We start from the raw sequence: 57,010 nt of genomic DNA on the forward strand, positions 1-57,010 counted from the left end.
ATTAGCTCGTTATTTTGCTAATCAATTTTGCCAAGAGAATAATAAACAGTTGTTAGATTTTTCGATTGATGCGGTAGAAGCACTAAATCAATATGCTTGGCCGGGTAACATTCGTGAATTATCCAATGCTATTGAGTATGCGGTTATCATGTCTAAAGGTTTGTTCATTTATTCTCAAGATCTACCTGCCCATGTGATCGCCAACAAAAAAATGCCTAACTTGAGTCCTAATTTTAATGACTATGATTCTCTCGGTACGACGTTAAAAGAAAAAGTCAAAAATTATGAAAAAGAATTAATTATTAATGAGTTAAAATTTCATAATGGTCATCGGGAAAATACGGCTAAATCACTCGGTGTCAGCAAACGCACTTTACTTTATAAAATGCAAGAGTACGAGATATTTGAAACAATTAACTAAGTTATGTTAACAATGAATGATTATACAATACCTTTTTTACAACTTTCTTCACAATGATGACTGGACTAAACTGTTTTACTTAATACCCAACAAGTACACCCTTATTTACACGGTAAATAGTCTATAATTTAATGTTTAGTGTAGACTAAAAATGGGGGAATAACTTTATTTCCTCGCTTACCCGTCTATGTTACTGGTACGATATCACGGCATTTCATAATTTATAGAAATTAAAGAAACTATTTGCAGAAGTGTCGTTAAATGCTATTTTAATTGTAATTAGGGTGAGCATAAAACAGCTTTAATAACCTTAATTGTGTTAATTGATATATACAACTTGAAATGATTAGCTTTTTAATTCTAAAAAACTTTTCAAATTTATGAACTAATTTAATATACTTCATACCAATATGTATAAAAGTTGAGGTGAGCTTTGATTGATTTAAAACTTAGAGAAGTAAAAAAAGATCTCTCTGCCAAAGAGCTTGCCGTTGCTGAATTTATCCAAAGCCATGTCCAAGAATTAAAAAATATCAGTATTCAAGCTCTCGCTAAATTGAATCATGTTAGTACCAGTACTATTTTACGATTATGCAGTAAAATGGGATATAGTGGCTTTAGTGATTTTAAAATTGATTTAATTTCTTCCGCACCTAAAAAATTAACCACAGAGATCCTACAAGATGATATTAATTTAAATGATTCTATACAGGATGTGAATTGCAAAGTGCAAGCAATGGAAAAATCATCAATTGATGAAACGCATTCGATTGTTAACCTTAAAGCATTAGATCAGGCTATCGATCTGATCATCAATAGCAATAAAATGGTAATTTTTGGTGTTGGTAGCAGTGGTTTAGTAGGAAAAGAGCTTGAATATCAGCTGATTAAAATTAAAAAAGATGTCAATTGCCACTTCGATACACATATCAGCCGAAATATTGTTAGTTCATTAGATAGCAATGATTTAATCATTATTATCTCTCATTCTGGTGAAACACCTGAATGTGTAGAATTATTAAAATTAGCTCAAACGTTAACCATTCCCTCTATCGCGATCACTAAAATGGGACAAAGTCAGGTTTCTTCATTAGCAAATATTGTTTTGCATACTACGTCAATGGAGCATGCATCACGACTTATTCCTATTCGCTCGAAAATTTCACAAATTTCAGTAGTAAATATGTTACTTACCAATTTATTTATTAGAAAATACGATGCTCATTTATTTGAGCAAACACAGAATCGTGAAAAACGTAAATATCCCCGTAAACACTCGTCAGTAAAGAGTATCTAAACCAATCGTTCCTCGCTTATTTATTAACTATAGTTAACTTTAACATTAATTTTCATTAATGATGAAACTAAAACCTTTTTTCAATAAATTTGATCTTGTTCACAAAATAATAAAAATTTAATAAAAAGGTAATGACTATTTTTTTATTAAGATGTAACTTTATTACTAAATAAATATATCATTTAAGTAATAATGTTACTAAAAGGAAATTTAGTCATGCAAAAACAAATACCTATTATTTTGGCAAGTCATGGCCCTTTCGCACAAGGTGCGCTTGAATGCGTGCAGATGCTAATGGGTAAACAAGATGATATCAAGGTCATATCCATTAAAATCGATAGCAATATCGACAGCATCCGTCAACAAATGTTAGAGAGTTATCGCACCTTAAATCAAGGTAACGGAGTAATTATATTGGTCGATTTGATGGGTGGAACACCTTGTAATCTTGCCAGCGAGTTACTTGTACAACATGAAGACATATTGTTGCTATGTGGCTTTAATATTCCGGTATTACTTGAGGTATTAAATAATCGGGAAGGTTCATTACAAGATGTCAAAGCCGCTGTAGAAGAGTTATTCTCCAAAAGTTGCTTTGATGTTGGTCAACTCTTAAACGCTCAACATGAGCAATCCACAGAATTATAAGGAGAATACAATGCCAATTAATGTTGCCAGAATTGATGACCGTCTTATTCATGGACAGGTTATTACTACTTGGGTAAAAAACTATGATATCGAACAAGTCTTAGTTATTAATGATAAAGTCGCCAACGACAAAGTTCAGCAATCAGTACTGACCATGTCTGCACCTGCTGGATTAAAAGTCATCGTTTTCGGTGTTCAGCAATTTATTGAAATATTAAAGAAAACACCAATTAAAAAACGCACAATGTTGTTATTTACCAATAGTATTGATGTTGATGCACTTGTTTCAGGTGGATTAGCTATTGAAAAACTCAATGTTGGAGGAATGCGAATGCAAGATGGGCGTCGTCAATTATCACGTGCTGTTTCGGTCACACCCGAAGAAGAACAAGCATTTAAAAACCTTATAGCAAAAAATGTGGTTGTTGAGGTGCAAATGGTTCCCAAAGATCCGATTGTTTTACTCAAAACACTGCTTGATTAGTCTTAACTAACTATTTATTTATTCATTATATTTGGAGGTTAACCTATGTTAACACAGGCTATTCTTGTCGCCATTTGGGCGGGAATTTGTTCATTAGATGATGTAGGTCCACAAATGCTTCGTAGACCACTATTAACAGGGACTATTGCTGGCATTATTATGGGCGATGTAGTACAAGGACTGGCAATAAGTGCAACGTTAGAGTTGATGTGGATGGGTATTGGTAATGTTGGTGCTTATTCTGCACCCGATATTGTCGCTGGTTCAATAATTGGAGTTTCTTTAGGTATTGCCACTCAAGGCGGTGTTGCTACCGGAGTTGCTTTAGCACTGCCTGTCTCAATTCTTTGCCAGCAATTACTGATTATTTGGCGATCTTTTGCTTGTTTCTTAAATCCATGGGCTGAAAAAAGTATTCAAAACGGTAGTTATAAGGGATTAGTGAAAGTCCATTATTTTTCTACACCTGTCTGGTTTTTGATTCGTGCCGTTCCTTGTTTCTTAGCAATTTATTTTGGTAGTGATTTGATTAAAGCTATTTTAGATGCAATTCCTAAGAGTATTATTTCGGGTATGGGTGTTGCTTCAAAATTAATTCCTGCCGTTGGTATCTGTATTTTATTACTCATGCTATTAAAAGGTAGTATGTGGTTTTTCTTTTTACTGGGTTTTATTTTAACCAGTTATCTTAAATTGCCTATTATTCCAATTACCTTTATTGCGCTGGCATTTGCTGTCCTTTATGACATGGCTTTTATGGCAGGGAAAAATAACGGTAATCAAAATGGTAACAAAGAAGATAAACCTACATTAAATAATATGGACGTAGAACAGGAGTATGATCTATGAATAACGAAAAGAAAATTACCAAAAAAGATCTTAATAGCGTCTTTTGGCGTATTCAAACTATCCCTTTTTCATTTAACTATGAAAAATTGCAAACGATCGGTTTTGCTCATTGTATGATCCCAATATTAGATCGACTTTATAAAGATGCCGATAAAGAGACACGGATCCGTGCAATGAAACGACATTTTGAGTTTTTTAATACCCAAGTTAATGCCGGTGCATTAGTGTTAGGTGTCACAGCAGCCATGGAGGAGAAAACCACTGAGGATGAAAAAGATGCGGTTATCTCGTTAAAAGCAGGATTGATGGGACCTTTTGCTGGTTTGGGTGATAGTTTATTAAAATTTACCTGGATGCCAATTTGTGGCAGTATCGGCGCCGCTTTTGCTTTACAAGGTAATATTATTGGTCCAATACTAATGTTCTTTATTTATAATTTGGTCAATATTTTTACCAAATACTTCTTTGTGCATTATGGTTATAACAAAGGCGTTGATCTGATTGAGCAATCTAAAAATTCAAATATTATTCAGAGAATTAGCAACTTAGCCAATGTGGTCGGTGTTATGGTACTTGGCTCCTTAATTGCTACAACCGTTAAAGTTTCAACTCCCCTACTCATTGAGGTGGGTGACCAATCAATTAAAGTCCAAGAGATGTTTGATAAAGTGATGCCTAACTTGTTAACAATTCTCTTTGCATTAAGTGTCTTTTACTTAGTCAAAAAATTTCAAGGGAAATATACCGTTACATTAATTATTGGCGTAATGGTATTAGGCGTCATTCTTTCAATGTTGGGTATATTACATTAATTGGGTAAAAAACTATGATAGAACAAAATAAAAGCGTTTCAGTGGTTCGTAATCAACAGGGTAACCTAGTGGTAACCTTTGATTCATCGGATCAACAATCAATGGATCTATATTGGACGGAAGAGAGTAATGCTCATACTCAAAATAAAACACTGATCGGCAAGAATGTAAAAAGTCCTGTTATATTTGCAGATCCGTTACAAGCTAAAAAGCGCATCTATTTAATTTTACAATCACAAGGTCAACATCCTATTCTATTTGGTGAAAGAACATTACCTATCACCGGATTAAATAACTTTCGTGATTTTGGCGGTTATGAGGGTAACAATGGTAAGCGAATTAAATGGGGTGTTTTTTATCGTTCTAATCACTTGCATGGATTAAAACCCGATGCTCAATCTTATATTCAGGCTCTTGGGATTAAAACCATTATTGATTATCGCAGCGATAATGAAATAAAAAATAGTCCCAATACTAATATTGGAGAAAAGCAAACATTACATCTCAATGCTTCAGCTCAAACTGCTGAACTCGCGGCACAATTTGCCGCCGATCCAAGCGATGAAGATCGAGCATTAGTTGAAAGTGTATTGCGGGATATTCCTAGAGAATTAGTTAATGGTCAAGGCGAACAAGTTCTTGAACAATATCGTAATTTTGTTTTAAGTGATAAATCAAAAAACGCATATAAACAAATGTTACAAGTCATTTTAAATCCGAATAATAGCCCAAGTATTCAACATTGTCGCGGCGGAAAAGATCGTACCGGTTATGGCGTATTATTGATACAAATTATGCTTGGTGTATCTGAGAGCGATATTATTTATGATTATATGTTAACCCATGATAATCGTTTAGAGCGTAATAAAATTAAAATGCAGGCTTACCGCAAAATTACTGACAATGAAGATGTTTTAGGCTATCTGTTAAGTTTAATTGATACCCGTGAAAGCTTTGTTAAAGAGATTCTTGATACTATGAAGAAATTATCGGGTACTCCAAGTAATTACATTAAACAAGAGCTTGGTTTTACCGATCAAGATTTCCAAACGATGCAACATCTATACTTAGAAAATTAATTTTCTTATCTTATTTAATACCAAGCGCGATAAAGGTCGCGCTTGATTTTTATTGTTTTGACCTAATTATGCTCTATAGCAAAATGAATAACCAACACTTTTCCGTTAACATTATCAAAAGTCTGTTATTTTTGAATGGCTAATGATGATGAGTTGTTATATTGCAACTGAATTAGTTAACATTGGCGATCTTACTTTAACTTGGAGCTATTATTTGTTTTCAATTACGATCTAATTATTTAAGCAGCACGTTTTACAAATTTTGATTAATTGTGATTATGGATAATAAAGCTTGAATCGGATGTTTTAGCGAAAATTTGTCATACCGTTTTACTTGGCTACGACATGAGTAACCTGTAGTTAAGCAATGTTCTTTAGGATATGTTGCCAAAGCTTTTTGCCAGGAGAGCTGATAAAGTTGCAAAGATGAAGATAAATTTTTAACTTCATGCCCATATGTCCCAGCCATTCCACAGCAACCAACACTAACTGTCTGTAATTGCGCGCCAAACAGTTTAAAAATTTGTTGCCACTGTTGACTGCTTGCCGGTAGTTGAGTCGTTTCACTACAATGACTAAGTAAATACCATTTTTCTAAACTTGGTTGTATTGATTGAGCAAAACTAGATAGATTTTCAGTAATATTTGTCAACCATTCATGGGCTAGTAACACCTGAAAATCACCTAACTTTTCCTGTAAAATTAGCTTGTATTCATCGCGATAACATAACACTAAAGCGGGATCTACCCCTACCATTGGAATACCTAATTGCGCTATTTGTGATAGCATATCAGACGCGGTTTTCGCTGTGTGAGCAAATTGCTTTAAAAAGCCTTTGATATGTTGAGCTTTACCATTAGGTACAAAGGGTAATACGACGGGTTTAAATCCTAGTTTTTCAACTAAACAGACAAAATCAAATACAACTTTAGCATCATAATAAGTCGTAAACGGATCTTGTACAATAAGGACATAATTAGATTTTTCAGTACTGGTAAGTTTTTGTAACTGTTTAAGTTTAATATTAGCAGAGTTATGTCCTACTAACTGCTTTTTAAGTGTCGGAGTAGAAAGTAATGGCAAGTTTGCCATACCAACGGTTTTATTAGTGAGTGACTCTATTACCGACATTTTCATAAAAAAGTTGAAAAAACGTGGAGCTTTTGCCATTAATGGTAGGTAAGATTCAATATTGGCGACTAAATAATCACGTACTGGCCGTAAGTAGCGGGTATGATAAAGCTGTAAAAAACGCGCTTTAAAATCCGGCACATCAATTTTAATTGGACATTGAGTTGAACAAGCCTTACAGGATAAACAATGTGCCATTGAATCTTTTACTTCATGAGAAAAATCATACTCTCCATGCTTAGCTCGCCAAGTGTTGCTTATTTTTTTCGATAGTGCAACTAATGCGCTCTGTTTTTTAGGAAAAAGTGTGTTGAGTTCATCTTCTGTCATTCCCGATTGAATCATCAACCGTAGCCATTCTCGTACTAATGTCGCCCGTCCTTTTGGTGAATAAACTCGATTACCTGATAATTTCATTGAAGGACACATGGGACTATTAACATCAAAATTAAAACACAGCCCATTACCATTACATTCACTCGCACCATGAAAAACCGTTTTTACACTTACCGGAATCTGCCTATCATAAAAACCACGAGTAATAGCGGTGATTGATAATATCGGTTCATCAACATTTAAAGGGGTGCAAATTTTACCCGGATTTAAGCGATTATCTGGATCAAATGCGGTTTTAATTATCCTCAGTCCTCGATATAACTCATCACCAAAAAAAGCCGGACTATATTCACTGCGGAAACCTTTTCCATGTTCCCCCCACAATAATCCACCATATTTGGCTGTTAGCGCAACCACCTGATCGGAAATTTGCTTCATCAATTTTTCTTGTTCAAGATCACACATATCTAAAGCAGGACGAACATGAAGTACACCCGAGTCAACATGCCCAAACATACCATAAGTCAAATGATGACTATCAAGTAAGGCACGAAATTCACTAATATAATCAGCTAAATGTTGCGGTGGTACACAAGTATCTTCAACAAATGGTATCGGTTTACCTGCTCCCTTGGCATTACCTAATAACCCAACTGCTTTTTTACGCATGGCGTAAATTTTTTCTATCTCGCTAAGATCAACACAAGTTTGATAACCAATAATGCCTAAACTACGATTTATCATAAGTTTATCAAGTTGTTGGCATAGCTTAACCATTTTGCCTTTAGTCAGTTCATAATCATCACCGGCAAACTCAACAATATTAATCCCTTGCATATCATAACCATCAACATCGGTGATCAACGCCTTAATTGATTGCCAAATAATATCTTCTTTAGCCAAACCTAAAACTTTAGAATCAACTGTTTCAACAGATAACGCTTCGGCTTGTACTAAAAAAGGCGCATTACTTAATGCAGATTGAAAAGAATCATATTTAATATTGATAAGAAAACGATATTTAGGTAATGGGATAATATTCAATTTAGCTTCCGTTACAAAAGCTAAAGATCCTTCACTACCTGTGATAATACGGGTTAAATCAAACTCAGTTAAATTATCATTAAACACATTTTTAAGGTCATAACCAGTCAAAAACCGATTTAATTTAGGGAACTTATCTAAAATTAATTGTCGATGCGTTTTACAATAATCAAACACTGCACGATAAATTGACGAAGTAGTTATTAACCTTTCAATCTCTTGTAGGCTTTTTTTACCGGTTTCAAGTATTTCGCCATTTAATAAAACAGCTTTTATCCCTAAAACATGATTTGAGGTTTTTCCATATACCATCGAGCCTTGACCGGAGGCATCAGTATTAATCATGCCTCCAATCGTTGCTCGATTACTGGTCGATAACTCTGGTGCAAAAAAATAATCATCGGCTTTGAGGTATTGATTTAGCTGATCTTTGATCACCCCTGCTTCAACTCTAACCCACCCCTCTTTTAAATTTACTTCTAATATGCGTTTCATGTAACGGGACATATCCACCACAATCCCATCAGTTAAAGATTGTCCATTGGTGCCTGTACCTCCACCTCTTGGTGTAAATTTTATGGTTTTGAAAGCCTTTTGTTGTGCTAACGTAGTTATCAATTTAACATCATCGGTAGAGCGAGGAAATAATATCGCCTGAGGTAAGAGTTGATAGATACTATTATCCGTAGCCATTGTTAAACGTGTAGCATAATCACGGGCAATATCACCACTAAAACCCGAATTTTCAAGCGCAGTTAAGTAATTTAATGTAACTTCATTAATCTGAGGTGATACTGAAAGTCGAGGGATCATAATCTATAAAATGATAACAATAATGTAGGATAAGTTTAATCTAAGCTATTAATATCGTCAAAATATGTTGCTTTGATCTACTAATAATTATCTAACCAAATAAAAAATAGCGGATAACTATTCAGTAGCTGGATATCGATAGATCCAAGTAATATCGCTATGCTCCGCAAATGCATTAGGGAATAGATAATCTCCACTGACTAATGGAAAATCCACATATTGCCATTGGACATTAAAATCGGGTTGATACTTAATAATGGCATCAGCAAGTAACGTTGTACAATATAAGTGATTTCTATCACGAGAAGACAATATAAAAGGAGCGCCTTGTTGAGAGAGCAAATCTTCAACAATTTGTTGTTTTTGATTCACTGATAAAAAATTTGGTCTAGCAATAGCATATTTTTCAGCTAATTGAGGGCTAATAAATTCGGCTAAAGTGGAAACGATGACTTGATTGGGACGATTATGATCATCATCAGTTGTGGCATGAATAATCTTAATATCAGGTTCAACGGCAATAATCATACCTATATGAGAAAAATCACCTGCACCAACCTGATTGACAACTAAACTATCTATTTGTACACCTTTACGAAAGATCCAGTCTCCTACTTTAACTAAATTACTGTATTTAGCAATTTCAACCGGTGAATTAGGAGATTGTTCCGCAAATGAAAAATGGACAAAAAGAGCAAGTAATAGACAAAAATAACGGCAATATTTCATAAATAAATTTTTATCAGGTAATAATTAAAGAGGGTAAATAATCTTACCCTCTTTAAAAAGATTTATCAGCATTAGCTAATAAATGAAGATTTTATTAAAAGCTAACTAACCATTTTCCATCAACTTTAACTAATGACATATCACCTTCATTTTTAGTGCCATCTTTAAAAATCATTGCAACTTTAGTTTTAGCTGCAGTTTTATTATCATTAATATATTCAGCTGGTGAACATTCAACTTTATCTAATCCACCATGTGAATTAGCTTCTTCTACAGCTTTATCCACGATAGTTGCGAATTTACTTTTAAGAAGATCTTTGACATTAACTAAATTATCTTTTTGTTCTTCTTTCGGTATATAAATCATGGAAATTACGGTATCCATGTCTTTGTCATACATCGCTTTGGTAAATTTTTCAGCCGCTTTCTCAGGTGTACTACTATTATCTTGTGAACAAGCAGTTACTACTAATGCTAATAAAAACACACTAATATATTTAATTACTAATTTCATTATTTATTTCCATAATTGATTTAATTTATATGAACACTTAAAAATCTTTCTAAGTTGAAGTCAATAAGACATGAGCATAAGAAAGAAGTAGAAATAATACTCTGTAATAAAATAATTGCCAAGAGACTTTGTAAAATTATTGAAAATTACTATGATTAATTCAGAAAAAAATGTCATCTCGTTAAATAAAACTACAATCGACTAAAAAACAAACCATATCAACACAAAATTAGATAAATAATAAACTTATAGTTACAGACATTAATGACAACTATTTGCGACAGTTTCTAAGCTAATTTTAATAAAACAAGATCGATATAAAAAATTAAAAATAATTTTGAAATAAAGTCATAATTAAACGACTTAGTCTAGTTATTCAAAATTCTTCAAGATCTCTTGCCAATTTTGATCTAACTTAGCATGAATAGTGATCGCTTTTTTATTGATAGGATGTGTGATTTTAAGTTTTGTAGCATGCAGCATCAGGCGTTTAAGATTAAAATAATCAGCAAATGCACGATTTTGATGAAGATCCCCATGTTTGCTATCCCCAATAATAGGGTGAAAAATATGTTTCATATGGCGCCTGAGTTGATGTTTACGCCCGGTTTGTGGTTTTAATTCAACTAAACTATATCTAGCGGTATCAAATTTACCTACTTTAATTGGAACTTCAATTTTACTTATGCCTCGATAAAGGGTTATCGCTTCTTGAGCTGGTTTATTTTGATTTGCAAATTTATCCGCCACTTTATCTAACTCTTCAACTAACGGATAATTAATCACACTCTCATCATTTACATAACCACGTACTATTGCATAATAAGTTTTTTCGATCTGTTTTCCGGCAAACTGTTCAGATAACAAACGAGCTGTATCACTGGATAAAGCAAACAATAATACTCCTGAGGTCGGACGATCTAAGCGATGAACAGGAAACACATGTTGACCAATCTGGTCACGTAGAGTTTGCATGATCACCACTTTTTCATTTTTATCTAACCAACTACGATGCACCAACCAGCCTGAAGGCTTGTTAATCGCAATTAAGTCATTATCTTGATAGAGAATTTCAAACACAATTTAACTTTAAAAATAGATTATAAAAATAGTTTTTCAAGTTCAGTTGCGATACTCGCACTATTATTATCGCCAATAGCATAATTAGCTTGCGCTTTTACTTCATCATCGGCATTTCCCATTGCAATACCAAGTCCAGCAATGGTTAACATACTGATATCATTATAGCTATCACCAAAAGCAACTATTTCATTTAATCCGATCTGTTCATGTTCAGCCCAATGTTTTAAGCCATTGCCTTTGGTATTTCCTTTAATTGCAACATCAGCACGATTAGACCAAGACCATTCGCACGAAAATTCATTTTCGGCATCAACCGCATCAGCAAATTGGTGTAACGTTGTTAAATCGTGACTACTGGTAGCAAATTTAAATATAGCATTAGCTTCATCAATAACTTTTTCAAAACTATCTACTTTTTTGATTTCTGGCTGTAAGAATTTCGGTAAACTAGCTACCCATTTAAAAAATCCTGCGAGGTGATCATCAAGTACCTCATATGTCATTATCTTATCAGTATAAATGAGTGTATGAATTCCATATTGGTTAACCATTTTTAGCAGTTTTCTTGCTTGAGATTTGCTCATAGGTTTAGCCGCAAAAGATTGTTGCTTAGTAAAATCATACAAATACGAACCATTACAGCATATTACCGGTGTTGATAGTTTGAGCTGATAATAATAGGGGTGGATCACGGTATGATGACGTCCTGATACTAAAATGACTTTCACACCTTTGGCCGTGATTTTCTCAATCATATTTACTGTTTCAGGCAAAATTAGGCGATTGCTATCCAATAATGTACCATCCATATCAAAAGCGACAGCTTTATACTTCATATGATTCCTCTTTATAACTTGTCAATATTAATAAAAATTCATTTTTTAAAATAACTTAATCCCACAAACGAAGATCGGTTGCTGTATTAATCATTAAAGCTAAAATTCAATTTTTTGTCGTCCAACAAACGAATGTGATAATGTGGTTCCATCAACCATTTCAAGTTCACCACCTACCGGAACTCCATGAGCGATGCGTGTAGCTATCACATTAAATTCAGCACACATCTGGGCAATATAATTAGCGGTAGCATCGCCTTCTACGGTTGGATTAGTAGCTAGAATAACTTCATTTATGGATTCACTGGCCAGTTTAGTTTTAAGGACATCAAGACCTATCTCATTTGGACCAATACCGTCTAATGGTGAAAGATGTCCAAGAAGCACGAAATAACGCCCACTATACTGCCCTGTTTGCTCGATAGCCACAATATCTGCTGGTGTTTCAACAATACAAAGTTGACCACTTGCCTGACGGCGCACATTGGCACAAATGGTACAAATTTCCTGTTCGGTAAAAGTACGACATTGTTTACAGTGACCTATGTTACTCATCGCTTCATTTAGAATATGAGCTAATTTGATACCACCTTGACGATTACGTTGTAATAAGTGAAAGGCCATGCGTTGTGCTGATTTTGGTCCTACTCCCGGCAAACAACGTAATGCTTCCATAAATGATTCTAATAATGGGCTAATTTGCATGGATTTGTTGGTTTATCAATAATAATTTTAATTGTTGTTAATAATAACGCGTTTCAAGCATCTATAAAATAAGAATTACGCTATTGGTATAATTTAATTATATTTAATTTTGTAAATAAATTTTAGCAATGCTATATGTTTTAGTCTATTTTATCGCTTTTTCGGCTTAGACTTTTGGGTTCTTCACCTTTTAATAAACGCATGATATTACTGCTATGGCGAATAATAATTAGACATGAAAGCATAGCAACAGGTAACGTAAGTTCGGGTCTAAATAGCCAGACATAAAATGGTGCTAACAAAAATCCCACAATTGCAGCAACAGATGAATAACCTGTTATCAGTAATACCAAAAACCACGTCAAAATAAAACAACCCGTAAAATCAAGTCCAATTGGCATCATCATTCCTAATGCCGTCGCCACACCTTTGCCACCGCGAAAATGAAAAAAACAGGGAAAAATGTGACCAAGACAAGCTGCAATACCAATAATACCAAGAAAGAAAGGAGAGATTCCTAACCGATAAGCGATATAAACAGGAATTGCCCCTTTAAGCATATCAAAAAGTAATACTATTATTGCAGGTAGTTTACCATTAATACGTAAGACATTAGTAGCACCGGGATTGTGTGAACCATGTTTATAAGGGTTGGGTAGCTGCATGATATGACTGACAATCATTGCCCCAGAAAGTGAACCACAAAGATAGGCGATGATTATCATCATCACAATATGTAATGTCAAAATAACCTCCCCTTACAGAGTGTTGTTACTTTCCGCTCAATATTTTTTAAACTGTTTACAAAGTATCACTTAACAATTTAAATGCCACCTTTTTTGATATTGAGAATTAAATAGAAAGAAGTTGGGTATTACTTCCCAACTGTTAATCTTTCGACAGTAAAAGCCATATACTAGTTCGCTTTTTGTTTCTCTAATATCGGTTTTAAATATTGTCCTGTGTATGATTTTTTCGATTTCACTACTTCTTCTGGTGTACCTTCGGCAATAATCTCACCCCCACCATTACCGCCTTCCGGACCTAAGTCAACAATCCAATCGGCTGTTTTTATGACATCTAAATTATGTTCAATAACAACAATCGTATTACCTTTGTCCCGAAGTGAGTGTAATTGGGCTAGCAATTGTTTTACATCAGCAAAGTGTAAACCGGTAGTAGGTTCATCTAAAATATACAAAGTACTACCAGTATCACGCTTAGATAACTCTTTTGCAAGTTTTACACGTTGTGCTTCACCACCAGATAATGTAGTTGCTGATTGTCCAATCGTAATATAAGAAAGACCAACATCGATCAGCGTTTGTAATTTTCGTGCGATCATAGGTACAGCATCGAAAAACTCTCTTCCTTCTTCAACTGTCATATTTAAAATTTCGTTGATTGATTTACCTTTGTATTTAATTTCGAGCGTTTCACGATTATAACGCGCACCGTGGCACTGATCACAAGGGACATATATATCCGGTAAAAAGTGCATCTCGACTTTAATTAAACCATCACCTTGGCAAGCTTCGCAACGGCCACCTTTAACATTAAAACTAAATCGACCTGGATTGTAACCTCTAGCTCTTGATTCAGGCACACCTGCATAAAGTTCGCGTATAGAAGTAAAAAAACCAGTATAAGTTGCAGGATTTGAACGTGGAGTTCGCCCAATTGGACTCTGATCTATCGCAATCACTTTATCAAAGAAATTCAGACCTTCAATAGCTCGGTAAGGTGCGATATCGCTTTTTTCAGCGCCATTTAACTCATTTTGAGCTAATGGGTAAAGCGTATCATTAATCAGTGTTGATTTACCCGAACCAGACACACCAGTAATACATGTAAACAAGCCAACTGGTATATTTAATGTAACATCTTTAAGATTATTACCTGTTGCACCTATTAATGATAGCATGCGTTTTTTATCAATTTTAGTTCTGGTTTGAGGGATATCAATTTTTTCTTTACCCGATAAATATTGACCGGTCAATGAGGTTTTACACGCCATAATCTGTTTCGGCGTTCCTTGTGCTACGATCTCACCACCATGTACGCCGGCACCCGGTCCAATATCAATAACGTAATCTGCCGCCATAATCGCTTCTTCATCATGTTCAACCACAATGACGGTATTACCTAAATCGCGCAGATGAGTTAAAGTATCAATCAAACGACTGTTATCACGTTGATGTAAGCCAATGGAAGGTTCATCTAGCACATACATTACACCAACTAAACCTGCACCAATTTGGCTAGCTAGTCGAATGCGTTGCGCTTCACCTCCGGAAAGTGTCTCTGCAGATCGGGAAAGCGTTAAATAGTTAAGTCCTACATTAATCAAGAATTGTAATCGATCGTTGATCTCTTTTAAGATTTTTTCGGCTATTTGCGCTCGTTGACCAGTTAACGCCAATTTATCAAAGAAATCTTTCGCTTGTTGTGTACTTAAATTACTAATTGTTGGTAGATTTGTATCATTAATAAACACATGCCTTGCATTTGTACATAATCGAGATCCATGACAAGTTGGACAAGGACGATTGCTAATAAATTTGGCAAGCTCTTCGCGTACTGTTTGTGACTCTGTTTCTTTATAACGACGAGTTAAATTATTAACAATCCCTTCAAACGGATGTTTACGTTTAACTACATCACCGCGATCATTGGTATAAACAAACTCAACTTCTGTATTACCAGAACCATTTAATAAGATATCTTTTATTTTTTCAGGTAATTTTTCATAGGGTTTATCAATATCAAATTTATAGTGATCAGCTAATGATTTTAACATTTGAAAATAATAAAAATTTCGACGATCCCAACCTTTAATCGCGCCTGCTGCCAATGATACCTCAGGCATTAGCACAATACGCTTAGGATCAAAATATTGCTGCACACCCAATCCATCACACTCTGGGCAAGCGCCTGCTGGATTATTAAATGAAAATAATCGTGGTTCTAATTCAGAAATACTATATCCACAAATTGGACAAGCAAAATTAGCAGAAAATAGTTGTTCTTCTGCATTAGGATCATCTAAATTGGCTACTTTGATAATACCATTTGTGATAGCCAGTGCTGTTTCAATCGATTCTGCCAATCGTAATTTAAGATCATCACGTATACGGAAACGGTCAACAACTACCTCAATGGTATGTTTTTTTTGTAATTCCAATGTTGGTGGATCTGAAAGATCATAAACATCTCCATCAACTCTCACCCGAATATAACCGCTAGCCGCTAACTGTTCAAACAGTTTTACAAACTCACCTTTACGCTCAGTAACAACTGGTGCTAAGAGCATATAACGGTTTTCGGTAGGTAATGCCATAATACTATCTACCATTTGAGATACCGTTTGCGCCGCTAATGGTAAATTATGATTTGGACAACGAGGTTCACCAATCCGAGCAAAAAGCAGACGTAAATAGTCATAAATTTCGGTAATTGTTCCAACCGTCGAACGAGGATTATGTGATGTTGATTTTTGTTCAATTGAAATCGCTGGAGATAAGCCTTCAATATGATCAACATCTGGTTTTTCCATCAGTGATAAAAACTGACGTGCATAGGCTGACAGAGACTCTACATAACGTCGTTGGCCTTCGGCATAAAGGGTATCAAATGCTAATGAAGACTTCCCTGAACCCGAAAGCCCAGTGATCACAACTAACTTGTCTCGAGGAATAATCACATTAATATTTTTTAGATTGTGCGTTCTCGCACCACGAATATCGATATCTTTAATTGACATGAATCTCTTCTTAAGTATGTTTTTTAGGCAAATTGAATAACAAATTAACTGTATATTATACCAGTATTAATAATTGAAATACACTCTTAAATATCTGAGTATGTTTCCTTATCGGTTTTATATTGAAACATACCCTTAACCTGAAACTTTTTTACAAAAACAACTTTGAAATTAAGATTATTTTTTCTTTTTTAGTTATAACTAAAAAAGATAATCATCTTGATAATCTGATGAAGCTAATATATATGGGTAAGAATTTTAAAAATTAAAAAAAATAATTTGCTGATTAACAACGGCCATCACTATCGACCGTTGTTATCAAATAAAATTAAGCAATTAATTTAGGTGTAGCATCTAAAGGAATAATTGCACCACGGTATTGTATAATCGTACCAGCAACTAGATGTCCTTGCAAAGCGGATTGTTCAGGATTTTTACCACTCAATCTTGCACCTAAATAACCTGCACTAAAAGAGTCGCCTGCCGCTGTCGTATCAACAATTTTCTCTTTGGCAATTTTATTTGCTGGAACATCAAAACGTCCTTCAATTGATTCAATAATACAGCTATCACTTCCTCGTTTGATGACAATCTCGCTTACTCCAAACTTTTTAGTTCGTTCTATTACTTGTTCATAAGGTAACTTACCCCATAACAGATCTTCATCATCTAAGGTTAAAAATGCGATGTCGGTATAGGCAAGAATATCGGCATAAACACTACGAGCTAAATCAAAACTGCTCCATAGACGTGGACGGAAATTATTGTCAAAAATAACTTTACCACCATTAGCTTTCACTTTTTTCAGTAAATCTAACAATTTAAGAATACTTTCCGCATCAAGTATTGCAATACTAATTCCACTTAAATAAACGTAATCAAACTGGGCTATTTGTTGAACAATACTATCTGTTTGTGCGGTTTTTAACCAAAATTTCGCAGCAGCATCATTACGCCAATAATAAAATGAACGTTCTCCTTGTTCATCGGTTACTATTGAATAAAGTCCGGGCATCTTATCAGACATTGTTTGCACAAGATCCGTTTGAATATTTTCATTGTGCCAGCTATTAATCATCTCTTGACTAAATGGGTCTGTACCTAATCCTGTCACATAATGAATCGAAAAATCTTTATTTTTTAATAAACGTGATAAATAAACCGAAGTATTAAGGGTATCACCACCAAAACTACGTGTTGTTGAATCTGGTTTAATTGATAGTTCAATCATACATTCGCCGATAACAGCGATTTTTGTTGTCATGTTGTTACCTATGATCCTTGCTTTAATTATAAATAATCCAATGCGATTTTTACCACAACTTTGCGAACAGTTGCAATCTTATTGTCAATAGCACAAAGAGGCTTATGAACTTCATTAGGTAAAAATACAATAAAATCGTTCGCTTGTAATACTAACATCGTCTCTTCATCTGGTGTCTGAACAAAAGCAATATCATTCTCAGCAAGTTTATCGTCTAACATTTTAGTATGTGGAGGCAAAGTACTCAAAGCCATTCCCTCTTTTCCGTCTAAAACAATTTGTACATCAATATACTTTGCATGATACTCAGGATTGGCTTGTTCAATGAAACGAGAGGTACTGTCTGATACCATAAAATACATGTTATCACCGTCAATTTCATAACGACCAACTGGAGTATTGCTATTAACATTATCTTTTACATATTCAATTGACTGTTTTATTTTGGCTGGCAAATAAGGGACTAATCCTAAATGATTAATATTACCTATAATCATACTAAATGATCCTTAATATATTAGTTAATGCGATTCATAAAAATTATATTGTTCCCAACTAAACTTGGAGTTAAGAGAACCAAATAAATTTGCAAAGAGTATATACTTAAGTAAGGATTTTTTGTAGATCAATTATTAATAAGTTAACAAACAAATAGAATAATTCTAATATGAAAGCTATTTTAAAGAGAATAGTAGATTTTGGTTTATTGATAATAGGTGTTGTAAAGTTAATTAATTTTTTCTTATCATTACAATCAATTAAATTAAATAGCAAAATTACTTTATTGAAAACTATAGAAACACTGAAAAACTGCAAAAAAAACTAAATTAGATTATTTTAAAAGAATTTCAGGTGTAGCTTCACCGGTTTGAATATTAAGTCCGTATTGTCCCCCATCCCATCTATATGCCTTATATTCATCTTGAATTTTATAAATATTCATAAAACTATCACCAAATCGATCGTTTTTCGAAAATACACGCCATATGACTTGCCCTATATTGTTAATAAAAAAAATATTTCTTGACGCTTTTAGAGGATCTTTATTAAAAATACGATTAAAACCATCAATCAAAACTAATTGGCAATTATTATCGATTTTTATTATTTGCAAGGCTATTTGAGTATCAATATAATCTATCATTAAAAACTCATATTATAAAAAATAGTCAGCTTTAATTTATATCAATAATTGATATTGCATTCAATTTGAATTTCATTCATCTAATTCAAGTTATTAATAATATCAATCAATAGAAACCTTTTCATTATTTATTCTATATTTTATTAATTGTACTTTGACAAATAGCTGATACTTCGGCAAGGAGCAGGGATCTATGCCTTGCTTAATTAATTCGCGTGCTTCGTCACGTTGTTTTCGCGCTTGTTGTAGTGATGTTTCTGGATATTTACCGAAAGATAATAATGTCTCTTTATTCGATATGAGTTTTTTATATTTAAATCGCCATAATTTAGCTCCCGACGATTTGACTTACAAAAAAAGACACCCACCGTCAAAATACTTTTTATCCTTACCATTGGCTTTTAATGCTTTTATTTGTGCATCAGTCAAAGGGGTAGTTTTAATAGCCGTTTTTCACCTTTGGAGGGATCTAATTATAAAGGGACTTTATCGCCCCCCCAAAATATACCCCCATTATTTTTGGTTGTAAATGTACCTTACAGATGCTTGCAGAATAGTAAAATAGACTTTAAGCCTTGTTTATACTGGTTTTGATGTGCTTTAAAGGATTTTAAAGAATATTACTGAATATTGAATTGGTGCAGTGGTCGGACTTGAAAAGCATTGCTTAATTCCTTTTTGAAATTGTGTTTTTTGTTTTTTATAATTTATTCGTATAACTAAACGTATAACTAAAACAAAAAATTACCCCATAAATTAGATATTATTATCCTGACACACAAAAGCATAAAAATTAAAAAAATTGGGTTAGCGTTAAAATGAAAGGAAGTGGATGGTTTGGATGACTAAAATCTGTAGAAATTGACCCTCCCCCCATAAAAATAAAATTTTATAAAAAAGTGTTCACGGTGTTCACTATTTCTTTTAAGCCTTATTTTAAAAGGCTTTAGACGGTGAACACTTTAGGATTTACTATTCACAAGTGTTCACTTTAGGTGTTCACTAAATAAAAAACCGCTCAAATTAAGCGGTTTATATGATAACAAATAATAACAACTAGCTAGGTTCTTCTGCTCTTGGTAGCCAATCCTGACTAGTATAGGTATTAATCTCTACGTTTGTCCTCATTCCTTTATTTGATCTTTTACGGATATAATTTTTACCGTTTTCTTTCATTGCATAATTAAGTGATGTACCAAATTGTGTGAGCGATAAAGGGTTGTTTAAGCCTGTATTGCGTATATATTCAATATAAGCATGATACAAATATCTTCTTGGGTTAAAGGGGGTGATCCCCAAACCTCCCATAAACATCCCATTAGGATAATCAAGGGCATCAAGATAACTACAAAAATCGACTAGATGATCAGATTCGCGTTTAATAGCGGTTGCTTCCTCTGACTGTTGTTGCTTGTGTAGTCTTTCTTTTGCTTCTATAGGATTAGTAAACTCATTTAATAGTAATCTGACAATAGAGGGGAGTTCTTGCTCTATTTTGCTGACCAAATTTAAATCTCGCTCTTTTTCAGGGATAACCTCGCCAAAGTGAAAGATTACTCTGCGCCGAGATATACCGCCGTTACGCTCGTTAAATCGCATTGCTTCGTTATTTATTACCAATACCACAGCAGGGATTTTACAGGAATAGGGTTGCTTGTGTTTTGGGTCTATTGCGACTTCATCACCACCGGTAATTGCTTTTAAACCTGCACCACTGCCCATGTAGCGCGGTTGGTCGGGTAATATAACCAATGAATACCCCACGATTAAGGCTCTATCTCTTGCCTTCTCTAAAGAGTCCATTGTGCCTATTACGGTATTACTTTTACCAGATAACATGGTCGCGATTTCAGCAAACACACTTTTACCGCTACCGCCTGCGCCTGTAACTTCTAGGAACAATTGCCAGTCATGTCGATTGGCTAATATCATATATAGCGAAGCAAGGATATTTTTAGCTTTATCCTGATTACCTGATACTCTTTTTAGCCATTTAGTAAAATTCGGGGCGTGAGTTTCAAAAGATTCATTTTCCTTGGCAGGGTAGTAATCAATATTGTTATTGACTAATAGCCAATCTTGTTTATTGTGTGGTCTAAAGGTTTGGCTTTTTAGCTCATATACCCCATTTCTAAAGCAGATTAAATCTTTTTTAGGTATTCCCATTATGGGCAGTGATAGCCTGAGCGATTCAACCGCCGAGCTTATCCTTAAGGGGTTAAATGGTTCGCCTGATTGGGTAAATAAATCGGCTAACGTTCGCATTAACACTTTATCGCTGATAGGTTGCCATACATTATCTTGATAGTGATAGATTTCATCTGTTCTTAGGTTAATCGCGAGATTATTACCGTAATATTGTTTTAACAGGTCAGCCCGTTGACTGGATGCCATTTGCGATAAGTTCATGGTGGATAAATCTTTTTGCATGTTATGGTTTGTTATGATTTGTAGCTCAGGTTTTATAAGGTTTGCATTAAATGAAGCTGAGGTTTTCTCAAGTCCAAATTGTTGCCTGTAATCGTCCCAATCGGCTTTGAAATCCGTTTCAGGTATCGAGTAATAGCCATTGATTGCTTGAGCTGTTTCTATCGCTTTTTCTTTCCCTGTGTTTTTGTCATTACCTATATCATTATCACCTGCAATGATGATTTTAGCGGTAGGATTGATTTCACGAACAGCCTTAGCTACATGAATAAGATTACCTGCGTCAATGGCTGATATAACAATAGACCGATAGCGGAATTCCGCTATCGATATCCCTGTGGCTAAGCCCTCACAGATAATAATCTCATTATGTGAGCGCAATTTTGCACATACTTCCGCAGGTCTGCTCAAAATTGAGCCGACTAAAATAAAAGCTCCTTTTTTATTTGAGCCTTTCATTAAATGCTTACTGCCGTCTGATTCAATAAACTGTGCGCCTGCGTATTCATTATGAAGATTCAGCATAGGCGCAAAAATGCGCCCGTTATCCAGTAAAGGTAAATCAAAGGTTAACCCTTTCTTGGTGAGGTATTCAGATTGCCCTAATGATGTTTTAGAGAGTAAATATTCGACTTTTTTACATACGTGATTTTCTGGTATGTTGTTATTATGCAACTGTTCAGAATCTATCTTTTTAAATATGGTTTTTTCTCGTATTTGGTTGCTCTGATTAGATAAATTTAGGCATTCCGTCACTTTGATTGATGCTTCTTTAGCACTACAATTAAAATAGTTCTTAATCAGCTCTAAGCCGTCACCACTACCACATTGATTACAAATATAAGTACCTCGCCCATTTTGATTATCAAACCGAAATCTATCTTTACCACCACATATAGGACAAGCGCAATGCTTGCCACTACCCACTTCAATGCCTAATGAATAAAAGATATAGTCCCATTTATCTATTGCTTGGGCTGTAATTTCACTTATTTTCATTACATCCCCCTTAATGGATAGTCGAGCTTGATTCAGCTTTGATATCTATGACTAAATCAATAAATAATGATTCAAGCATTTCTCGCCCTGATTGTGTTAGCTCCATAGGTTTGTCATTACTTTCAAAGTACATTGCTTTTAACAGACCATAAGTGCGATTTAAGCCTTCACTCTCGCCGAAGTCTTCAATCAAACAATCTTTAAGACTGACCTTTAACCCTAACACAACTAAATCCCTGTCTATATCAATCTTAATACCGTCATGAATAAATACCTTTGCACCGTTTTTATTAATCTGCTCAATTAAAAATAAGCCTGCTATAATCGCCATGGTTGAATCAACTATACTATGGTGAATTGCGTTTACTTCTTGTTTATAGTTCATATTATTCAACTACCTTATTGCTACGTTCAGCATCTAATTGATTAATTTGATTCAAAGCAAAATAAGCTACATCCTTTAATTGCGTTAATAAGTAGCCTATATCACGCATATCATTTTTTAGGTTTTGCTCTGTATAATCCTCACTCTCACAAGCCCAGTACATTAAATTACCAATCGCGCCAACTCCCCATAAAATAGATTGCTGTAGTTCTTCAAAATGATTCTTTGCTTGCAATAAGTAACAGGTTGGAATATTCGACTTATAGAGATTTAAGACAGAAATTAAATTAGATAGGTCAAGTTGCCCATTTTCAGGGCGTAAGGTATCATTACTATTAGCCATAGCATTACTCCGTTTAATGTTTGTGGTTAGATAGCCTATTGAGGTGCGAACTCTTTGGGCTATCGATTTTATTAATATTTTAAATATTAATGTGTCCGCACAATATATTTTATTTTGTCCGTACATGTCAACACTATTTTTATTCTTTATTTTCGTGTATATTGTCCGCACTAATGATATTTGAATAATTAATATGGCTAACGAAACAAGTAAATCAAAACGTAAAGATATCCGCTTCCCCCACGACTTAATAGAGCAAATAGATGAACAAGCTAAAAAAGAGAATACTAACTTCTCTGCTTGGGTTATTGCTACTTGTCGCGAAAAGCTAGCTAAATTAGATAAGAAATAGTCTTTTAACTTAATACCACTGATTGGTGGTATTTGTTTTATTCTTGCTCCATGTTCTTTTTTTATTATTCCTTTAAATTCCTTATTTTCCTTTTTTATATCGTTCAAAAAACTACTTTTGAAATTCAACCCCATGCAATGAATTTTAAAGGACATGCGCGCGCGCATAGTGACCACCGAAAAATCTTGCCTAACGTGTCGGAAAATTAAATAAGTTACGAAAAAGTAGCTATTTGACTGGCTATTGATATCAATAAAATCTTCATTGCTGACCAAGAAGAAAGATTTCAACCTCTGGATAGCCTTAATCTTACCGTAATGGACTGTTAAGCGATTATTTAGGGTTTGGATAGATTGCCCTATTACTAGGGCGTTAAAATGGTTTAAATTGGCTTGTAAGATCATTATGCCGCCTCGCGACGTTCAACTTTGCGAGATTCAAGCCAAGAATAAATCTCATCAGCTCGATAGCCAACACGGCGCAATCCTATTCTAATTTTCTGGGGAAAGGTTTCGTCTTTCCGTTCTAGCGTATAAAGACTAGTGTCACTTTTGAAGTGAAGTAAGGCTTTTACTTCTTTTTTGGATAGAATTTGATTGGTCATTAGTTATCTCCTTAATTTATCAGTATTTGACACTATATTACTGTATAAATACTTAGTACTCCATTGAGATAGGAATTACTTTAAAACGCTTTTAATTCCGTTAAAACCATGCATATTCCGCCAATAATTAACCCAGTGAGAATACCAATAAAAACAAGCTATTAAATGTATAATGTTAGAATATATCCTGATTTCTTAGATGCATGACGAGTCTTTCATTATCATTCTTTTGTATATTTTTATATCTTTTTGCATAATTTAAGACACAATACAGATAAATAAGATAATCTAGATATATAAAATATGTTTATTTTCAATAAAATAGATGATAATGGAAAAGAAAGACCAACGGATTAGAAGTCAATTGGTCATTTGAGTTGAAGTGCTAATCGAGTGTATAAGAAAGAGCTATTTTTGCTTTTTCATAAAATGAAGATTTGGACAATCCATCTAAACTCAAATTATGAGTTTTTGCTAAGTCCTTAATTTCTTTTTTTATTGTAGCTATATTAGGATTATCGACGGTACCATAAGCATTACCTTGTTTTTTGGCTAATAGTTTTAATAACATGCCTGTCATTTTATAGATATTTATCTGCTCTTCATCTTTCTTATATTGCCCTCGTTGGCTTTTAGAAAAATCATAACCAGTCTGCAGTAATTCCTGCCCTCCCAAATAGAACAAAATATTTTTCCATTCTTTGGGGTATATTTTAGTTATTCGATAAACAGCTTCTTCCGTCCTTTTTCTAATTGGTTCGGGAGTTTCATCTTTATCAATTAGAGGATAAGCTAAAGCATACATAATGTCACTATCAATATATGAATTATATCTATCTGGATGCCTATTTAAGCAACGTTTTATCTGATTTTTATATGAATTAAAATCATCTTTGATATCTACTGGAATCTCTTTGATTTTCTTATTAGGATCAACAGAACATAGAATTAAAGCCAATTCATTAATTGATAAGACAGGGAATTTTGCTGCTTGTTCAAATATCCCTAATTTTGCAAAACCAACCATACGCCCCTCACGCCCCTAATAGATATTTGCGCCAATTCGCTAGGGTTGCGAATGTTCGGGGATCAGCCTAGACGCAAATAATACTTTAATATACAGTTAGCTACATTATAACACTGTATTTATATACATTGAATAAATTATGTTAATATTACAAAGTAAAAAACAATACTTAAGGATAATTAAATGAGAAAATTTGTAAAAAATAGCAATCAATATTTGAGCCGTCGGGCTGCTTCAAAACATCAAGCGCGCTTATCAGCAAGGTAATGAATAGCCATTTATTGGGCTTTGAAATTCAACCCCATGAAAGAGAGTATAATAATGAGTCGTCTTCATTATGAAGATGACTGACCTTTAAACCTTTGCAATCAAGGAATGATTTACTTAAGCAATGGCTTCGATTAGTATCCATTATTTTAAAGCCTTTTAACTGGATACCTGAGTGGATACCTATTTTTATTGTGAATAGTAGTTTTGAAAAACAAACCCCATGTAAGCAATATTTAGTTCGCATTTATTAAGTATGTTTTCCGTGCGTACCTTTGTGCGTACCAAATCATCAGACTTAATTTTATGAACTGACAAAATTATAATTCTAATCAGTTTAGATGTAGTTATGTTAATTAAAAGTATTATTTGTAAAAACACCCCATGCAATCAAAGTAATTATATTGCTTCTAACGTGTCCGAAAATTCTTCAAGCCAAGTAAGGAGGGGGTTGTAAATTTCTACAACTCTAATCTTTCTACACCGCTCACCCTCATTTTTGTGCAAAACCGCGAATTGAAATAATTTTTTTTAGAATTCATTTATTCATTACCACCATATTAATAAGTATTTAATCGTCCTTTGTAATATTAAGATCGCCTTAAAATATAACTTATTGATTAATAACAGTAGTGATTTCATGGTGTTTAATAATATCTATATAAATCAAGTTGATAACTACGGGATCAAGATTATATTTAAATGTGAATAGTAGTGAACACTAGTGAATACTAGTGAACACAAAAAAATATATATAATAAGCATATAATACATTGATATATATTAATTAATTTGAAAGAGTGAATACCAGTGAACACTTTTAATGAAAAGTTTAGAATAATGGGGGGGGGGTAAGTATAAAAAAAACAGTTTAATAACTGGCATATGTAAAGGGTGATATTTGAAAAAGTACCCCTCACATTTGAGGAGTGGATCTTATTAATAATTGAAAGCGTAACTCAAATATGAGGCACGATATTTATAGCGCGGTGTAGTTATTGATTGACTATTTTTAAGTTACGGTTACCGGATAATGAGACATTTCCTTGGCTTGCTTGCTCTACAAAATCACCCCACCAATCAAGCATAATGCGCCGTTGTTCTAAATAGGTAGCGCGGTTATAGGCTCGTCTTACGCTATTAGTATCGACGTGAGCAAGTGCCGCTTCAATAATATTAGGGTCAAAGCCTTGATCATTTAATATAGTACTTGCCAAAGCCCTTAATCCATGTGCGACTAACTTGCCTTTGTAACCCATGCGCTTAATTGCCATATTTGCTGTACTGCTATTCATTGGCGCGGTATATGGTGGTTTCATGCTTGGGAATATATGCTCTCTATGCCCACTTATAGGCTTCATGATTGATAATATCGCCATAGCTTGCTTATTGAGCGTGATAGTATGCTCTCGTCTCATTTTCATTTTTTCGGCAGGAATAATCCATAAGCAATTATCAAAATCAATTTCCTGCCATTTAGCTCCTACTGCTTCACTTGGACGTGTCATGGTTAATAATTGCCATTCAATAGCACAACGCGTCCGCAATTCGATTCTAGCTATAGCAAGAGTTTGCATAAACTGCGGTAATTCAGTTGGATTAATGGTTGGTTGATTTTTTACTTTTGGGCTGTTAAATACGTCAGTGATTTTAGCTAGAGGATTATTATCGATAATACCCATATTGACAGCATAATACATTATTTCATTGATTCTCCTGCAAACTCTCTTCACTGTCTCATATTTATTATTGTTATTTAATGGTTGTAATGCATTAATAGTTTTAATAGCTGTTACTTGATTTATGGGAATATTTTTTATATAAGGGAAAACATGAATTTCTAATGACCGCCAAGCCTTTTTTAAAGTTTTTTCTTCTAATCCTTGTTCTGTTTTGAATTTAAACCACCGTTCAGCCATGGAATAGAATGTATTGCCGATTGCTTCTTGCTTAAGTTGTTCTTGTTCCGCTTTATGTTCTTGGGGATCTATGCCTTGCTTAATTAATTCGCGTGCTTCGTCACGTTGTTTTCGCGCTTGTTGTAGTGAAACTTCGGGATAACTACCAAAGCTAATTAATGAGCGGATTTTATTTATAGGACGATAATAGTTAAACCGCCATATCTTAGAGCCATTAGATTTAACTAAAAGATATAAGCCGTTGCCGTCTGATAAAGAGTAATCCTTATTCTGTGGCTTGGTTGTTCTTATTTGAGTGTCTGTTAATGGGGTAGTTATACGTGCCATAGTTATACGATTTTTAGTTAGATGTTATCCGTATAACTAAGCATATAACTAAAAAATCTGATTGTAAATGTGCATTACAGATGCTTACAGAATAGTAAAACAGGCTTTAAGCCTTGCTTTTACTAGATTTTATGTATTTTAAAGGGTTTTAAAGAATATTACTGAATATTGAATTGGTGCCAGTGGTCGGACTCGAACCGACACGCTTTTAAGGGCGGCGGATTTTGAATCCGAACTAATCTTATTATAAATCATATAATTACAAAAAACACTTGGAATATACAGTATTTTTTATTCATTTTTTCTTTTTTAAATATCAATAAGTTATTGATTTTAATTCTTACAAATTCTAACACTTTTTGCGACCCACTTCCCAAAAATCCACTTCAAATTTCACATCACAAAATATTAGTTTATGATGAATAAAAAACTAATTACCTCTAACATGATCACAATAAACTACACAATACCAATCTATATCAGAATGACGCCTGACGATTACGAAATCGAATTATCAGGCGAGTGCTATATCATCAATAGTGACGACGATCACAATTATGTATTCTATCAAACACAGAAAACGCTATATGATATTGCTGATTTTGTGATGTTAGATGATGCGGTAGAGTATGTGAAATTGAAAATTGATAGTATTATTCGGGCTTTTCTGGGAATGTAACATTAATAACTGATGTATCAACCCGAGTGAGTAAAATACGGTACGTCTTCCACTGTTTTAGCTGCTCTGCCTCGTTTGATTCGATCATACCCAAATCTATAACGTCCTGTAAAATAGATATTTTTTTATTAGCTGCATTTATTAACTGTTGTTGCTCTAATTTATTCGATGCAATAATTTCATCAGCCGTTAGTACGTACTCAATAGCTACTGGATGGCCGTTTTTGTCTGGCTGTATAACTAGCCCTGCAGATTGTTTTTGCAGTAATTGAGCATAGCATTCGTTAGTAATTTCGACTGCGTCAGCTGGAATATCATTAAATTCTGAAATATAAAAACCATTAGTTTGTGCATTATAGAAAATCATTTTATTTCCCCCACGCCATCCACACTAAATTACCGCCTATAATTCCGTCACCAACCAACCTCTCAAACAAACACCCCCTAAAAAATGTTTGCGTTCGTTGTATTTCTGTTATAAAACATGCGTCATTTCTATAAACCGCCTGAAAAAAATCACACCGCTCATTAAACGCAACTGGAAAAACTACCGTAAAATTGACCTGATCTCGTGTTGGTGCAATCACTATTTCACCCCATTGATGAATATATCCGTCTGGAGATTTTCTAAACCCATTATTTGTTTGGTAATCGCTCATTGACACTATATTGGAATGATTAATTTTAACTCGTCCAACATTATCAAATCTCCATTCATTTTTAACGCAATCAAACAGCAATTTATTTTCCCACGTTCCTGCTCGATTTTTATATATCAATGCAAAATTTCCCTCATCTGACAGCAGATGAGCCATATTTTGCCCTGTGGTATTTTGTAATTGTAGTGATGGGTGATCTGCCGATACCATTAGACAATTTTGAATTGTGTCACCTGTTTTACTAACGAACTGAGTTAACGATCTGTCCAATTTGTCGTTGACTGTTTTAACAGCTAACGACGTTGCCGCGTCTGTTTCTGATGTGCTGTTTGTTTCTGAACTGAGTTTAATTGCCGCAGGGATCATATCGTTTAACCCCATTACATTACTAGCAGCTATTTTCCCGTTAATTATGCCATCGTGGTTGATATACCATAAAAAACTGCCGTTCTCACTGAGTTCTCTACTGTAAACACCAATAATGCCATCATTTCTAAAAACAAAATGCATTTTTTTATTTGGAGAGTAAAACCGCGTTTCGGCGACGTCATATTGATAGATTTTTTTGATATCATCGATTTTATCATTAACAGTTTTTACATACTGTTGGATCGCGTGATTAAGTTGATCATGCTTCTCTTTATTTAAAGAAAAGCCTGCCGATTCTATAACATTGGCGATTTCTTCTTGCACTGCATCACAATACAAATAATCAATTTTTGTTGCTAGTGTACCGGTTTGAGGATTTCCTCGAGTGAAGCCGTTTTTCCCCTGCCCAAATTTATCTTTCTGCGCTGTTGGTGTGTCAATTCTATGCATTGCTTACTCCGTATTTAAAAATTACATAAGTATGTGACGCGCATAACTTTTTAATTATGCATTCAATTTGTTTATCACCCCATGTTCTCAAGTATGAATCACAGTGATCTTCGCACGTCATTTCTGTTATTTGATAATTATGTGGGATGTTAATAATCCAGTAATAACGCCATTCTTCATCATACAAATAGTCGTCGCATGATGATTCACACGTAAAAACATTATTGTTATAGTTAGTGATAGTTGCATCTGGATAACCATTGATAGCTAATATTTGTAGATAAAAATCTTTATTTATTCCGCCAGTCAGATTCAATTTAGAATCTAGTCGATTTCTGCGAGTAGTTAACGTCTGAAATTGTTCTGAATAGCAACTATCTGGTAATCCGCAAATTTGCTCATATCTGTCAATAAGTTCGGTTGTTGTGCGTGGGTCTATCTCTCGCATTAAATCATCTACACGGAGATGCGTTTTTGATAATGTTAATGCTAGTGTTAACAGTATAGGCTCTGTTTTGTTCCACGCTGGACCGTAAGGCAATAAATTGCCAACCATGCTTTGGTATTGTTTTTCTATATCCATTCAATACCCCCAAAAACAGCCACCTGATTTTTCTCAATGAAAATATCTCTATCTGGATAAAATAATTCATGAGAATATTCGCCAAAAGATTTACTTATAACCTCACTAATTCGTGATTTGAATAATGTTGTTTGTGGGGCGCCTTCTCTCAATAAAAATGATTTCAGCTCTAATCCAATTTGATATCGAATTTCAGGGTTATCTGGTGTTACCATTAGTTTAAAATTAATAGGCTTAGGTATCGGTGAAAACACAACCAACATCGAACCGGCGACAGGTGCTAATGGTTCAATATGCTTTTTAATATTTTGAATTGTTGTATTGTCTAAAACTGGGTTAACTGGATCATTATTAGCGACCAGCAAACCAACGCTACCAGTTCCTGCCCAATGACGATAGCACCAAACTCTTGTAACTCCCGGCACTTCTTTCGCCCATTGCACGTAATCCTGGTCTGCTCCGCTTTGAGGAGTGTAATACCACCTGTCTATAATGCGCTTTCTAAATGCTTCTAAATCTTCGACATCAGCACCGGCTTCGATAGAATCGGAAAAGCATGTTGATGATAATCCTGTAATTGGTGTTATCAGTGACATGCTTATTCCATCATCACAGTTACCTTTTTTGCCTACCTCATCACACACTACAGGTACTCTTAAAACATTATTTGCAGATGCTGTTGTTTGTGTAATTGTGTACATACACTGATCAACTTGACGCCTGATCTTTTGATCTTTAGTGATAACGATACCGTCTGGTACTTTATCAAATCGAATATAACCAGTTGCTGCTGTTGCCTCTTTACGATAGCAACGCTTCATATTACCGTGCCTGATTAACCAGTCTTCATCAGCTTGGTCGGGTAAAATGTTTTTGGCCATGTTTTCAATGTAGCCCAATAATACATGCGTCGCCCCTGCGATAACTCGTCCGTAGACTTCAGGATCATTTCGACGCAATGAAATTAATTCATCATCAACGGCTAAACGCGCGTATAAATCATTGCGAATAGTTGTGATTAAATCGGGTAAAGTTGGTCTTGAAAATCCACTATCCATTAATTTCACTCCAAAGGTTGTTAAACCTGAATTCTTCGTTGCTACCATCTTTTTTATAAATATTGATGCTAGCAGTTAAAACAGTTAAATCAGTTCGTTGTACTGAAATATCTATACGCGATGCAAGTCCATCGTCGATCATCCATTGCACCGCTTCTTTGATGTAAATCTTTGCAAAATTGGCTGTCTGATTTGTTAATTTAGAACGGGTCAGTAAATACAATCGTGACCCTATTTTGTCGTTTGCAGCGCTTGGATATGAATCACCCCAAAAACCATAAGGGTGCTCTGAATCATCACTGTCATTTTTTCGGCGCCACGTGAATAGTGAAATTATTAAGGCTCTATGAAGAGGTTTTATTTGTGATGATGCTGTTGTTTGTTTATTATTAACCGTTATAAACATGTTAACTCACTTAAGGAATAAAAATGAAAAAACTATCTATTTTGGCATTAGTTTTATTTGTAAGCATTGTAAGTGCAGAACAGAAAGCATTGTCGTTGACTGCAAAACAATTCAATAACGGAGTAAAGCAATATTTCAAAACTATTCCTCAATGTTCAACAATTAAAGTAGATGAAATGCGATTATTCAATGATGGTGCAAATGGTTATCAAGAATTTAAACAAGAAAACATAACCTTTGCTGTTATATTAAAAATTGATGAAAAAAATAAGCTAACCAATATTCAAATAACATCATCTACAAATGCAAAAAATGAACAATCTCGTCAAGGTATGCTATGTTCAACATATGCTGTAATGAGAATGTTACAACCAAAATTAGCTTCTAAGGAAGATGCATTAAAACAAGCTGGTCACTTGTGGGAACTAGCAAAAGACGCACCTTTTGAGATGACTTATTTTAATGACAGAATAAAGGCACAGTTCGTTCCGTTTGAAATAAATGTCTATACAAACTAACTCATTTTTTGGTTTGGGGTTTGTGTTATTGAATTTGTTTCGTTATGCGTGTGACCGTTATATGTAGTTCTGATATTAGATATGGTGCTGGTTTTATCCTCAATTTCACCGGTTGATTTTAATAACGGTGTATCAAAATTTGTACCTGATGATGCTTTAACAACTAAATTTTTAGTATTTAGTTCTATTGTATCATCAGCATTAATGATGAATTTTTTAGTTTTTACATTAATTTCATTATTACGATTAAATGTAATGTAATCTCCCTCATCGGTATAGATAGCAACTTCACCATGCTTTAATGACTTAATTCGATAACGACGATCCCCAGCTGTTAAAATTACTCCATGTGATTTATCACCATCTAAAAATAGCGCTACCGCCTCTGCTCCGTCCAGCGGACGTGAAGTAAAGCCGTATTGCTCTATATGCTCTACATCGCTTTTTAGCTCTCCGCCAGACATTTTGATTTGCAATGTTTGGCATTTACTTGCGCTATCACTAAATGTGATATAGCCCCTAGATACAATGTTCATTATTTTATTTAAAACTTTACGCATTAGAATACCTCGCCAGTGTTAGATTTTTTCCCTTTTTTCTTCTTGGTTTTCTTCCTGTCTGGCAAATAGGCTTCAACTGGTCCAACTTTTAACTCGCATAACGTTCCACGAATGCTTAAACTGTATTTAACTTCAGCAATAACCAGTTTTTCATTATCATAACCAAGTAGGGGATCATCAACGACAACCATTTGATTAGGTTTCCATAACGTTCCGTCCCCTTGCTTCCAGCCTTGAACCGTATATGTAACTTCTCTGGTTTTACCTGCTCTTAACGTCTTTTCCATTTCGCAACGCTCTTGGCAAGTACCATTATTTGAATCACCGGATTGCTTAATAATAAGTGGCCTATAACGTAGAATGCTGTCATCCTTAATTGATGCTCGAACTGATGCGAGTGTTGCCTGTCCAAAGTTTTCATCATCACCAACACTTTGGCCTGAAACAAAATAATCCGAATATCTATCCTTGATGCTTTTTTCAGTATCAGCAGATAAGATATTTTTACCTAATACTAATGCCGTTTTCGCTTCATCTGAACCGATATCACCAATAACCACTTGTCCTTTCTCATCATCAAATACAACTATTTGTTGCATGCCCATTATTTTACTAATGACATCAAAAACTGTGTCGCCTTGATCCGCTTGAATACTAAGAGAACCTGCATCACCACCTTGGTTAATGACGTTTAGTTTAAATGGCGTAACTAAATCTTGGATCACTTGTATTGTAGAACTTCCGCTATATTGTTTCGGCACTGCACTGCAATCAACACAATCAGCCGTTTTGCTCCGACCAACTATTCCCATCGATATAGAACTCGCATCATATCTAATCGGTAACGCTTCAATATATCCGGTTAAAACAACATCATCATCAATAAAAACCTCAACAAGGTCGCCGTTTTTAACTGTTATTTTGGTTTCTGAATCATCACCAGATGATGGCCATTGACGTGTGATAGTGACATTAAAATCTCTTGCAAGCCGTTCAATACCTGCCGAGATACTAATGTCAGTCCAACCGCCGAAATACGTATGGTTAACTTTTAAAAAAACATTATTCATGATTTAGGCACTCGTAATTCTCGAACAGGAACAAAACCAGGATGTAAAATATTATTGCGCGTTGATATATCGTCAAAACGTTTAGAGTTGTTATAGAGATAATGAGATAACACCAGATCTGGTAATACATCGTCTGGGATGTAAACAATTGTTTTCTCTATTTTGATTAATCGTTCATTGATATCTTGATTAACTGCAGCTTTTAATTTAACTAATGCTACATATAATTTATCATTTTGTGTTCGTGATAATTCAATATCAAATGAGGTATTAATAGCATCTTTGATTTCGAGCAAATCATCAAAAGAAATTGTATTATTTTTTACCGTATTTTCATTGTTTACGGTCGTTGTAGTATTGGCGTTATTAGTTCTATTTATTATTGACTGTTGTGATGAAGAATTTTCAATTACGTCATATAAATTTGCGCTTTTATCCACACTACTTATAACTGAACCTACAACAGGACTAAGGCCTACTGGCGGAAACGATGACACTCTTTTTAGTACATCATTTTTAGTTTGCTTCGGTAATGATGCAATTGTTCGTGATGCTTCAGTTAATGCTGTAACACGCATTGCAGTATTAATTATATTTTGGTTTTTTTTAGTTTGTGCTGTTGACCGACTATCCGTTGGCCATACTCCAACAGGTGACAAATTTTTCACAAATGATGTGCCAGTAAACACCTTAGCCCTAGATATAAGACCTTTTACGGAGTTAGTAAATCTTGTCGCGCTTTTCCATACATTTTTAATTGAATTAACTATTGATGAACCACCGGCACCAAGTATCGGTGATAAATCACCATTCATTATTTTTACAGCTTCTCTAACGTATGGAGTAATTGTATTAAATGTATCAGCTATACCATTTAATATAGTCATTGTATTATCAAGAATATTCTCTTGAATAAAATCAGGTGCATCGATAAGGTCAAAGTCTTCAAATGCGTCTAACAACTCATGATCTACATTATCTGCATTTTCATTAACTACATCGTCAGTGGCTACAGATGAATCAGGGAATATTAATTCACCAGCTTCAACAAAAGAAAACGATACAACACTCATTCTTCTTTTATCAACTGAATCGCTAATCGTTACTGTCCCGGCAATATTAACATTAAGTTCACCAAGGAATGGATGTATTAACGTTCCAGCTCCCTCTTGTTCAATCGCGTCTGCAAGTTTTTCCGCTTGTTCTTTGTGATCATCACCAATTAGAAACGCATCAATTTTATTTTTTCGCGCTAAACGTCCAACATCTTCTGTATATGGTACATCTCTAAACGGGTATTCGTGTGTTTGATTGCGTCGCCCAAATTCAGATGACGTACCACTCACTTGGAATGGTACACCTCGGAAACTGGCTGGTAATAAATCACTTAACCAACTCATTAATTTGCCCCCGCTTTAGAATATGGACCCCATCCAACATCAACTTTCGTATTGAACCCTTCTGACTCCTTAGTTTTTTTAACAGTAGTGCCATGAGGTATATTCTCAAATTTAACGACTAATTCACTATTCAGTGGTTTGCCCTTTGAAAAGGAGTTATCTGGTATGTGAGGTGTCGAATAGTATGGATACTGCATTGCAGGACTTGAATAATACGGATATTGTGACATTGTTTTGTCTACTCGTTTTTGTAACTGAGTTGTATCAACATTTATTTTGATATTTTTTTCACTGCTACCAAATAACCAATTCCATGCATCGATTAACGGTTGTATACCTGATTTAACACTATCCCACAACCCGCTAAAAAACTTTTTCACTTTATCCCATGCTTTTGGGATCGCGTCACCAGCCACCTTAAACGGCTCAATGAAGACATCCAGAATTGGCATAATAAATGGTTTTATAGTTCCCCATAAACCACAAAAAAACTTACTGACTGTTTCCCATGCTTCTGCAATTTTCTTACCACCCACTTTGAACCCTTCAATAAAAAAATCGATAATTGGCATAACAAATGGTTTGATAAATTCCCAGAGATTCCTAAAAAATTGACTAACAACACCCCATGCATTTGCAATTAAAGTAGCCCCCACTTTGAACCCTTCAATAAAAAAATTAATGATCGGCATAACGTAAGGCTTAATGACTCCCCAAAACCATTGGAAAAACTGAACTATTTCATCCCAGTATTCAATAATCAAACCTGCCGCTAATGCTATTCCTGTCATTACAAGGCCTATTGGGTTTGCTTTTAACGCAGTGTTAAACCCAATAACACTTAACTTTGCAATTTTAAATGCTTTTGATAAACCCAACTGAGCGATTGCTAAGGCCTTTGTTGTAAGCTTGACACCTTTCAATATTCCATTAAAGACAGTAATACTTGTCGAAAGTGTACCAACAATAATATTTACACCTGCACAAGCAACCCTTAATCCTATTAAACCAGCAACCGACATAGCCACCATTTTTACTAGTTCTGGGTTTTCTTGGATAAAATGGCCGAATTCGACAATTAATGGCTGTAGCTCGTCCAGTAATTCTGTAAATACCGGCAATAATGCATCCCCAATAGATAAACTGACATCAGTTAATGCGTTATTAAAAAGTTGTAATTTGTTTGCTGTAGTGTTAGATCTAGATTCGTACTCTTTCTGCATTGAACCAGCATACTGTGATGCATCACTAACTCGGTTGAAATTTGTTTTTAATAATTCTAGATTGTTGAGTAACGGCGATATAGCAGCAACGCTTTCTTTACCGAATAAAACAGTTAAAGCTGCAGACTGCCGATCCTTAGACACCTGTCCTAGAGATTCCAGCACTTTCATAATCGTCCCTTCTGCATCTTTTTGCATTCCTTTAGCTATTTGAGTTGATGTAAATCCCAGTTGCTGTAATGCCTTCTGCTGTTTTGCTGTTGCGGCTTTACCTGCTGTAAGTGTTAGCATAAAGTTTTTAATACCTGTTGCTGCCTGATCAGCATTTGTACCTGTTGCCATCGTTGTAGAACTCAGCGCTGCCAACTTATCAGCACTAACACCTGAAATACTAGCTAGTGGACCTATTCGAGAAACAACATTTGAAATATCCCTGGCTGTTGCATTTTGTGTATTACCCAATAAATTAATCTTATCAGATAGTTCGACAACCTCAGTTTGTGTCATTTTTAGTGCTGTTCGCCATGTGGCCATTGTGCTACCAGCCTCTTCTGCGGTAGTATCAAATGCAATACCCATTTTTGTAGCATCTTCTGCAAACCGTAGCAAATCATCTTTCGGAATGTTTGCCTGTCCACCAGCTGCTACAATAGACGCAATGTCTTTTGCCGCCATAGGCAAATGCAGCGACATTTCACGAATATCTTTCCCCATTTGCTTAAATTGCTCCGGTGTGTCGAAGTCAACAACTTTTCTAATATCAGCCATGACTTCTTCATACGCCATTGCATCTTTTACACCTTTTACAAACGGCGCAGAAATAGCAAGTCCGGTAACGGCATCTTTCAATCCAAGTTTACCAAACCCCGATTTATTCATGGTTTTTTGAAACTTTTCAAGTTTGCCTTTCATTGTATTTAATTGCGGCGACAGTTTATCAACACACGTCACTACAGCTTTTAAATTAAAGCCTGCCATTATGATTCCCTACTATTTTCTATGCGGTTTGCTTGTTCGACTAATTCAAATACTTCTGATAGTGAACGTTCTTCTATGATGTAAAAGGGGGAGAGTTGCCAGTACTTGGCAAGATCAAAACAAAGGTTTACAAGATATTCGATTGTGATTATTCCGCTGTTGTCGCTTGTTCCTCCTCCGTTGGAATTGTCTCTTTCTCCTTTGGGCCGAAGAACATCATAATTTCACTGGTGATCATCAGAAAATCATACGGGGTCAGTTGTTCAACCGAACTAGGCGTAACATTACCAAGCGCAACAATGTAATCTGCGACTTTTTTCGGGTCGCCAATCATATTGCTATCAAATGGAAAGCCTAGCTTTTTGATGTCTTTAACTGTTGGTTCTTTAAGTTCAAGCACATGCAATTCGTTGCCGTGTGCCATAATCGGCTGTGATAGTTTAATTTCTTTCATTATTGATAAAATCCTTCTTCACCGTGGAATTCAATTTCTGCTGTACCCTCTTCTGCATTGTGATTCACTTCACCTTCAATCCATGCGTTGGATAGTACATAAACTTTACCGTTAGCTAGTTCTGCGGTGATTGTCATGGAATCACTTGATTTTAACTTTTCGACTGGAAAGTCTGCAGGTATTTTAAAAGTGCCTTTAATATAAGGTGATCTGTATGTTTCTTTGTAGTGGACACTTCCGTCAAGCCCGATAATACTTTCTTTAACATTTGTATTCATCGGGACTTCAATACCACCAGTTAATGAAAGCTGTTCAGAATCAACTTTAATATAAGTTGTTCCAGCAATACGTTTTACCATTAGTTTGTCTCCTCTGGATATTGCAATCTAAACTGTGCAAGCACAGCAAATACGCGTAATTGATTAACTAAATCTGGTGGGAATAACACATCTAGTCGGTTAGGATCGTTGACATTTCGTTCAACGATTAAGTTCTTTTTGAATAAATCAAAGTTTTCAACTAATCCCATTAATTCAAGTTGACGATAAGTCGCGTTGATTTCAGCTTTAGCAACTGCTGGCGTAATAATCGCTTGCCCTGCGCCAAATCTTGTACCGTCATTTGCCAGTTTATGCCGTGGGTATTTTGTTGTGATTACGCTGCGTAATTTACGCAATACATATGCAAGCGTGTGCAGTGTTTCACTATCCAAATAACTATTATCTGCAATCCCATAGCTGTTGCGTTGATATGTACTAATATCACGTTGAATAAGCAATTTTCCGCTTGATACATAAGCAGTTGCAATACCGTGACTTAATAATGATTGCTGTTCAGTTAGTGTAAACTGGTTGCTATCAGATGCAGGCAATGCACCATTTAACAACCCTGTTTGCGTTGGTCGCGCTGGGTCATTACAAATAAATACAGCATTACGAGCAGTTCGCATTGCAATTAATTCATCAATTCCAGTTTGAATTGTTGATTCATAGCCAGCAACAGTAATATGTTGGTAATTTAATTTATCACCAAATTCGACAAGCTCGGATAATTCTCCTTTTTGGGCTGTATAAACATGTCCATATAATTGGCGAATATAGCTCCAACGACCTTTAGTATCACCCATCTCAGCGTTGATTGCTGATAACGAAGCAACATCGCAATAAGGAAATGCGATAAAATCGAGTAATTTATCACCCATTGAAGCAATAACTGGCGTTAAATCTGGGGTACCAGTTCCACCACTCATTTGAGTTATAGTAATTTTTAATCCGTCCGGCGTTTCTTCACCACCAATCGAGCCGTAATAGTTAATACATAGCGGGATATCATTACCATTTAGCCCTTTATTTTTTGCAGTAAGTTTTACTGTACTGTCTGTAACTGTTGCCGTGACTGGTAAATCTTGGTTAGCATTGATTGCACTATTTAACGCATTTGCTATATTTTCGGCTGTATCAGAAATGGTCACGCGTGATTGAATTTTAATGTTACCAATATAAAGACTTAATGTTCCTGTTTCTTCCGCTGTACCAAGTATTTGTATTGTACCAGTTGCATTTGCTCCTGCTGTTGGTTCATCCACAGCAATTACATAAAGCTCTCCGAAATTATCGATATTGCGATAGGCATCAACCATTCTTGCTAATTGACTACCTCGACCGGCTAACTTTTTAGCCTGATCTGATGATGGCATAATAATTAACTTATTGCGTTCAATTTGGCTATCAATTAGAGGATGAGCAATGATTAATGATGCTCCAGTATCTTGAATTGTATTAGCTGCAGATGAATCTACCTCAGCATAAAACAATGGCACCCTAATATTGCTCGGAATATTATTAAAACTAATCGTCATTTTTTGTACCTTTCTTTTCCTGTTTTACTTTGATGTTTGTGACTTCTTCAACATCATTATTTGTCAATCGTCTAGCCCAGTATTGGTTAAACTCAATATTACGGCCTTCAATCGGTAAATAATCCCCATTATCAGGGTCATATACCTGTTTGCCATTCACTGGTTTAATTATCATTGTTACCCTCGTAGATATTATTGTGTTCAAAATTAACGGTTACTGATGAATCAGTATCTTTTAAAGTTCCTGACATCGTGTCGAATTTACCTATATTTAATGGGTTATAGTTTTCTGTTGGGTTCAAATCGAAATATTGACGAGTATCTTCAAATCCTACTTCACGCACCGCACTAAAATTAAATTGATAAAAAATTCTGCCGCGATCTAAATCAAGTAAGTCACCACCATCATATTGAATTGGATGATGGGACGGAGAAACTTCTAGCCCAAGTAAAGCACGCCAAAGCTCGACTTTAATATCTTCGACAATATCATAGGCCTCATGTTGGCCTCGTTCGTCTAATGGCTTTAATACAACAATGACACCAAACCCCTCTGTCACATCTTGCCAATAATCCGTTTGTGATTTGTTATCCTCTGCTCTGTCGTCAAGTGGTACAACGTAAGCTGCTGGTAATTTCAAAAATGTGGCATCTTTAATAGCTGAAAATTCAGCAGCGCCGCCAATACGACCTTCAAAACTTGGACTTGATTGGCGTAAAGTTTTAACGATATTTGATAGTTTCATTGTTTGACCTGCTTCATTGAGTTAACGAGCTCTTTAGCTAACGTGTATTTACTCCACGACGATTCTTTATTTAATGCATCAATCATGAAGTTCCCCCGTGGAGCAATCCGCCATGGTGTTCCACCTGATGCCCCTTTTTTATGACTTTTACCTCGTTTTGCGTTACGGCGGACACCATAAAATAGGAACGCTGGATAATACGGACCCATTAGCTTTTCCATATTGTTTCCACCTTTAACATTTGGCATAACAAGAACCATTAATCCTGGTCTCCGTGATGTAGGTCTTGGTACTTTATACCCAATAGATCGACTTAACTTTCCGCTTCGAAAACCAGGATAATCGCCATTTTTAGAAACTTGTTTTTTACTAACTAAAGCACGTGATGTTGCTTGAATTTTCTTACCAATTTTGACAAACGTTTTACGCAATTTTTTACGGTTAAGTTCAGCAGATTCAACTAACGTAAAATCGACGTGAACGTTATAATCCGGATTACTCATTGCTACCAATCTCCTCACATTCCAACAGTAAATATTTCTTGGGATGATCTAACCATCTGCATCGCTTGATTTTATAAACATGCCCATTCCAAACAACTTCATAATCAATAGATATAGGTTCTCGGTTGCTTGCAATTATTTCAAAGTAATGGGTGATTACATTCTCCGTCTGAATTGAATAAAAATAAGTTGATGAGGTGGGTTGCGTAACTTTAGCCCACTTGTAAATACCTTTTGAATATTCAGCATCAACCTCACTAAAACCAACTGGAATATCAAATCTTCGGCGAATTAATATTTTTTGATTTCGCTTTCCTGCCGCATGGATCATATCGGAATATACCTATAAGATTTTAATAATGTATTGAACCCAAGAGGAATGGAATATAACTGTTCGTTAGCAACATCTTCTCGTTGTTGGTACCAATATCCCACAGCTAATAAAATCGCTATTTTTACATCTGGTTCAACCAACATTGCCGAAGACTGAGCGCCTTCTGGGATTTTATCTTCATAAAATATGCGATTTGTATAATTTTGCGCTCTACTGATAGCTGCTTTAAGATAGATATTCAACAGATTATCTTCATCATCATTATCAATACGACATTGTTTTTTTATTTCTTCTAAGGTGGGAAATGTATAAGATTGATCTGCCATAATTACCTCAAAAAAAAGCCCTTTATTGAATAAAGGGCATATTATTAGCTACCTTTTTTGATTGTAAGCAACTTAATTGCGTTACTATCATTTAACATTGAGCCAACGCGTTTAGTCGTATAGAACCCGACAAATGGTTTCTTAGTATACGGATCACGTAACATGCGAATACCAATACGGTCAAAGATATAAAAACCACGTTTAAAGTTACCAAATGCAATTGGGGCCTTACCAGATGTATCACCGATATCTGGCATTTGCTCATTTTCAGCAACAGCAAAACCAGACAGTAATGACGGTTGACCAACTTGCAATCCTGGTTGCCAGATGTAATTGCCTTTATCATCTTTTAATAAACGAACTGCTAACAATGATTGATTGTTCATCATGAATTTAGCACCATTACGATAGACTTTGCGTAAGGTATAAGTAAGACTCACAATATCATCTGCAGATATTATTTTTACTGCACCTGATGTGATATTTTGCAATTTACCCCAATCGCGAGCTTTATCATCTTTTGCATCGGTTGCATAAGCTAAAAAGCCTTTTGGTTTTTTATTACCATCACCAAGAGTGAACGCCTCTTCTTCACGTTCAGCAAACTCTTGCGTTAACTCGTCTGTGATAAATGACTCTACATTGAAAAATGCATCATCAAGCATAGTTTGGGTGGCGTACGGGTTACCGTAAATTTCACCCCAAACAGGAGTAATTACACCAAGTTGAGGTGTGCCAGTTTCAGGTCGCGGATCGGTTTCATCTACCCAACCACTAGAAATACCGCCTTTATTGACTAGTTTTTTCCAATCTGGGGTACCAACTGTAATGACATTACATTCCTGGCGCATCACGACTTCATCACGTAAGGCGGATAAAATGTCAGTGTTTAATTCTTCAGGAACGGCATAGCCACCGTCAGCATCAATACCTGTTTGCATTGCTTTTTGTTCTAACTCTGCTAAACCTTGGTCGTCACCCTTGCGGATGAATCGCGCAAATGCTTCTTTATGTGCTGAGGCTTGTTTATTTCCACCTGCTGGGCGTTTAAACTCGGCAAGCTCGTTTTCTAACGCGGCTTTAGTACTATCTAATTCTGATAACTTGCTGTTTAGCGTCTCGACTTGCTCAGCTAGCTTCCCTTTTTCTTGTGTGATTGCTTCTAATCGCTGATCATTTTTAGTCTTAAACTCTTCAAACTGTTGTTTAAGTTCCTGCGCGACTAGTTCAACATCTTTATTATCAACTGCCATAATATATAATCTCCTAGTTAAAAATTGATTTTAAAATATTTAATGCGTTTTCCTCGCTATTACTAGCATCTCGCTGTTTTAGTGAAGAATATCCCTCAGACATAAACGCTTTTGCCTGAGTTCTGGAGAGTCCAACGTCGCGCAGCACTCTTTCAATTTCTTTCGGTGGCGGTATGTCACCACTTTCAAAAATACTTTTTACGTTATCAATTCTCGCTTCATCGTTTGCTGGGAAAGTGACAACAGACACCTCCCAGAGATCAATCTCTTTCAAAATGAATGCAGATTTTTCTTTGTCGTAATCATAATCATTTAAAATATATCCGATTGATAACCCAGATAATGATTTAGCTTTCATGTGAGCATGGGCACGTTTAGCGAGCGGATCATCATCAATTAATAATTGCCCCTCAAGATACAACCCGTTATCGTCCTCAACCATTTTTGTGTAATAGCCGATAGGTTCATCCATCTTGTGTTGCCATAGAAGTACAGGCAAACGCCCTTTCTCTTTCCACATGTTAAGCGATTTAGTAAATGCGCCTTTAATTACGATATCTGAATAGCTATCTTTCACGCCAAATACTGAGCCGTAGCCTGTAAATGCACCTGAATCGCTCACCGATTTAATCTCAAAAGGCATATCAAGTCGTTTTTTATTTAGCATCTTTGTTGTTATCCTGTGGTTTAGTAGTCATGTTCATTGGGGTTAGATAGATATCGCCGCCATCACGAGGATTGCGCTCTTCTAAATCACGGCACTCGTTCGGTGATAAAATGCCCCAGTTGATACCTGTTGCGTATGAGTCGTAGCGAGATTTCATGTCACCGCGCAATAACGCCCCGACGTTAAACTTGGCATAAAATTGACCTCGTTTTTCTTTACTAACGAGTCCAATGTTGATGCGTTGCTCAATTCGTGTTAGATAGGGCACTAATGAGTAATTAACAAACCCCATACCGAGATTTTCAATATTATTGAATGTGGCCCTGTCGGTGTTTTGGACCATATGCATCGGCACGCGAAATATTCGGCAAATTTCCTCAAGTTGAAATTTTCTGGTTTCTAAAAACTGGGCATCTTCGGCAGACATACTGATGTTATTCCACTTAAGACCCATTTCTAATATCATGGGTTTGTGTGCATTTTCTAGCCCTTGATGCTGTTCTTGAAAGTTTTCTTTTAGTCGCTTGTATGCTTCATCAGTTAATACCTGATCGGTTTGTAATACACCGCTTGAAACTGCGCCATTACTAAATAGTCGCGATCCGTGTTCTTCAGTGGCTAAACCAAGCCCTATAGCGTGCCTTGCATAACTAATCGGGCTTAAGCCAACCAATGAATCCATTGAAAATGTGCGCACGTGCCAAATTTCATCTTGAGAAAGCACATCACAAGAGCCATCAGGGAAAGTTACTTGATAAACAGGCTCCCATTTATCATTTAATTTCGGCTGCACACTACCGGGCAAAAGAGGGAGTAACTCAACAACTTCACCGAATACTTTGACTTTATATGCGTAAAAGTTACCACGTAAACACAGACAGCCGATCAGGTACTCCCAAAACTCTTGTGGGGTCATGTAGTTATTTGGCGCAACATATAAAAGTGAGTACAGTTTTTCTTTGGGTGCTTTTTTGCGCCCGCTATCTGTTGCTTGATATAAGAAACATGGCAACATTCCGACAGATTCAGTTAATACACGAACGCAGCCAAATACAGCAGTTAACTGCATAGCAAGAGCCGGACTAACCCTACGACCTGCATAGGTATCTAGCGAAAAACCTACATAATCAGATAACTCTTGAGCGGTAGTAATAGATTTTTCTTTACGTTTAAATAAGTTAAATATATTCATTATAATGACCGTATTCCTACGTTTAAGATGTGTTCTGATAAAGAGCTTTCTGATTCATCCTCTTTATTTGTCACGCCAAAAGCCATCGCCAAAGCCTGCATACCATCAATGCGACCAGTAGCTTTGTGTTTATCAAATTTCCTATTGTCAGCTTCATCTCTTGTTACCACAGCATTAGCGGCGCACATGGTCAGTATTGGGTGATTGCCATGACGAATAGTTCCATTTAAAAGTTCGTCTTCTAAAATAGATAAAGCTGGTGACATGTCCTTGAAACCCTGCCCAAATTTGACTAAAGGCGGATTAGCATTAATTCGCTCAAATTCTTTGATTAAAAAGTCAATGTGATATCGGTCAAAAGCAATGGCCGAGATATTGTATTCTTGGATGATTTCGTCCAACTCTTTAACCAGGTATTCATAATCAATAGATGCGCGTGGCGTTGTCCTTAGGTAACCCTGTTTTGCCCATACATCGTAAGGCACTCTGTCTCTTTTTGAACGATCATGTATGCCAACCTCTGTCGCCCAAAAATAAGGGTGAACATTCCAGTACCCATCGCTCGTTTTTGATATAACAACGAATGCGGTTAAGTCGTTCTTTTGGGATAAATCAAGTCCTGCAAAGCTGATAACATCTTCTGATGTTGGTTTAGCTGAGCATGATTCCCACACGTTGCGAGATACAAATGGACTAACAACCGATACTCGCTGATTTAGATTGAGATTTCGGAATTTATTTTCTTCAATTGGCATACGGTTTGCCGCATTAGCTAACCGCTTTAAATCATCGTAGGAACGGAATAATCCAAGTGCAGGATTAGCCGCATACCACGCTTTTTCATCAAGCACGTCAGCATCTTTTTCAGCAGCATAAACATGTGAAATGATATGCGGATCGTTAGAACTTTTAGCATCATCAAGCCATACACTGAATAAATCAGCATCATTTGCAGCTTGGGTACTAATCGCAATAAGTAAAGGTTCTTTATGCGCGCCCTGTGAAGTAGTGATTGCGTCAACAAAATCACTTCTTGGTCCAACTATTTGTCCAACTTCATCCAGAATAGCAAGAATAGGCGATAACCCATGCGCGGTTTTACCATCAGCAGCCAATGCTTTATATTCAACATTGCAAAGCAAACCATAAAGCCTTTTGCCACTTGGTACGATTCTAACTATTTTTTGCAGTTCAGGGTTTAAGTTAACGATTTTAACCGCCAATTCAAACACAATTGATGCTTGATCTCGGCTCATTGCACCGCTGACGATCTGCGAATTTTGAACAGCTTCAGGACCAACTAAATGTGCTAACAATAACCCAGCAATTAAACCTGTTTTACCGTTCTTTCTTGCAATACTGAGATATGCTGAATAAGTCCTGTTAGGGTTATCATAAATATCTAAAATAAACCGTTTTTGGAAATCAGCTAATTGCATCGGTTCGCCAAGATGCTCACCGTCAGGCACTCGGCAATAGTGCTCAATAAAAGCAATTACCTTTTCACCTCGTGTCATAAAATTACCTTAATGTAATGGCGTAGCAAGCAATCCTAGCCCGTCATGTTTATCCATGTAAGCTCTTGCGTTTTGCTCATTTTTGTTGCGGTTTTGCTGATCTCTCGATTCGCCATTTGTGGCGTGAGAATGTATTTGTAGGTTTCTTTTTTGTGCTGCGACTAACCTACCCAGATCGGTTATTTGTTTATCAATGCGCTTAATCTCGTTCGGATTACGTTCTTCACCAACTTTTTCATTTTCGCTGGCTAGCTCTTTTCTTAATTCAAGTATTCTTAGCTGATTATTTGATAAATCGGCGCACTCGATAAGGTCCGAATCAGTCCACGAATCAAGAGCTTTTGATTTAATATTGGAATCCCAAAAAGGACGAGCTTTAGTTGATAATCCTGCGTAGGCTGGTGGTTCAATAGTGTTTTTTACGGCATTGTCCATAGCTTTGATAGCTGCCGCAGTGCTATCAGAACGTGTTCTTTTCTTTGCGGCCATATATGTTCCTAAAAAAAGTAAAAAAATCGGGTTAGCGTTAAAATGAAAGGGGACGAGCGGTTTGGAAGACAAAAAGTTCTAGAAATTTACCACCCCCTCCCCTTACCTAGATAATTTATTATTAATCCAATGTCCACCAAACGGCATACCATTAACATCGCATCCTATCTCTGTGCCTATGTTCTCTATTCTCTGCTTGGTGCTTGAGTGGTGAGTGTTACACAGTCCTTGATAGTTTGATGAATCCCAAAACAATTTTTGCGCCTGTTTAATTCTTACTGGGTCTTTGGATATTAATGCTTGCTCTAACTTGTGCGGAATAATGTGGTCTACTGCGGTTGCGGGTTCATATCTACCCTGCTTTAAACACATAACACAAAACGGCTTGCGCTGTAGGTATGTTCGCCTAGCTTTACGCCAACGGGGGTTGTTATATACGTTTATCATAGAAACTGTATTGTTTTAAAAAGTGTAACTTTAAGTTACGGAAATAAAAAAACCGCCGAAGCGGTTTAAATATTTTGAATGGTATTTATATAAATGCTTTTTTTAATTTCCAACCGGTTTGGAGGGATAAAATCGGGTATATTTCTGATTGTAAAACTCCAGATGGGCATTCTGTATTTTGCAAACCCATAGGAATCCAGAGAACTAAAGATCCTACTTCTAAATGATAATCAATGACAGGGGAGCGTACAGTGGTTTTAAAAGGTCCCGTATTTAACGCTATTTCAATTTCATAAACAGGTGCAAATTTTGTAATATCGAACATGTACCTGCTAGTGGATATATCTCGTACTATACCAACCAATGGCTGATTTATTTCCAAAGGAGCAGAATTCTCACACGCAAATAAAAATGCTTCTGTTGTGCTTCTAAATCTAATTATATTTTTATGACTATGCTTATCTTTTAATTTACTAAATTTTTGATAATAGTATTCTGCTTTGGCTTTTGATTGACGTTTTAGTTCTTCCTTATACCAACGTTCAAGTTCACTCTTAGGTTGGGAAAGTTTTTCAAAAATATTTAATATTCTTTTCCTAAAAACTATAAATATATAAACCGCGAGAATAACCGCCCAAATAGCTATACTATTCGTCTTATCCATTTAACACCCACAAAAACAATTTATTAATAATAATCAAAAGGCGCAAAATTGCGCCGAGTATATTCTTCTGAGCATTATAATTTTATTATAGGGAAAAGCAAAAATTACCTAAAACATTGATTTCACTACAAAACGCAAAATTGCGCTCTGTAAACTCACTTGAACAATCTAGTTTTCTTATTGCTCTAAGAACATCTGAATGTCGTTTACCAAAATACTTGGCTACCTTTAAAGATTCGTCATTACTTGATTACCTTGTAAAGTAACCATTTCGTTAAAATCGAATTTAATAATATTCATGGTGTTCTCCGTTAGAAATGAGTTTTAGTCACACAGGGAACCAGTCCAAGAGAGGTAAACCATGATAACCATCTGGTACCCTCTAAAACTCATTCCTAAAAGACTCTTTTTTTAATTGCCAGTGTGAATGACGTTGATTGTAAAATAGGTGGCGGTGCGTTTTTGCACCAAATGAAGATTTTTTTAATAAATTTTAAGCACAAAAAAACCGCAGTTAAGCGGTTTGATCAATAATGTTGATAATTTATTAATTTTTTTGCCTAACACATGTTGTTGTATAAACATTTAACTCGCTAGGTTTTTTTGTAGATCTATACCTCGAACTATAAGTTTCAACATGTTTAAACTCATCGTCTGATACATATTGATATTCCAATGTCCGATCGAACTCAATATTTTCATCAAAATTGCGATGTATTTTTTTATAGCGTTCGAATAAAAATTTTTTGGGTGGTAAATTATAATATTGCTCTGTCATTGAATTATTTTTTTGTTTTTCATATTTTATCTGGATATCATTTATTTCAGAATTTCTATCATCAGTGGCTGTTTTTTCTATATTGTATAATCTTTGGTGTTGACATATCCATGAACCAATTAACATATCTTCTGTAACATTTTCACCTGAAGGTGAACATCCAAACAAAGCCAACCCCGTTAATAATGCAGTTATTTTTTTTAACATTACAATTCCATTTTATTTTTATTACAATGTCTTTAAATTATAACAAATCATTTTAGGAGGTTCATTTAATAATATCTTTTATTGCGTGTTTGTCACTATTACATTTTTCAATGACATTTAATAAATGCTCGTTATATTTAAGGCTCTCACCAAATGTCATTGATTTAGGTGGTAACTGTGGAAGGCAATCACTTAATAGATTGGCTGGTATCGGTTGACTCACGTAAATTTTTCGCTCGGTTGTACAAGCTGGCAGAAACAGGCATAGGCACAAACCGATTAGCACAATCATTGTCTTTGAGTTGCTCATTCATTTGCTCCTGTCTTTCTTGTGATTGATTTTCGAGCTTAACCTTTTCTTGCTCGTTATTAGTCACCAACTGATTATTTTTCTCTATACTCTGCTCTAACTGTAATATTTTGTCGGTTAATATCCTAGCCTCTTTCTGTGCGTTTTTTTTATCCAACCACTGATCAATCGTGGTGTATAGAAATAGCACACAAAGAAGGGCTGAAAACAATATTTTTTTATCTATCATAGTTTTCTACTATTTCCAGTTTAAATGATTGTTCGTCAAGCTCATTCATTAATAAAGTTAACGCCTTTCTACTTTCAAATAATTGAGAATCGTTATTACTCATTCCAACCAGAATGCAACCCGATGTATCTTTAGTCCAATTACCGGCATGAATTAAAATATGAGAGCGATTCGGTACATCTTTAACTTGATATACTCGTCCGAACTTTGGCGAATTAACTATATCACATTGATATGTAGCGGCGGGAATGCATGAAATTTGGCGTTGATTATCTTTCCATTGTAGTTCTAAAGTTGACAGAACTTTGCCTGACGGCAATTGAATCTTACCAAATGTTCCATTTAAATTAGTTTTTAGCCTTGTTAGCTTCATTGTTCATCTCCTTTGGCTTTTTTTATTAATCGTTCCTCAAGTGCTTTGATTAATGTTGCACCTGACCAACCAGCTAAACCAGCAATCCCGCCGGCAAACTCAAAAGCCCAATTGAAATAACTAGCGGCTAACACAACTAGCGCGCCAGCAAATATTGAAATGAATATTTGAGCAATTAAAACCCAAATATTAAATTGGTCACCATTAAGAACGTGATAACAATAGCTAGCTAATGAGCCAAGCGATGTTATGATGAATAGATAAATGACAACAAGCCAGTTGACATTATCAGGGTCTTTTATAGGCATGCGTTTAATCTTCATGATATGCCTCCATTTGTTTGAGGCTGTTAAAATAATGGTAGCGTACTAGCTATTGATTGAAGATGTGTGTGTCTAGCATTGCTACCGGTTTGATGTTGAGTGAATACTCAAAATTTGGGTATAAAAAAACCGACTTTCGCCGGCTTATTTTTTCTTTTTAAAATTCTTTGATGTGTATATTTCGTATTTTTTAAATTTTTCATTTACTGGTTTAGGTTTCTTGCTAAAACGAACTTTATTTTGATTTGATTTCTCTTGCTCATCTTTAAATTTATCGTCTTCCAGCTTATTACCAACTATAATATAAATTGCAAAAATCAGTCCAATAAAAAAAGTAACATCGATTATCATTAATAATGTGGGATCTTTAGTACGAATTGGAGGAGCATATACCGCTGAAGCATCCATGATTGCTAACCAACAAACAAAAAAGAGCAATATTAATTTTTTCATCATTTACACGATCCTGTAACAAACTTATTATCATTACCCTGTATCTGTTTGATTTGCTGATTACGCTCGCATTCCCATTTATCAGGCGGATATAATTTATCCCATGCGCGCATCAATTTAAACTCTGAATCTGATAGATTGATATTGTATTTTTCTGACATGTAAAAATATGTGCGAGCTATAACGCCACGAATTTCGTCGCGAGGTTGAAATTTACGAATTTGAAAATCCACTGCTGTTTTACAGCGTCCGTACTGGGTGAATTCATTAGTAAATTGAGAGTATCTGAAATTAGAACGATCACCATTTACCTCACCAATTGAAGGTTGCAAATTATGCATATCTCCCTCCATTTGGTTAAAAACAGTGTCTTTTTTACACTCTCTACGTCCACCGTCGCGCCAACACTGGAGATGCCTACCAAAATTTTCAGCCGGCATGACATGCTCCCATTCAATGCGTTTAGCTCTGAATTCATTTTTTCTCGGCTCATATCCACATTTACTGAAATCAACTACACCTGATTTATTATTGAATGTGAATTCACAGTCACAATAAAATGTTGTCTGTTCGGGATTTGATTTATACAACTGGACTAATTTTGTTTTAGCTGTATTGAAGTTTTGTGCCGAGTAAGCAAGAAACGGAATTAAAAATAGAGTAATAAGTAGCTTTTTCATAAGTCCATTTATGTAATAAAAATTCTAATTTCTTAACTCAGACTAATATATTTTATTGTTTTGGACAACTGCTCTTATCCATATGAATTACAAACGGCTTTTCATCTTCAATAGAATATATATAAGACACCCCATTAGGAAATATCATTTTTAATTGTTGGAGTATTTTAGGTGTTGATTCATCTATATTACAGTATTTATCAACTGCTGATACTTTTAAGAAAGCTTTAAGTATTTCATCATTAAAGTTACCTTTTGAATATTTTTTCACGCTTATTTTATAGAATAATTCATTATTTTTTTTATAAACATCTTGCAATATAGTATATTCATCTAGATCCTTAGGAATTATTTTTTTAAGGGTTTCTATTATATTATCCTGTAATAAATTCAAATCAGCTTGAAGTTTTTGCATATCAATCTGATTACTAAAAGGATTTTCTTTGTAATATTTACAAAAAGGCAAAGTATCTTTATTGGTAGTATTAATGTAATTAATTTCTATTTTATTGTAAGAATAACCTGGCATGTCATAGATAAGTTTTAATGCTGAATTTTCTACGTTCTCTACTTTTAGCTTACTAACAAATCCATCTTTAATTGATAATTGCCCTATGTATATAATTCCATCTTCTATTTTGTATTGTTTAATTGTTTCGCCGTCATATAATGCTTTTTTTGCATCATTATCACAAATATAAGACTTTGAAGTAACTGTCCCATTACCGTAAAATGTAACAATATTAGCTTCACGACCAATTTCATACATATTCCATTTACCAATAATTTTTTCTTTTATTTCTTGGTCTGATAATTTCTGTTTATTCGCAGCAAAAACAATACAAGGAATAATTAAGAGGATTAATAATATTTTTTTCATATTCATTACCTTTAGGACAATTATGCCTAATGATAACAAAAATAATGTAGAAAAATATCTAGAATGTTTAATTTTTTGATGCTATCAAATTCTATCTTGAAAGCAAAAAGCCTCTTAATTGAGGCTTTCTCTTAAATTAGAGTTTAAAGTTCAGGTAATAACTTTTCTAAAAAAGCATCTTTAACTTTTAAAAAATCCTCTTTTTCTCTTTTTCTTATAATACGACTTAAGAAATAAAGAGTCGGAATAACAAATATTAATAGTTGTATGAGTAATATTATACGATAAAACGATAAAGAAGAGACGTAAAATAAATACCAAAAAATGGAAGTCAAAACAAAAAAGAAAAATGCAAAAAAACCATATACTATATTATTGAATAATATCATATTGTTGGATATTTTAATATCATCCTTCTCTATAACTAAGTAACCATACAATCTTTCAAAATGTGTAGGCGAAATTTTATTTTTAGTTAGCTTTGTTAATCCGAAGAAAAATAAAGCTAACCGTCTATTTCTACATTTAGTTATATCTTGTATATATAAAACTTCTTTCTCTTTACTGCACACCTTCTTACATAAACCATTTTCTAGATTTTCGTCATTAATAATTCGATCTTGTTTTTTTTGATTTCTATTCAATAAAGGTTTAATAAAAAACGCTAAAATTGGTTTTAGAACATAAAATAATAAAGCCAATGTAAAAAGTGAACAAAAAACTAGAGCGAATATAAATAATAAATTCTCTGTTAAATGAGAAAAAAAGAACTTTAATAGATCGAATACATTAGTAACGAGCTCTTTATTTAAGGATTCTTCCATAATTATTCTCCCAGAATAAAAATAATAATAGAATAATATGGAAATAAAAAAAGCCCAACTATTTAGTGGGCTTAAATTTCATGCGTTCAAAACCGCATTATAGGTATATTATCCGTTTAAACGTTTAAACAGTCAAGTGTTTAAGGCTTTCAATTAATTATTTCTTATAACTGACAAAACCATATTCCATTTATCAATGATATTTTTAGCTTTAATATGAGCCGTTTCCCTTGCAATTATTATCCTGGCATCATTTAAAGTCCGTTTATATTCACGAGACATAGAGTAGAAAGCCGCTCTAAAACTTGAATCTATTGCATGTAATGCAGGCTCTATTAATTCTATTTGATAACGCATTCGCTCAGCAGCTTTATATAACCAAGCCAAATCATACCAATCTTCGTCAGATAATCCGCTTCGAGAATGCACACCACCTAACCACTTAATAGCATTCTCAAATTGATTGGCTGGCAAATCTTGATAACGAGGTATTTTGAATTGCTGATGTAGTTTTGAATAAATAGCCTGATGCCTTTCACCTGTTCTATAAGAACGCTCGTTTACTGCTTGCTGAATTGCTTGTTGCTGTTCTGAATTAATGGTTAGCGAATATGAACCTGTTTTACGAATTGTTGGTAATACTTCATCAAATACCCAATTTTGGAAGTCTACAGCTTCTTTTTTATTACTTCTAAAAATTACACGATATAAATTAGGTTCATCAATGAATGTAATTTCTTGGTTTCCACTTTTCGTAGGGAGGTACATTTTATGTACCCCTTTACTTGATATATTGAAACGACTGACTTTTGCATTGCTAATATTCAAAATAACAGCAACGTCTTTTAAGCAAAAAACAGGTTGATTATTTAATAATTGAACACGAACTTGAGAATTATTGAAATTGAAAACTGATAGTTGATCTGACATGATTTATACCTCGTATGTTTAGTGATTTGATCACTTAGTAGGTGATCGGGCTTCAACTACCGCATACGACGGCGGGACTTATTTCTCTTTCGAGTATTGTATTACGTCCTCTCGACCCGATCATAGATATGATCAAATACCTAAAAAATAGGCATAAAAAAACCGCTAATCTTTCGGGTGCGGAAGTCCGCGTATGTTGTAGTATTAACAACTATACAACCCGATAAAACCATTGTCAACTATGCAACTTTTGAAAACAATTCGATGATATGACCTCTAATGAAACATTCTGCTGCCAATAATATTTTTGTAATTTCAGAAGTTTGCTTACCTAAGATTCGCGCTTGTTTACTACAAGAGACTTCACGAAGATAAAAAGCTGTTAAAATTACCCAATGCTCAACATTATCAACTTTAAGTCTCAATACCGCATCATCAACAATTTTAGCTTCTTCTTCCGTTAAGTATTGTCGATAATCAAAGTCACGAGGTGCGCCTTCTATACCTGCAGATTTAGACGGATATTCTGTACCCATTCGCTTAAGAATACGTGTATTTTTCCATGCAGTTAAAATATCTTTAGTTTCTCTCATTGCCCCCCTCTTCTTTTCTCTAATCTTTTAGCCTTTTTAGTGAAAATAAACTTAATTCTTTTGAGATACTCAATATCAAATTTTCTTATTTCATTGTTATTATCTAACGCTTCGACTTTCTCAATACCTATGCGTTTAATTAAGCTGCTCTAAAATCTAATTGCGCACCGCTTTTATAACAATTGCAATAAACGCATTGCTTAGCCATGTTATGCAGATTAAATCTCAAGTGTGACGCGTCCGAGCGGGCAGTGGTTAACCCAACCCTTATTTACGATAGCTTTCCCAGTCAAAGACAAGTTCACATCCTCCACCGTCTTTCATGCGATCAATTACTCGCTCACCGACTATTTCAGCTAGTTGCTCGCGAGTTTCATTGCTGATTAAAATAGTTGGGCGCATTTCTTCATATCTGGTATTTATGATTTCAAAAATAATTAATCTTTCTGAATCAGAACCGTATTGAACCCCTACTTCATCAATAACTAGCAACTCAGGTGATGAAAATTCAGCTATTACTTCCGATTCTGACTTAGTCGTATCTTTCGACCAGGTAGAGCGATATTCACGAATGATTTTATTGACTGAGGTTAATAGAACATAATGCTGGTGGTTTTTGATAATCTCTTTCATGATTGATACTGCAAGATGATTTTTACCTGTACCTGGTAAACCAACCATTACCATGCCACCGCCGTTTTTTAATCGATCTTCCCATTTTTCGGCGTAAGCTTTACAAATTCTTAAATTGCGTTCTGCAGATTTATTACCAGGTAAATAATTATCAAAAGTGCATAATTCGAATCTTTTTGGTATTTCAGCCCAGGATAATAATTTTGTTATTTCAAGTTCTTTTGTCTTTGCTTTTTTATCAGCAATTTGTTGTTTGATCTGATCGACTTTTTCTTTGGCACAAACTGGGCAAATAGTTTCTGTTTTTATTGTTGCCATCATGGTTATCTTTCTGGACCATTTTTTGTATTCACCGTGTAGCTGACAATTCGCAATAGTTTCAGTTACGCTAAGCCCATCTATTTCTTTTAACCCATTAATGCTATTGGTCAAATCTGTTTCGGCTCTTTCTAGAGTTTTTGATAATCCGCTATCCATGGTTATACTCCTGCCCATTCTGGCTGGGTTGTTTCGCCGTAGTTTTGATTAGCAAAACTAGTGCTGATTGATTTTGTTTTACTAGGTGATTTTGTTTTGTCAGGAAATAAACCCTGCCACCCATTCATGATTGACTGGTTGATCACTTGCTCTGGATTTGCTTGTTCTTCAAGCATTTTGCTTTGAGCTTTCCAGGTACTAGGGAGTAATTTATGTTTTTTAGCAGCTTTGTACTCAATCCAAGTTATCCAGGTTTCTAGTGATAAGTTTTTGGGTTTAACAGAAATAGGATCGAAAGAATCTTTTTTATTTATTTTTTTAATATTACTGATCTTAGTATTATTAATATTAGTATTCTTATATGTCGGATTTATTTCCGAGCTTTCTCGGATTTCAATCCGAGTTTGTTCGGATTTATTTCCGAGCGTCGGATTTATTTCCGAGTTCCATTCTTTGCCTTTTTGAGTTAATGAAATGCAATCTTTGTCACCATATTTTTTATAATTAATTAATCCTTTCTCGCTCAATGTTTTTAATGCGCGATAAACAGTATCAACTTTGTTATAAGCAAGCGGGATTTCATTACAAATCATCTGTTTTGATGCCCAATAATACATTTCGCCATCAATAATTATGGGGTCAGCCCATGTATGAAGTTGATTGAGTAAATCAAATAATGCACCTTGTTGCATATTTAGCTCCCACTCAATGCACTTGGAATTATTAATAAATGAAGTGATTCGCATTAGCCAATCCTCAAAGAATACTCCGCAAAATTGCCACCATTTTTATATATAATCTTAGTAACAATCGGAAAATTTTGTTTTCTTAAATCGTGAATGCGCGCCCCTAATCTGTAGCAACCGAATAAGTTCCATGCTTGTCTAGGATTAATTGTTTTACCGCTTTGTAAATGCTGTAAGATTTGGTCACACTGGCTCAGTGTTTTTTTAGTTTTTAACGTACTCATGAACACCTCACTAATTAGATGGTTTATGCGCTGCAAGTGTTTCTTGATGTGCCGTAAGTCGTCTTTTTACTATTGATTCGCATAAAGTATTTAATACCGCTTCTTCATCACTAGTAATGACGCCGTCACTAATCGCTTTGGCTAAATACGCCTCATACTCACCTCTTGCTGTTCCAATGCTTAACATCGATTCAAAAAGGTCATAACTTCCTGCTTTAGCGACATCAGGTTTTTTTATAACTATGCAGTCCACTGCTCTTGCAAAATAATCAGCAACTAATGTTGTTCCACTTAACTCTTGTAATGCTAAAAGTTCATCACAAGTAAAAAATCGAGTGCCTTTA

The 57,010-nt window shown here is 35.0% G+C and carries 66 protein-coding genes and 2 pseudogenes (2 of these 68 only partly in view); 10 read left to right on the plus strand and 58 right to left on the minus strand.

The genetic code is table 11. The annotated features are described in order from the left end of the window. The 7 genes from A9G11_RS07045 to A9G11_RS07075 all read left to right on the plus strand — a co-directional run. Window positions 1-421 carry the 3' portion of a sigma-54-dependent transcriptional regulator gene (locus tag A9G11_RS07045; protein WP_065618821.1) on the plus strand. Its footprint begins 974 nt before the window's first position, so the window shows 421 of its 1,395 coding nt (coding positions 975-1,395); its start codon lies beyond the left edge, outside the window; the stop codon is at window positions 419-421. Between the two features lie 433 nt (window positions 422-854). Beyond that, complete coding sequence (locus tag A9G11_RS07050; protein ID WP_065618823.1) at window positions 855-1,718, plus strand: MurR/RpiR family transcriptional regulator; 864 nt, start codon at window positions 855-857, stop codon at window positions 1,716-1,718. A gap of 216 nt (window positions 1,719-1,934) precedes the next feature. Further along, window positions 1,935-2,366, plus strand: coding sequence for a PTS sugar transporter subunit IIA (locus A9G11_RS07055; protein ID WP_065618825.1), 432 nt, complete (start codon window positions 1,935-1,937; stop codon window positions 2,364-2,366). Between the two features lie 10 nt (window positions 2,367-2,376). Next, window positions 2,377-2,850: a PTS system mannose/fructose/N-acetylgalactosamine-transporter subunit IIB gene (locus A9G11_RS07060; protein WP_065618827.1), complete on the plus strand. Its 474-nt coding sequence runs from the start codon at window positions 2,377-2,379 to the stop codon at window positions 2,848-2,850. A gap of 45 nt (window positions 2,851-2,895) precedes the next feature. Continuing rightward, window positions 2,896-3,699: a PTS mannose/fructose/sorbose/N-acetylgalactosamine transporter subunit IIC gene (locus A9G11_RS07065; RefSeq protein ID WP_065618829.1), complete on the plus strand. Its 804-nt coding sequence runs from the start codon at window positions 2,896-2,898 to the stop codon at window positions 3,697-3,699. Then, complete coding sequence (locus A9G11_RS07070; protein ID WP_065618831.1) at window positions 3,696-4,511, plus strand: PTS system mannose/fructose/sorbose family transporter subunit IID; 816 nt, start codon at window positions 3,696-3,698, stop codon at window positions 4,509-4,511. The genes A9G11_RS07065 and A9G11_RS07070 overlap by 4 nt, the downstream gene beginning before the upstream one ends. A gap of 14 nt (window positions 4,512-4,525) precedes the next feature. Further along, window positions 4,526-5,590: a tyrosine-protein phosphatase gene (locus A9G11_RS07075; RefSeq protein WP_065618833.1), complete on the plus strand. Its 1,065-nt coding sequence runs from the start codon at window positions 4,526-4,528 to the stop codon at window positions 5,588-5,590. A gap of 253 nt (window positions 5,591-5,843) precedes the next feature. On the opposite strand, the gene ydiJ is transcribed toward A9G11_RS07075, so the two are convergent. The 15 genes from ydiJ to A9G11_RS14030 all read right to left on the minus strand — a co-directional run bounded on the left by ydiJ (window position 5,844) and on the right by A9G11_RS14030 (window position 23,107). After that, window positions 5,844-8,915: a D-2-hydroxyglutarate dehydrogenase YdiJ gene (gene ydiJ, locus A9G11_RS07080; RefSeq protein WP_065618836.1), complete on the minus strand. Its 3,072-nt coding sequence runs from the start codon at window positions 8,913-8,915 to the stop codon at window positions 5,844-5,846. 117 nt (window positions 8,916-9,032) lie between these two features. Then, window positions 9,033-9,644 carry a YiiX/YebB-like N1pC/P60 family cysteine hydrolase gene (locus tag A9G11_RS07085; RefSeq protein WP_065618838.1) on the minus strand — a complete coding sequence of 204 codons (612 nt, stop codon included), beginning with the start codon at window positions 9,642-9,644 and terminating at the stop codon, window positions 9,033-9,035. A gap of 94 nt (window positions 9,645-9,738) precedes the next feature. Then, window positions 9,739-10,158: a DUF4878 domain-containing protein gene (locus tag A9G11_RS07090; protein ID WP_065618840.1), complete on the minus strand. Its 420-nt coding sequence runs from the start codon at window positions 10,156-10,158 to the stop codon at window positions 9,739-9,741. Window positions 10,159-10,530: 372 nt separating this feature from the next. Next, a complete protein-coding gene (truC, locus tag A9G11_RS07095) occupies window positions 10,531-11,238 on the minus strand; it encodes a tRNA pseudouridine(65) synthase TruC (RefSeq protein ID WP_065618842.1) in 708 nt (235 codons plus the stop codon). A 20-nt stretch (window positions 11,239-11,258) separates the two neighbouring features. Continuing rightward, entirely contained in the window at window positions 11,259-12,077 is an 819-nt protein-coding gene (locus A9G11_RS07100; protein WP_065618844.1) for a pyridoxal phosphatase, read from the minus strand. A 99-nt stretch (window positions 12,078-12,176) separates the two neighbouring features. Beyond that, window positions 12,177-12,782: a recombination mediator RecR gene (recR, locus tag A9G11_RS07105; RefSeq protein ID WP_065618846.1), complete on the minus strand. Its 606-nt coding sequence runs from the start codon at window positions 12,780-12,782 to the stop codon at window positions 12,177-12,179. 140 nt (window positions 12,783-12,922) lie between these two features. After that, window positions 12,923-13,528 (minus strand): glycerol-3-phosphate 1-O-acyltransferase PlsY, encoded by a 606-nt coding sequence (plsY, locus tag A9G11_RS07110; protein WP_065618847.1) that lies wholly within the window; start codon window positions 13,526-13,528, stop codon window positions 12,923-12,925. Window positions 13,529-13,698: 170 nt separating this feature from the next. Next, window positions 13,699-16,539: an excinuclease ABC subunit UvrA gene (uvrA, locus tag A9G11_RS07115; protein WP_141674372.1), complete on the minus strand. Its 2,841-nt coding sequence runs from the start codon at window positions 16,537-16,539 to the stop codon at window positions 13,699-13,701. A 334-nt stretch (window positions 16,540-16,873) separates the two neighbouring features. Continuing rightward, window positions 16,874-17,809 carry a sugar kinase gene (locus A9G11_RS07120; protein WP_065618850.1) on the minus strand — a complete coding sequence of 312 codons (936 nt, stop codon included), beginning with the start codon at window positions 17,807-17,809 and terminating at the stop codon, window positions 16,874-16,876. Between the two features lie 26 nt (window positions 17,810-17,835). Continuing rightward, window positions 17,836-18,306 carry a YhcH/YjgK/YiaL family protein gene (locus A9G11_RS07125; RefSeq protein WP_065618852.1) on the minus strand — a complete coding sequence of 157 codons (471 nt, stop codon included), beginning with the start codon at window positions 18,304-18,306 and terminating at the stop codon, window positions 17,836-17,838. Window positions 18,307-18,641: 335 nt separating this feature from the next. Then, window positions 18,642-18,953, minus strand: a complete 312-nt coding sequence (locus A9G11_RS07130) for a hypothetical protein (protein WP_065618854.1) — start codon at window positions 18,951-18,953, stop codon at window positions 18,642-18,644. Between the two features lie 102 nt (window positions 18,954-19,055). Next, window positions 19,056-19,253, minus strand: a complete 198-nt coding sequence (locus A9G11_RS14785; RefSeq protein ID WP_081298466.1) for an Arm DNA-binding domain-containing protein — start codon at window positions 19,251-19,253, stop codon at window positions 19,056-19,058. A 756-nt stretch (window positions 19,254-20,009) separates the two neighbouring features. After that, entirely contained in the window at window positions 20,010-22,379 is a 2,370-nt protein-coding gene (locus tag A9G11_RS07140) for a primase-helicase zinc-binding domain-containing protein (RefSeq protein WP_065618858.1), read from the minus strand. Between the two features lie 10 nt (window positions 22,380-22,389). Continuing rightward, window positions 22,390-22,764: a hypothetical protein gene (locus A9G11_RS07145; RefSeq protein WP_065618860.1), complete on the minus strand. Its 375-nt coding sequence runs from the start codon at window positions 22,762-22,764 to the stop codon at window positions 22,390-22,392. A 1-nt stretch (window position 22,765) separates the two neighbouring features. Beyond that, the gene (locus tag A9G11_RS14030) at window positions 22,766-23,107 is read right to left on the minus strand and encodes a hypothetical protein (protein ID WP_081298459.1); all 342 of its coding nucleotides are present in this window, start codon (window positions 23,105-23,107) and stop codon (window positions 22,766-22,768) included. A gap of 193 nt (window positions 23,108-23,300) precedes the next feature. Between A9G11_RS14030 and A9G11_RS14035 the strand changes: the two genes are divergently transcribed. Beyond that, on the plus strand, window positions 23,301-23,459 hold the full coding sequence (locus tag A9G11_RS14035) for a YlcI/YnfO family protein (protein WP_081298460.1): 159 nt from the start codon (window positions 23,301-23,303) through the stop codon (window positions 23,457-23,459). Between the two features lie 403 nt (window positions 23,460-23,862). On the opposite strand, the gene A9G11_RS07155 is transcribed toward A9G11_RS14035, so the two are convergent. The 3 genes from A9G11_RS07155 to A9G11_RS07165 all read right to left on the minus strand — a co-directional run bounded on the left by A9G11_RS07155 (window position 23,863) and on the right by A9G11_RS07165 (window position 27,603). Further along, the gene (locus tag A9G11_RS07155; protein ID WP_065618863.1) at window positions 23,863-24,063 is read right to left on the minus strand and encodes a helix-turn-helix transcriptional regulator; all 201 of its coding nucleotides are present in this window, start codon (window positions 24,061-24,063) and stop codon (window positions 23,863-23,865) included. A 385-nt stretch (window positions 24,064-24,448) separates the two neighbouring features. Then, window positions 24,449-25,090, minus strand: a complete 642-nt coding sequence (locus A9G11_RS07160; RefSeq protein WP_065618865.1) for a hypothetical protein — start codon at window positions 25,088-25,090, stop codon at window positions 24,449-24,451. Window positions 25,091-26,352: 1,262 nt separating this feature from the next. Continuing rightward, window positions 26,353-27,603: an integrase domain-containing protein gene (locus A9G11_RS07165; protein ID WP_065618868.1), complete on the minus strand. Its 1,251-nt coding sequence runs from the start codon at window positions 27,601-27,603 to the stop codon at window positions 26,353-26,355. A 415-nt stretch (window positions 27,604-28,018) separates the two neighbouring features. Here A9G11_RS07165 and A9G11_RS14185 point away from each other — a divergent pair, with 415 nt between their 5' ends. After that, window positions 28,019-28,282: a hypothetical protein gene (locus tag A9G11_RS14185; protein ID WP_218056080.1), complete on the plus strand. Its 264-nt coding sequence runs from the start codon at window positions 28,019-28,021 to the stop codon at window positions 28,280-28,282. Here A9G11_RS14185 and A9G11_RS07170 read toward each other — a convergent pair. Genes A9G11_RS07170 through A9G11_RS07190 form a run of 5 tightly spaced genes read right to left on the minus strand, consistent with a single transcriptional unit; the run spans window position 28,257 to window position 31,807 of the window. Continuing rightward, the gene (locus A9G11_RS07170; RefSeq protein ID WP_065618870.1) at window positions 28,257-28,649 is read right to left on the minus strand and encodes a tail fiber assembly protein; all 393 of its coding nucleotides are present in this window, start codon (window positions 28,647-28,649) and stop codon (window positions 28,257-28,259) included. The two genes, A9G11_RS14185 and A9G11_RS07170, sit on opposite strands and share 26 nt — an antisense overlap. Window position 28,650: 1 nt before the next feature. Beyond that, the gene (locus A9G11_RS07175; protein WP_065618872.1) at window positions 28,651-29,760 is read right to left on the minus strand and encodes a phage tail protein; all 1,110 of its coding nucleotides are present in this window, start codon (window positions 29,758-29,760) and stop codon (window positions 28,651-28,653) included. Further along, the gene (locus A9G11_RS07180; RefSeq protein ID WP_065618874.1) at window positions 29,753-30,343 is read right to left on the minus strand and encodes a YmfQ family protein; all 591 of its coding nucleotides are present in this window, start codon (window positions 30,341-30,343) and stop codon (window positions 29,753-29,755) included. The genes A9G11_RS07175 and A9G11_RS07180 overlap by 8 nt, the downstream gene beginning before the upstream one ends. Next, on the minus strand, window positions 30,334-31,401 hold the full coding sequence (locus tag A9G11_RS07185; RefSeq protein ID WP_218056081.1) for a baseplate J/gp47 family protein: 1,068 nt from the start codon (window positions 31,399-31,401) through the stop codon (window positions 30,334-30,336). The genes A9G11_RS07180 and A9G11_RS07185 overlap by 10 nt, the downstream gene beginning before the upstream one ends. Further along, complete coding sequence (locus A9G11_RS07190; protein ID WP_065618879.1) at window positions 31,394-31,807, minus strand: phage GP46 family protein; 414 nt, start codon at window positions 31,805-31,807, stop codon at window positions 31,394-31,396. The genes A9G11_RS07185 and A9G11_RS07190 overlap by 8 nt, the downstream gene beginning before the upstream one ends. A 23-nt stretch (window positions 31,808-31,830) precedes the next feature. Here A9G11_RS07190 and A9G11_RS07195 point away from each other — a divergent pair, with 23 nt between their 5' ends. Then, on the plus strand, window positions 31,831-32,325 hold the full coding sequence (locus A9G11_RS07195) for a hypothetical protein (protein WP_065618881.1): 495 nt from the start codon (window positions 31,831-31,833) through the stop codon (window positions 32,323-32,325). Here the strand turns inward: A9G11_RS07195 and A9G11_RS07200 are convergent. From A9G11_RS07200 to A9G11_RS07360, 35 genes and pseudogenes are all read right to left on the minus strand, one after another. Beyond that, a complete protein-coding gene (locus A9G11_RS07200) occupies window positions 32,322-32,885 on the minus strand; it encodes a phage baseplate assembly protein V (RefSeq protein WP_065618883.1) in 564 nt (187 codons plus the stop codon). The two genes, A9G11_RS07195 and A9G11_RS07200, sit on opposite strands and share 4 nt — an antisense overlap. Continuing rightward, window positions 32,885-33,955, minus strand: a complete 1,071-nt coding sequence (locus A9G11_RS07205; protein WP_065618885.1) for a phage baseplate assembly protein — start codon at window positions 33,953-33,955, stop codon at window positions 32,885-32,887. The genes A9G11_RS07200 and A9G11_RS07205 overlap by 1 nt, the downstream gene beginning before the upstream one ends. Beyond that, window positions 33,952-35,355 carry a DNA circularization protein gene (locus tag A9G11_RS07210; protein ID WP_065618887.1) on the minus strand — a complete coding sequence of 468 codons (1,404 nt, stop codon included), beginning with the start codon at window positions 35,353-35,355 and terminating at the stop codon, window positions 33,952-33,954. The genes A9G11_RS07205 and A9G11_RS07210 overlap by 4 nt, the downstream gene beginning before the upstream one ends. After that, window positions 35,355-37,556 (minus strand): phage tail tape measure protein, encoded by a 2,202-nt coding sequence (locus A9G11_RS07215; protein ID WP_065618889.1) that lies wholly within the window; start codon window positions 37,554-37,556, stop codon window positions 35,355-35,357. Before A9G11_RS07215 ends, A9G11_RS07210 begins: the two co-directional genes overlap by 1 nt. 148 nt (window positions 37,557-37,704) lie before the next feature. Further along, the gene (locus A9G11_RS07220; RefSeq protein WP_081298461.1) at window positions 37,705-38,010 is read right to left on the minus strand and encodes a phage tail assembly protein; all 306 of its coding nucleotides are present in this window, start codon (window positions 38,008-38,010) and stop codon (window positions 37,705-37,707) included. Beyond that, window positions 38,010-38,369, minus strand: coding sequence for a phage tail tube protein (locus A9G11_RS07225; RefSeq protein ID WP_065618893.1), 360 nt, complete (start codon window positions 38,367-38,369; stop codon window positions 38,010-38,012). The genes A9G11_RS07220 and A9G11_RS07225 overlap by 1 nt, the downstream gene beginning before the upstream one ends. After that, entirely contained in the window at window positions 38,369-39,868 is a 1,500-nt protein-coding gene (locus A9G11_RS07230; RefSeq protein ID WP_065618896.1) for a phage tail sheath subtilisin-like domain-containing protein, read from the minus strand. The genes A9G11_RS07225 and A9G11_RS07230 overlap by 1 nt, the downstream gene beginning before the upstream one ends. Then, window positions 39,858-40,043, minus strand: a complete 186-nt coding sequence (locus tag A9G11_RS07235) for a DUF2635 domain-containing protein (protein WP_065618898.1) — start codon at window positions 40,041-40,043, stop codon at window positions 39,858-39,860. Before A9G11_RS07235 ends, A9G11_RS07230 begins: the two co-directional genes overlap by 11 nt. Beyond that, window positions 40,033-40,614, minus strand: coding sequence for a phage tail terminator protein (locus A9G11_RS07240; RefSeq protein ID WP_065618899.1), 582 nt, complete (start codon window positions 40,612-40,614; stop codon window positions 40,033-40,035). The genes A9G11_RS07235 and A9G11_RS07240 overlap by 11 nt, the downstream gene beginning before the upstream one ends. Beyond that, a complete protein-coding gene (locus A9G11_RS07245; RefSeq protein ID WP_065618901.1) occupies window positions 40,611-41,117 on the minus strand; it encodes a hypothetical protein in 507 nt (168 codons plus the stop codon). The genes A9G11_RS07240 and A9G11_RS07245 overlap by 4 nt, the downstream gene beginning before the upstream one ends. Continuing rightward, entirely contained in the window at window positions 41,110-41,448 is a 339-nt protein-coding gene (locus A9G11_RS07250) for a phage head completion protein (protein WP_065618903.1), read from the minus strand. The genes A9G11_RS07245 and A9G11_RS07250 overlap by 8 nt, the downstream gene beginning before the upstream one ends. Continuing rightward, on the minus strand, window positions 41,445-41,777 hold the full coding sequence (locus tag A9G11_RS07255; protein ID WP_065618905.1) for a head-tail connector protein: 333 nt from the start codon (window positions 41,775-41,777) through the stop codon (window positions 41,445-41,447). Before A9G11_RS07255 ends, A9G11_RS07250 begins: the two co-directional genes overlap by 4 nt. 44 nt (window positions 41,778-41,821) lie before the next feature. Beyond that, the gene (locus A9G11_RS07260) at window positions 41,822-43,030 is read right to left on the minus strand and encodes a phage major capsid protein (protein ID WP_065618906.1); all 1,209 of its coding nucleotides are present in this window, start codon (window positions 43,028-43,030) and stop codon (window positions 41,822-41,824) included. Between the two features lie 13 nt (window positions 43,031-43,043). Beyond that, the gene (locus A9G11_RS07265) at window positions 43,044-43,697 is read right to left on the minus strand and encodes an HK97 family phage prohead protease (protein ID WP_065618908.1); all 654 of its coding nucleotides are present in this window, start codon (window positions 43,695-43,697) and stop codon (window positions 43,044-43,046) included. After that, window positions 43,687-44,889 (minus strand): phage portal protein, encoded by a 1,203-nt coding sequence (locus A9G11_RS07270; protein WP_065618909.1) that lies wholly within the window; start codon window positions 44,887-44,889, stop codon window positions 43,687-43,689. The genes A9G11_RS07265 and A9G11_RS07270 overlap by 11 nt, the downstream gene beginning before the upstream one ends. After that, window positions 44,889-46,406, minus strand: a complete 1,518-nt coding sequence (locus tag A9G11_RS07275) for a terminase large subunit (protein ID WP_065618911.1) — start codon at window positions 46,404-46,406, stop codon at window positions 44,889-44,891. Before A9G11_RS07275 ends, A9G11_RS07270 begins: the two co-directional genes overlap by 1 nt. Before the next feature lie 9 nt (window positions 46,407-46,415). Then, window positions 46,416-46,895: a terminase gene (locus tag A9G11_RS07280; RefSeq protein ID WP_065618913.1), complete on the minus strand. Its 480-nt coding sequence runs from the start codon at window positions 46,893-46,895 to the stop codon at window positions 46,416-46,418. Between the two features lie 532 nt (window positions 46,896-47,427). Beyond that, a complete protein-coding gene (locus A9G11_RS07290; protein ID WP_065618917.1) occupies window positions 47,428-48,006 on the minus strand; it encodes a hypothetical protein in 579 nt (192 codons plus the stop codon). 85 nt (window positions 48,007-48,091) lie between these two features. Further along, window positions 48,092-48,190, minus strand: a pseudogene (locus A9G11_RS14730) (hypothetical protein); the annotation flags it as partial. A gap of 363 nt (window positions 48,191-48,553) precedes the next feature. Next, window positions 48,554-48,991, minus strand: coding sequence for a hypothetical protein (locus A9G11_RS07295; RefSeq protein WP_065618919.1), 438 nt, complete (start codon window positions 48,989-48,991; stop codon window positions 48,554-48,556). 61 nt (window positions 48,992-49,052) lie between these two features. Further along, on the minus strand, window positions 49,053-49,283 hold the full coding sequence (lysC, locus tag A9G11_RS14790) for an Rz1-like lysis system protein LysC (protein WP_442902980.1): 231 nt from the start codon (window positions 49,281-49,283) through the stop codon (window positions 49,053-49,055). Then, complete coding sequence (locus tag A9G11_RS07300) at window positions 49,180-49,530, minus strand: DUF2570 domain-containing protein (RefSeq protein ID WP_065618921.1); 351 nt, start codon at window positions 49,528-49,530, stop codon at window positions 49,180-49,182. The genes lysC and A9G11_RS07300 overlap by 104 nt, the downstream gene beginning before the upstream one ends. Beyond that, window positions 49,520-49,903, minus strand: coding sequence for a DUF5675 family protein (locus A9G11_RS07305; protein WP_065618923.1), 384 nt, complete (start codon window positions 49,901-49,903; stop codon window positions 49,520-49,522). The genes A9G11_RS07300 and A9G11_RS07305 overlap by 11 nt, the downstream gene beginning before the upstream one ends. Then, complete coding sequence (locus A9G11_RS07310) at window positions 49,900-50,226, minus strand: phage holin family protein (protein WP_218056083.1); 327 nt, start codon at window positions 50,224-50,226, stop codon at window positions 49,900-49,902. Before A9G11_RS07310 ends, A9G11_RS07305 begins: the two co-directional genes overlap by 4 nt. 144 nt (window positions 50,227-50,370) lie before the next feature. After that, window positions 50,371-50,682 (minus strand): hypothetical protein, encoded by a 312-nt coding sequence (locus A9G11_RS07315; RefSeq protein ID WP_065618925.1) that lies wholly within the window; start codon window positions 50,680-50,682, stop codon window positions 50,371-50,373. Then, window positions 50,679-51,359, minus strand: coding sequence for an endonuclease (locus A9G11_RS07320; RefSeq protein ID WP_065618927.1), 681 nt, complete (start codon window positions 51,357-51,359; stop codon window positions 50,679-50,681). Before A9G11_RS07320 ends, A9G11_RS07315 begins: the two co-directional genes overlap by 4 nt. Window positions 51,360-51,411: 52 nt before the next feature. After that, window positions 51,412-52,239 carry a hypothetical protein gene (locus tag A9G11_RS07325; RefSeq protein ID WP_065618928.1) on the minus strand — a complete coding sequence of 276 codons (828 nt, stop codon included), beginning with the start codon at window positions 52,237-52,239 and terminating at the stop codon, window positions 51,412-51,414. 143 nt (window positions 52,240-52,382) lie between these two features. Next, window positions 52,383-53,063 (minus strand): hypothetical protein, encoded by a 681-nt coding sequence (locus A9G11_RS07330; RefSeq protein ID WP_065618930.1) that lies wholly within the window; start codon window positions 53,061-53,063, stop codon window positions 52,383-52,385. A gap of 153 nt (window positions 53,064-53,216) precedes the next feature. Beyond that, the gene (locus A9G11_RS07335) at window positions 53,217-53,993 is read right to left on the minus strand and encodes a BRO family protein (RefSeq protein ID WP_065618932.1); all 777 of its coding nucleotides are present in this window, start codon (window positions 53,991-53,993) and stop codon (window positions 53,217-53,219) included. A 239-nt stretch (window positions 53,994-54,232) separates the two neighbouring features. Beyond that, window positions 54,233-54,586, minus strand: coding sequence for an antiterminator Q family protein (locus tag A9G11_RS07340; protein ID WP_065618934.1), 354 nt, complete (start codon window positions 54,584-54,586; stop codon window positions 54,233-54,235). Then, a pseudogene (locus tag A9G11_RS14795) lies at window positions 54,583-54,857 on the minus strand (recombination protein NinG). Before A9G11_RS14795 ends, A9G11_RS07340 begins: the two are co-directional and overlap by 4 nt. Continuing rightward, window positions 54,854-55,696, minus strand: a complete 843-nt coding sequence (locus tag A9G11_RS07345) for an ATP-binding protein (RefSeq protein WP_218056085.1) — start codon at window positions 55,694-55,696, stop codon at window positions 54,854-54,856. Before A9G11_RS07345 ends, A9G11_RS14795 begins: the two are co-directional and overlap by 4 nt. Window positions 55,697-55,698: 2 nt before the next feature. Next, window positions 55,699-56,388, minus strand: coding sequence for a hypothetical protein (locus A9G11_RS14605; RefSeq protein ID WP_218056086.1), 690 nt, complete (start codon window positions 56,386-56,388; stop codon window positions 55,699-55,701). Between the two features lie 53 nt (window positions 56,389-56,441). Continuing rightward, complete coding sequence (locus tag A9G11_RS07355) at window positions 56,442-56,666, minus strand: helix-turn-helix domain-containing protein (RefSeq protein ID WP_065618936.1); 225 nt, start codon at window positions 56,664-56,666, stop codon at window positions 56,442-56,444. Between the two features lie 10 nt (window positions 56,667-56,676). After that, on the minus strand, window positions 56,677-57,010 hold the 3' portion of the coding sequence (locus tag A9G11_RS07360; protein ID WP_065618938.1) for a YmfL family putative regulatory protein. Its footprint extends 119 nt past the window's final position; the window shows 334 of its 453 coding nt (coding positions 120-453); the start codon falls outside the window, past its right edge; its stop codon occupies window positions 56,677-56,679.

This window comes from Gilliamella sp. wkB108 (assembly GCF_001690195.1).
GTDB lineage: Bacteria > Pseudomonadota > Gammaproteobacteria > Enterobacterales > Orbaceae > Gilliamella > Gilliamella apicola_L.

What these genes read in the sequence shown, in the direction of transcription:
- A9G11_RS07055 (WP_065618825.1), top strand. Translation starts at nt 1,935, where the DNA reads ATGCAAAAACAAATACCTATTATTTTGGCAAGTCATGGCCCTTTCGCA.
- A9G11_RS07060 (WP_065618827.1), top strand. Translation starts at nt 2,377, where the DNA reads ATGCCAATTAATGTTGCCAGAATTGATGACCGTCTTATTCATGGACAG.
- A9G11_RS07065 (WP_065618829.1), top strand. Translation starts at nt 2,896, where the DNA reads ATGTTAACACAGGCTATTCTTGTCGCCATTTGGGCGGGAATTTGTTCA.
- A9G11_RS07070 (WP_065618831.1), top strand. Translation starts at nt 3,696, where the DNA reads ATGAATAACGAAAAGAAAATTACCAAAAAAGATCTTAATAGCGTCTTT.
- A9G11_RS07075 (WP_065618833.1), top strand. Translation starts at nt 4,526, where the DNA reads ATGATAGAACAAAATAAAAGCGTTTCAGTGGTTCGTAATCAACAGGGT.
- ydiJ (WP_065618836.1), bottom strand. Translation starts at nt 8,915, where the DNA reads ATGATCCCTCGACTTTCAGTATCACCTCAGATTAATGAAGTTACATTA.
- A9G11_RS07085 (WP_065618838.1), bottom strand. Translation starts at nt 9,644, where the DNA reads ATGAAATATTGCCGTTATTTTTGTCTATTACTTGCTCTTTTTGTCCAT.
- A9G11_RS07090 (WP_065618840.1), bottom strand. Translation starts at nt 10,158, where the DNA reads ATGAAATTAGTAATTAAATATATTAGTGTGTTTTTATTAGCATTAGTA.
- A9G11_RS07100 (WP_065618844.1), bottom strand. Translation starts at nt 12,077, where the DNA reads ATGAAGTATAAAGCTGTCGCTTTTGATATGGATGGTACATTATTGGAT.
- recR (WP_065618846.1), bottom strand. Translation starts at nt 12,782, where the DNA reads ATGCAAATTAGCCCATTATTAGAATCATTTATGGAAGCATTACGTTGT.
- A9G11_RS07120 (WP_065618850.1), bottom strand. Translation starts at nt 17,809, where the DNA reads ATGACAACAAAAATCGCTGTTATCGGCGAATGTATGATTGAACTATCA.
- A9G11_RS07125 (WP_065618852.1), bottom strand. Translation starts at nt 18,306, where the DNA reads ATGATTATAGGTAATATTAATCATTTAGGATTAGTCCCTTATTTGCCA.
- A9G11_RS07130 (WP_065618854.1), bottom strand. Translation starts at nt 18,953, where the DNA reads ATGATAGATTATATTGATACTCAAATAGCCTTGCAAATAATAAAAATC.
- A9G11_RS07140 (WP_065618858.1), bottom strand. Translation starts at nt 22,379, where the DNA reads ATGAAAATAAGTGAAATTACAGCCCAAGCAATAGATAAATGGGACTAT.
- A9G11_RS07145 (WP_065618860.1), bottom strand. Translation starts at nt 22,764, where the DNA reads ATGAACTATAAACAAGAAGTAAACGCAATTCACCATAGTATAGTTGAT.
- A9G11_RS14030 (WP_081298459.1), bottom strand. Translation starts at nt 23,107, where the DNA reads ATGGCTAATAGTAATGATACCTTACGCCCTGAAAATGGGCAACTTGAC.
- A9G11_RS14035 (WP_081298460.1), top strand. Translation starts at nt 23,301, where the DNA reads ATGGCTAACGAAACAAGTAAATCAAAACGTAAAGATATCCGCTTCCCC.
- A9G11_RS07155 (WP_065618863.1), bottom strand. Translation starts at nt 24,063, where the DNA reads ATGACCAATCAAATTCTATCCAAAAAAGAAGTAAAAGCCTTACTTCAC.
- A9G11_RS07160 (WP_065618865.1), bottom strand. Translation starts at nt 25,090, where the DNA reads ATGGTTGGTTTTGCAAAATTAGGGATATTTGAACAAGCAGCAAAATTC.
- A9G11_RS07165 (WP_065618868.1), bottom strand. Translation starts at nt 27,603, where the DNA reads ATGGCACGTATAACTACCCCATTAACAGACACTCAAATAAGAACAACC.
- A9G11_RS14185 (WP_218056080.1), top strand. Translation starts at nt 28,019, where the DNA reads ATGATGAATAAAAAACTAATTACCTCTAACATGATCACAATAAACTAC.
- A9G11_RS07170 (WP_065618870.1), bottom strand. Translation starts at nt 28,649, where the DNA reads ATGATTTTCTATAATGCACAAACTAATGGTTTTTATATTTCAGAATTT.
- A9G11_RS07175 (WP_065618872.1), bottom strand. Translation starts at nt 29,760, where the DNA reads ATGCATAGAATTGACACACCAACAGCGCAGAAAGATAAATTTGGGCAG.
- A9G11_RS07180 (WP_065618874.1), bottom strand. Translation starts at nt 30,343, where the DNA reads ATGGATATAGAAAAACAATACCAAAGCATGGTTGGCAATTTATTGCCT.
- A9G11_RS07185 (WP_218056081.1), bottom strand. Translation starts at nt 31,401, where the DNA reads ATGGATAGTGGATTTTCAAGACCAACTTTACCCGATTTAATCACAACT.
- A9G11_RS07190 (WP_065618879.1), bottom strand. Translation starts at nt 31,807, where the DNA reads ATGTTTATAACGGTTAATAATAAACAAACAACAGCATCATCACAAATA.
- A9G11_RS07195 (WP_065618881.1), top strand. Translation starts at nt 31,831, where the DNA reads ATGAAAAAACTATCTATTTTGGCATTAGTTTTATTTGTAAGCATTGTA.
- A9G11_RS07200 (WP_065618883.1), bottom strand. Translation starts at nt 32,885, where the DNA reads ATGCGTAAAGTTTTAAATAAAATAATGAACATTGTATCTAGGGGCTAT.
- A9G11_RS07205 (WP_065618885.1), bottom strand. Translation starts at nt 33,955, where the DNA reads ATGAATAATGTTTTTTTAAAAGTTAACCATACGTATTTCGGCGGTTGG.
- A9G11_RS07210 (WP_065618887.1), bottom strand. Translation starts at nt 35,355, where the DNA reads ATGAGTTGGTTAAGTGATTTATTACCAGCCAGTTTCCGAGGTGTACCA.
- A9G11_RS07215 (WP_065618889.1), bottom strand. Translation starts at nt 37,556, where the DNA reads ATGGCAGGCTTTAATTTAAAAGCTGTAGTGACGTGTGTTGATAAACTG.
- A9G11_RS07220 (WP_081298461.1), bottom strand. Translation starts at nt 38,010, where the DNA reads ATGAAAGAAATTAAACTATCACAGCCGATTATGGCACACGGCAACGAA.
- A9G11_RS07225 (WP_065618893.1), bottom strand. Translation starts at nt 38,369, where the DNA reads ATGGTAAAACGTATTGCTGGAACAACTTATATTAAAGTTGATTCTGAA.
- A9G11_RS07230 (WP_065618896.1), bottom strand. Translation starts at nt 39,868, where the DNA reads ATGACGATTAGTTTTAATAATATTCCGAGCAATATTAGGGTGCCATTG.
- A9G11_RS07235 (WP_065618898.1), bottom strand. Translation starts at nt 40,043, where the DNA reads ATGATAATTAAACCAGTGAATGGCAAACAGGTATATGACCCTGATAAT.
- A9G11_RS07240 (WP_065618899.1), bottom strand. Translation starts at nt 40,614, where the DNA reads ATGAAACTATCAAATATCGTTAAAACTTTACGCCAATCAAGTCCAAGT.
- A9G11_RS07245 (WP_065618901.1), bottom strand. Translation starts at nt 41,117, where the DNA reads ATGAGTAATCCGGATTATAACGTTCACGTCGATTTTACGTTAGTTGAA.
- A9G11_RS07250 (WP_065618903.1), bottom strand. Translation starts at nt 41,448, where the DNA reads ATGATCCATGCGGCAGGAAAGCGAAATCAAAAAATATTAATTCGCCGA.
- A9G11_RS07255 (WP_065618905.1), bottom strand. Translation starts at nt 41,777, where the DNA reads ATGGCAGATCAATCTTATACATTTCCCACCTTAGAAGAAATAAAAAAA.
- A9G11_RS07260 (WP_065618906.1), bottom strand. Translation starts at nt 43,030, where the DNA reads ATGGCAGTTGATAATAAAGATGTTGAACTAGTCGCGCAGGAACTTAAA.
- A9G11_RS07265 (WP_065618908.1), bottom strand. Translation starts at nt 43,697, where the DNA reads ATGCTAAATAAAAAACGACTTGATATGCCTTTTGAGATTAAATCGGTG.
- A9G11_RS07270 (WP_065618909.1), bottom strand. Translation starts at nt 44,889, where the DNA reads ATGAATATATTTAACTTATTTAAACGTAAAGAAAAATCTATTACTACC.
- A9G11_RS07275 (WP_065618911.1), bottom strand. Translation starts at nt 46,406, where the DNA reads ATGACACGAGGTGAAAAGGTAATTGCTTTTATTGAGCACTATTGCCGA.
- A9G11_RS07280 (WP_065618913.1), bottom strand. Translation starts at nt 46,895, where the DNA reads ATGGCCGCAAAGAAAAGAACACGTTCTGATAGCACTGCGGCAGCTATC.
- A9G11_RS07290 (WP_065618917.1), bottom strand. Translation starts at nt 48,006, where the DNA reads ATGGATAAGACGAATAGTATAGCTATTTGGGCGGTTATTCTCGCGGTT.
- A9G11_RS07295 (WP_065618919.1), bottom strand. Translation starts at nt 48,991, where the DNA reads ATGTTAAAAAAAATAACTGCATTATTAACGGGGTTGGCTTTGTTTGGA.
- lysC (WP_442902980.1), bottom strand. Translation starts at nt 49,283, where the DNA reads ATGATTGTGCTAATCGGTTTGTGCCTATGCCTGTTTCTGCCAGCTTGT.
- A9G11_RS07300 (WP_065618921.1), bottom strand. Translation starts at nt 49,530, where the DNA reads ATGATAGATAAAAAAATATTGTTTTCAGCCCTTCTTTGTGTGCTATTT.
- A9G11_RS07305 (WP_065618923.1), bottom strand. Translation starts at nt 49,903, where the DNA reads ATGAAGCTAACAAGGCTAAAAACTAATTTAAATGGAACATTTGGTAAG.
- A9G11_RS07310 (WP_218056083.1), bottom strand. Translation starts at nt 50,226, where the DNA reads ATGAAGATTAAACGCATGCCTATAAAAGACCCTGATAATGTCAACTGG.
- A9G11_RS07315 (WP_065618925.1), bottom strand. Translation starts at nt 50,682, where the DNA reads ATGATGAAAAAATTAATATTGCTCTTTTTTGTTTGTTGGTTAGCAATC.
- A9G11_RS07320 (WP_065618927.1), bottom strand. Translation starts at nt 51,359, where the DNA reads ATGAAAAAGCTACTTATTACTCTATTTTTAATTCCGTTTCTTGCTTAC.
- A9G11_RS07325 (WP_065618928.1), bottom strand. Translation starts at nt 52,239, where the DNA reads ATGAAAAAAATATTATTAATCCTCTTAATTATTCCTTGTATTGTTTTT.
- A9G11_RS07330 (WP_065618930.1), bottom strand. Translation starts at nt 53,063, where the DNA reads ATGGAAGAATCCTTAAATAAAGAGCTCGTTACTAATGTATTCGATCTA.
- A9G11_RS07335 (WP_065618932.1), bottom strand. Translation starts at nt 53,993, where the DNA reads ATGTCAGATCAACTATCAGTTTTCAATTTCAATAATTCTCAAGTTCGT.
- A9G11_RS07340 (WP_065618934.1), bottom strand. Translation starts at nt 54,586, where the DNA reads ATGAGAGAAACTAAAGATATTTTAACTGCATGGAAAAATACACGTATT.
- A9G11_RS07345 (WP_218056085.1), bottom strand. Translation starts at nt 55,696, where the DNA reads ATGGATAGCGGATTATCAAAAACTCTAGAAAGAGCCGAAACAGATTTG.
- A9G11_RS14605 (WP_218056086.1), bottom strand. Translation starts at nt 56,388, where the DNA reads ATGCAACAAGGTGCATTATTTGATTTACTCAATCAACTTCATACATGG.
- A9G11_RS07355 (WP_065618936.1), bottom strand. Translation starts at nt 56,666, where the DNA reads ATGAGTACGTTAAAAACTAAAAAAACACTGAGCCAGTGTGACCAAATC.